Annotated in this window: 52 protein-coding genes (1 of these 52 cut by a window edge); 36 read left to right on the plus strand and 16 right to left on the minus strand. The window is 34.1% G+C overall.

Going from position 1 to position 57,671, the window contains the following annotated elements; all coding sequences use genetic code 11:
• Positions 1-201 precede the first annotated feature (201 nt).
• Complete coding sequence (locus BLP44_RS05180; protein ID WP_008462773.1) at positions 202-594, plus strand: hypothetical protein; 393 nt, start codon at positions 202-204, stop codon at positions 592-594.
• A gap of 165 nt (positions 595-759) precedes the next feature.
• Here the strand turns inward: BLP44_RS05180 and BLP44_RS05185 are convergent, their stop codons facing one another.
• The gene (locus tag BLP44_RS05185; protein WP_091130215.1) at positions 760-1,488 is read right to left on the minus strand and encodes a biotin--[acetyl-CoA-carboxylase] ligase; all 729 of its coding nucleotides are present in this window, start codon (positions 1,486-1,488) and stop codon (positions 760-762) included.
• Positions 1,489-1,580: 92 nt separating this feature from the next.
• On the opposite strand from BLP44_RS05185, the gene rsfS reads away from it, so the two are divergent.
• The 8 genes from rsfS to BLP44_RS05225 all read left to right on the plus strand — a co-directional run bounded on the left by rsfS (position 1,581) and on the right by BLP44_RS05225 (position 8,333).
• Positions 1,581-1,952, plus strand: coding sequence for a ribosome silencing factor (gene rsfS / locus BLP44_RS05190; protein ID WP_008462770.1), 372 nt, complete (start codon positions 1,581-1,583; stop codon positions 1,950-1,952).
• A gap of 15 nt (positions 1,953-1,967) precedes the next feature.
• Positions 1,968-3,893, plus strand: coding sequence for an ATP-dependent zinc metalloprotease FtsH (gene ftsH / locus BLP44_RS05195; RefSeq protein WP_008462768.1), 1,926 nt, complete (start codon positions 1,968-1,970; stop codon positions 3,891-3,893).
• 118 nt (positions 3,894-4,011) lie between these two features.
• Positions 4,012-4,617, plus strand: a complete 606-nt coding sequence (locus BLP44_RS05200; protein ID WP_066032158.1) for a lactate utilization protein B/C — start codon at positions 4,012-4,014, stop codon at positions 4,615-4,617.
• 1 nt (position 4,618) lies between these two features.
• A complete protein-coding gene (locus tag BLP44_RS05205; RefSeq protein WP_091130219.1) occupies positions 4,619-5,509 on the plus strand; it encodes a phosphatidate cytidylyltransferase in 891 nt (296 codons plus the stop codon).
• Positions 5,499-6,152 carry a phosphatidylserine decarboxylase family protein gene (locus BLP44_RS05210; protein WP_008462760.1) on the plus strand — a complete coding sequence of 218 codons (654 nt, stop codon included), beginning with the start codon at positions 5,499-5,501 and terminating at the stop codon, positions 6,150-6,152. Before BLP44_RS05205 ends, BLP44_RS05210 begins: the two co-directional genes overlap by 11 nt.
• On the plus strand, positions 6,153-6,422 hold the full coding sequence (locus BLP44_RS05215) for an acyl-CoA-binding protein (protein WP_008462758.1): 270 nt from the start codon (positions 6,153-6,155) through the stop codon (positions 6,420-6,422).
• Positions 6,423-6,429: 7 nt separating this feature from the next.
• A complete protein-coding gene (locus BLP44_RS05220) occupies positions 6,430-7,209 on the plus strand; it encodes a superoxide dismutase (protein WP_008462756.1) in 780 nt (259 codons plus the stop codon).
• Positions 7,210-7,274: 65 nt separating this feature from the next.
• On the plus strand, positions 7,275-8,333 hold the full coding sequence (locus BLP44_RS05225) for a glycoside hydrolase family 130 protein (protein WP_091130223.1): 1,059 nt from the start codon (positions 7,275-7,277) through the stop codon (positions 8,331-8,333).
• 174 nt (positions 8,334-8,507) lie between these two features.
• Here BLP44_RS05225 and BLP44_RS05230 read toward each other — a convergent pair whose 3' ends face one another.
• A complete protein-coding gene (locus tag BLP44_RS05230; protein WP_091130227.1) occupies positions 8,508-10,379 on the minus strand; it encodes an alpha-amylase family protein in 1,872 nt (623 codons plus the stop codon).
• Positions 10,380-10,659: 280 nt separating this feature from the next.
• Between BLP44_RS05230 and BLP44_RS05235 the strand changes: the two genes are divergently transcribed.
• From BLP44_RS05235 to BLP44_RS05265, 7 genes are all read left to right on the plus strand, one after another.
• Positions 10,660-12,336: an OstA-like protein gene (locus BLP44_RS05235; RefSeq protein WP_091130230.1), complete on the plus strand. Its 1,677-nt coding sequence runs from the start codon at positions 10,660-10,662 to the stop codon at positions 12,334-12,336.
• A gap of 207 nt (positions 12,337-12,543) precedes the next feature.
• Positions 12,544-13,737, plus strand: a complete 1,194-nt coding sequence (locus BLP44_RS05240; protein WP_091130234.1) for an aspartate aminotransferase family protein — start codon at positions 12,544-12,546, stop codon at positions 13,735-13,737.
• Between the two features lie 266 nt (positions 13,738-14,003).
• Positions 14,004-15,398 (plus strand): tetratricopeptide repeat protein, encoded by a 1,395-nt coding sequence (locus BLP44_RS05245; RefSeq protein ID WP_035690620.1) that lies wholly within the window; start codon positions 14,004-14,006, stop codon positions 15,396-15,398.
• Between the two features lie 2 nt (positions 15,399-15,400).
• A complete protein-coding gene (locus tag BLP44_RS05250; protein ID WP_091130237.1) occupies positions 15,401-16,153 on the plus strand; it encodes a shikimate dehydrogenase family protein in 753 nt (250 codons plus the stop codon).
• Positions 16,154-16,207: 54 nt separating this feature from the next.
• Positions 16,208-16,960: a lipid A phosphoethanolamine transferase gene (locus BLP44_RS05255; protein ID WP_091130241.1), complete on the plus strand. Its 753-nt coding sequence runs from the start codon at positions 16,208-16,210 to the stop codon at positions 16,958-16,960.
• 249 nt (positions 16,961-17,209) lie between these two features.
• On the plus strand, positions 17,210-19,189 hold the full coding sequence (locus BLP44_RS05260) for a DUF349 domain-containing protein (protein ID WP_091130244.1): 1,980 nt from the start codon (positions 17,210-17,212) through the stop codon (positions 19,187-19,189).
• A 410-nt stretch (positions 19,190-19,599) separates the two neighbouring features.
• Positions 19,600-20,019 carry an OsmC family protein gene (locus BLP44_RS05265; RefSeq protein ID WP_008462742.1) on the plus strand — a complete coding sequence of 140 codons (420 nt, stop codon included), beginning with the start codon at positions 19,600-19,602 and terminating at the stop codon, positions 20,017-20,019.
• A gap of 58 nt (positions 20,020-20,077) precedes the next feature.
• On the opposite strand, the gene BLP44_RS05270 is transcribed toward BLP44_RS05265, so the two are convergent.
• Together BLP44_RS05270 and gyrA are read right to left on the minus strand one after the other, a co-directional pair.
• Positions 20,078-21,346, minus strand: coding sequence for a tetratricopeptide repeat protein (locus tag BLP44_RS05270; RefSeq protein WP_091130248.1), 1,269 nt, complete (start codon positions 21,344-21,346; stop codon positions 20,078-20,080).
• 37 nt (positions 21,347-21,383) lie between these two features.
• Positions 21,384-24,026, minus strand: coding sequence for a DNA gyrase subunit A (gyrA, locus tag BLP44_RS05275; RefSeq protein ID WP_091130253.1), 2,643 nt, complete (start codon positions 24,024-24,026; stop codon positions 21,384-21,386).
• A 258-nt stretch (positions 24,027-24,284) separates the two neighbouring features.
• Here gyrA and BLP44_RS05280 point away from each other — a divergent pair, with 258 nt between their 5' ends.
• From BLP44_RS05280 to BLP44_RS05290, 3 genes are all read left to right on the plus strand, one after another.
• Positions 24,285-26,831: an ATP-dependent Clp protease ATP-binding subunit gene (locus tag BLP44_RS05280; RefSeq protein ID WP_066032168.1), complete on the plus strand. Its 2,547-nt coding sequence runs from the start codon at positions 24,285-24,287 to the stop codon at positions 26,829-26,831.
• Positions 26,832-27,178: 347 nt separating this feature from the next.
• Positions 27,179-28,546 carry a 30S ribosomal protein S6--L-glutamate ligase gene (rimK, locus tag BLP44_RS05285; protein ID WP_008462738.1) on the plus strand — a complete coding sequence of 456 codons (1,368 nt, stop codon included), beginning with the start codon at positions 27,179-27,181 and terminating at the stop codon, positions 28,544-28,546.
• 101 nt (positions 28,547-28,647) lie between these two features.
• Positions 28,648-29,166 carry a DUF421 domain-containing protein gene (locus BLP44_RS05290; RefSeq protein ID WP_091130257.1) on the plus strand — a complete coding sequence of 173 codons (519 nt, stop codon included), beginning with the start codon at positions 28,648-28,650 and terminating at the stop codon, positions 29,164-29,166.
• 40 nt (positions 29,167-29,206) lie between these two features.
• Here the strand turns inward: BLP44_RS05290 and BLP44_RS05295 are convergent, their stop codons facing one another.
• The 4 genes from BLP44_RS05295 to hutH all read right to left on the minus strand — a co-directional run bounded on the left by BLP44_RS05295 (position 29,207) and on the right by hutH (position 33,959).
• Positions 29,207-30,202: a WG repeat-containing protein gene (locus BLP44_RS05295; protein ID WP_091130261.1), complete on the minus strand. Its 996-nt coding sequence runs from the start codon at positions 30,200-30,202 to the stop codon at positions 29,207-29,209.
• Between the two features lie 186 nt (positions 30,203-30,388).
• Complete coding sequence (locus BLP44_RS05300) at positions 30,389-31,720, minus strand: inorganic phosphate transporter (protein WP_091130264.1); 1,332 nt, start codon at positions 31,718-31,720, stop codon at positions 30,389-30,391.
• 30 nt (positions 31,721-31,750) lie between these two features.
• Positions 31,751-32,395 carry a DUF47 domain-containing protein gene (locus tag BLP44_RS05305; protein ID WP_008462731.1) on the minus strand — a complete coding sequence of 215 codons (645 nt, stop codon included), beginning with the start codon at positions 32,393-32,395 and terminating at the stop codon, positions 31,751-31,753.
• A gap of 49 nt (positions 32,396-32,444) precedes the next feature.
• Positions 32,445-33,959, minus strand: coding sequence for a histidine ammonia-lyase (gene hutH, locus BLP44_RS05310; protein ID WP_091130267.1), 1,515 nt, complete (start codon positions 33,957-33,959; stop codon positions 32,445-32,447).
• Between the two features lie 567 nt (positions 33,960-34,526).
• Between hutH and thrA the strand changes: the two genes are divergently transcribed.
• The 7 genes from thrA to BLP44_RS05345 all read left to right on the plus strand — a co-directional run bounded on the left by thrA (position 34,527) and on the right by BLP44_RS05345 (position 43,010).
• The gene (gene thrA, locus BLP44_RS05315) at positions 34,527-36,974 is read left to right on the plus strand and encodes a bifunctional aspartate kinase/homoserine dehydrogenase I (protein ID WP_091130271.1); all 2,448 of its coding nucleotides are present in this window, start codon (positions 34,527-34,529) and stop codon (positions 36,972-36,974) included.
• 146 nt (positions 36,975-37,120) lie between these two features.
• Positions 37,121-38,041, plus strand: a complete 921-nt coding sequence (locus BLP44_RS05320; protein WP_091130275.1) for a homoserine kinase — start codon at positions 37,121-37,123, stop codon at positions 38,039-38,041.
• Positions 38,042-38,544: 503 nt separating this feature from the next.
• The gene (gene thrC, locus BLP44_RS05325; protein ID WP_091130279.1) at positions 38,545-39,834 is read left to right on the plus strand and encodes a threonine synthase; all 1,290 of its coding nucleotides are present in this window, start codon (positions 38,545-38,547) and stop codon (positions 39,832-39,834) included.
• Between the two features lie 260 nt (positions 39,835-40,094).
• Positions 40,095-41,633: a serine/threonine-protein kinase gene (locus BLP44_RS05330; protein ID WP_091130284.1), complete on the plus strand. Its 1,539-nt coding sequence runs from the start codon at positions 40,095-40,097 to the stop codon at positions 41,631-41,633.
• Between the two features lie 120 nt (positions 41,634-41,753).
• Positions 41,754-42,101 (plus strand): DUF4160 domain-containing protein, encoded by a 348-nt coding sequence (locus tag BLP44_RS05335; protein ID WP_170830214.1) that lies wholly within the window; start codon positions 41,754-41,756, stop codon positions 42,099-42,101.
• Between the two features lie 23 nt (positions 42,102-42,124).
• Positions 42,125-42,430, plus strand: a complete 306-nt coding sequence (locus tag BLP44_RS05340; RefSeq protein WP_139159177.1) for a hypothetical protein — start codon at positions 42,125-42,127, stop codon at positions 42,428-42,430.
• Positions 42,431-42,554: 124 nt separating this feature from the next.
• Positions 42,555-43,010, plus strand: a complete 456-nt coding sequence (locus BLP44_RS05345; RefSeq protein WP_091130295.1) for a hypothetical protein — start codon at positions 42,555-42,557, stop codon at positions 43,008-43,010.
• A gap of 53 nt (positions 43,011-43,063) precedes the next feature.
• Here the strand turns inward: BLP44_RS05345 and BLP44_RS05350 are convergent, their stop codons facing one another.
• Entirely contained in the window at positions 43,064-43,453 is a 390-nt protein-coding gene (locus BLP44_RS05350) for a helix-turn-helix domain-containing protein (protein ID WP_091130297.1), read from the minus strand.
• 281 nt (positions 43,454-43,734) lie between these two features.
• Positions 43,735-44,505 carry a response regulator gene (locus BLP44_RS05355; RefSeq protein ID WP_170830215.1) on the minus strand — a complete coding sequence of 257 codons (771 nt, stop codon included), beginning with the start codon at positions 44,503-44,505 and terminating at the stop codon, positions 43,735-43,737.
• 128 nt (positions 44,506-44,633) lie between these two features.
• On the opposite strand from BLP44_RS05355, the gene BLP44_RS05360 reads away from it, so the two are divergent.
• The gene (locus BLP44_RS05360; RefSeq protein ID WP_091130301.1) at positions 44,634-45,140 is read left to right on the plus strand and encodes a GNAT family N-acetyltransferase; all 507 of its coding nucleotides are present in this window, start codon (positions 44,634-44,636) and stop codon (positions 45,138-45,140) included.
• 154 nt (positions 45,141-45,294) lie between these two features.
• On the opposite strand, the gene BLP44_RS05365 is transcribed toward BLP44_RS05360, so the two are convergent.
• On the minus strand, positions 45,295-45,867 hold the full coding sequence (locus BLP44_RS05365) for a Crp/Fnr family transcriptional regulator (protein ID WP_091130305.1): 573 nt from the start codon (positions 45,865-45,867) through the stop codon (positions 45,295-45,297).
• Between the two features lie 245 nt (positions 45,868-46,112).
• On the opposite strand from BLP44_RS05365, the gene BLP44_RS05370 reads away from it, so the two are divergent.
• Positions 46,113-47,231 carry a pectate lyase family protein gene (locus BLP44_RS05370; RefSeq protein ID WP_091130307.1) on the plus strand — a complete coding sequence of 373 codons (1,119 nt, stop codon included), beginning with the start codon at positions 46,113-46,115 and terminating at the stop codon, positions 47,229-47,231.
• Positions 47,232-47,492: 261 nt separating this feature from the next.
• Here the strand turns inward: BLP44_RS05370 and BLP44_RS05375 are convergent, their stop codons facing one another.
• The 3 genes from BLP44_RS05375 to BLP44_RS05385 form a co-directional block, all read right to left on the minus strand.
• Entirely contained in the window at positions 47,493-47,876 is a 384-nt protein-coding gene (locus BLP44_RS05375) for a DUF3037 domain-containing protein (RefSeq protein WP_066032182.1), read from the minus strand.
• A complete protein-coding gene (locus BLP44_RS05380; protein WP_091130310.1) occupies positions 47,866-48,645 on the minus strand; it encodes a HipA family kinase in 780 nt (259 codons plus the stop codon). Before BLP44_RS05380 ends, BLP44_RS05375 begins: the two co-directional genes overlap by 11 nt.
• A gap of 232 nt (positions 48,646-48,877) precedes the next feature.
• Positions 48,878-49,726 (minus strand): NAD(P)H-hydrate dehydratase, encoded by an 849-nt coding sequence (locus BLP44_RS05385; protein WP_091130314.1) that lies wholly within the window; start codon positions 49,724-49,726, stop codon positions 48,878-48,880.
• Between the two features lie 256 nt (positions 49,727-49,982).
• Here BLP44_RS05385 and gcvT point away from each other — a divergent pair, with 256 nt between their 5' ends.
• The 4 genes from gcvT to BLP44_RS05405 all read left to right on the plus strand — a co-directional run bounded on the left by gcvT (position 49,983) and on the right by BLP44_RS05405 (position 54,805).
• Positions 49,983-51,065 carry a glycine cleavage system aminomethyltransferase GcvT gene (gcvT, locus tag BLP44_RS05390; protein ID WP_091130318.1) on the plus strand — a complete coding sequence of 361 codons (1,083 nt, stop codon included), beginning with the start codon at positions 49,983-49,985 and terminating at the stop codon, positions 51,063-51,065.
• 200 nt (positions 51,066-51,265) lie between these two features.
• A complete protein-coding gene (locus tag BLP44_RS05395; RefSeq protein ID WP_066035069.1) occupies positions 51,266-53,302 on the plus strand; it encodes a S41 family peptidase in 2,037 nt (678 codons plus the stop codon).
• A gap of 279 nt (positions 53,303-53,581) precedes the next feature.
• Positions 53,582-54,295, plus strand: a complete 714-nt coding sequence (locus tag BLP44_RS05400; protein ID WP_008462702.1) for a YebC/PmpR family DNA-binding transcriptional regulator — start codon at positions 53,582-53,584, stop codon at positions 54,293-54,295.
• Positions 54,296-54,388: 93 nt separating this feature from the next.
• Entirely contained in the window at positions 54,389-54,805 is a 417-nt protein-coding gene (locus BLP44_RS05405) for a hypothetical protein (protein WP_123906978.1), read from the plus strand.
• 16 nt (positions 54,806-54,821) lie between these two features.
• On the opposite strand, the gene BLP44_RS05410 is transcribed toward BLP44_RS05405, so the two are convergent.
• Entirely contained in the window at positions 54,822-55,109 is a 288-nt protein-coding gene (locus BLP44_RS05410; protein ID WP_091130321.1) for a hypothetical protein, read from the minus strand.
• Positions 55,110-55,255: 146 nt separating this feature from the next.
• Here BLP44_RS05410 and BLP44_RS05415 point away from each other — a divergent pair, with 146 nt between their 5' ends.
• The 4 genes from BLP44_RS05415 to BLP44_RS05430 all read left to right on the plus strand — a co-directional run bounded on the left by BLP44_RS05415 (position 55,256) and on the right by BLP44_RS05430 (position 57,120).
• On the plus strand, positions 55,256-55,465 hold the full coding sequence (locus tag BLP44_RS05415) for a hypothetical protein (RefSeq protein ID WP_091130325.1): 210 nt from the start codon (positions 55,256-55,258) through the stop codon (positions 55,463-55,465).
• A 247-nt stretch (positions 55,466-55,712) separates the two neighbouring features.
• Positions 55,713-55,970, plus strand: coding sequence for a hypothetical protein (locus tag BLP44_RS05420; RefSeq protein ID WP_139159178.1), 258 nt, complete (start codon positions 55,713-55,715; stop codon positions 55,968-55,970).
• A 251-nt stretch (positions 55,971-56,221) separates the two neighbouring features.
• Positions 56,222-56,395: a hypothetical protein gene (locus BLP44_RS05425; RefSeq protein ID WP_170830216.1), complete on the plus strand. Its 174-nt coding sequence runs from the start codon at positions 56,222-56,224 to the stop codon at positions 56,393-56,395.
• A gap of 14 nt (positions 56,396-56,409) precedes the next feature.
• On the plus strand, positions 56,410-57,120 hold the full coding sequence (locus tag BLP44_RS05430; protein WP_091130336.1) for a hypothetical protein: 711 nt from the start codon (positions 56,410-56,412) through the stop codon (positions 57,118-57,120).
• Between the two features lie 121 nt (positions 57,121-57,241).
• Here the strand turns inward: BLP44_RS05430 and BLP44_RS05435 are convergent, their stop codons facing one another.
• Positions 57,242-57,671: the final stretch of a LamG domain-containing protein gene (locus BLP44_RS05435; protein ID WP_244511685.1), read on the minus strand. Its footprint extends 482 nt past the window's final position; the window shows 430 of its 912 coding nt (coding positions 483-912); its start codon lies beyond the right edge, outside the window — the gene reads right to left on this strand; its stop codon occupies positions 57,242-57,244.

Genomic DNA, 57,671 nt, shown 5'->3' on the forward strand with positions numbered 1-57,671 from the left:
AGATTTTAGATTTTAGATTTTAGATTTTAGATTTTAGATTTTAAAGTCGCTTTGCTCCTTTTGGAATTTGTCCCGATAGCTATCGGGATTAAAAAATTGGAATTTTATTTAAAGTTTCAGCTTTGCGAACTTAAATAAAGTCAAGCAACATAAAAAACCTAGCGCACTTTGCGGTAAAAAACAAAACAAACAAAAAACAATATGAACTTAGAAAGTCCAAAAGTTACTGTTCAGAAATCGGCTCAGGATCTATTTGATCAACTGACTGATGTAAAGAATTTCGAAAAATTAATGCCAGACAATATCGCTAAATTTGAAGTGACTGGTGAAGACGCTTTTATTTTTGGATTGAAAGGGATGCCGGAAATCAAATTAAAAATGAAAGATAAAGTAGCTCCAAACAAAATTGTTTTGGGTGCTGCAAGCGATAAACTTCCTTTTACACTAACTTCAAACATTGACACTGTTTCTGATTCAGAAAGTGCTGTTCAATTATTTTTTGAAGGAGAATTCAATGCTATGATGGCAATGATGGTTAAAGGCCCAATCAGTAAGTTTATTGAAACTTTAGCAAACAATATGCACAAGCTTTAATAATGGTGAATTATTACTTGTGAATTATAAATGAAAGCCTGATTTAATAAAATCGGGCTTTTTTTTTGAATGCCATGAAGACGCTAAGGCACGAAGTTTTTTGTTCTAAAATAATATACTAGACGAAAACCTTTGTCACTTTGCCTCTCTGTTACTTTGCAACTCTCAATAAAGCATTTTAACCTCTTTAATCTCAAACTCCACAACAGAATCATCTTCTAGCAAAACCTGCAATTTTCCTATTGGAGAAACACCTTGAATGATTCCCATAAAGTCTTGGTTATTATTATCTCTAAATGCAGTTGGAATTCCCTTTTTAAATAAAAAATTAAAATAATCATCCCAAAAAGTCTGCGATGAGTTATTCCATAACTGGATTTTCTCTTTTAGTTTTTCGACGATTAAAACTGCCAATTCTTCTTTATCAAAAGATTTACCAGCAACAGCCGCCATAGAAGAAGCAGTTGGCAATTCAGCAAAATCAGTTTGATTGACATTGATTCCAATTCCGGCAACTGACATGATTCTGCCATCGCTTTTTAGGGTATTTTCGATTAATATGCCAACTAGTTTCTTATTGTATGACAGAATGTCGTTTGGCCATTTAATACAAATATCAGGAATATTTAATGTTTTTAAAACCTCTGCAACCGATAAAGAGACAACGAGACTTAAATTGAAAACTTCGTCGTTATTAAAGAGAAAATCTTTAATCAAAACGCTCATAGTTAAGTTTTTACCAGCTTGAGTCTTCCACACGCCACCTACTTGCCCCTTTCCTTTTGTCTGATTTTCAGCTGTTACCGTTGTAAAATTCTCTAGTTCATCTTGACTTGCCAAAGCCTTTAGAAAGTCATTTGTAGAATCTATGGCATCGAGTTTGATTAGTTTCATTAAATAATTTAAATATCTTAATTTAATATTTTGTTAAGGTTCAAAAATAATCACAAAATTTGGTAACTTTACAAATTCATATAAAATAATTCATGGCGAAAAAGACTATTAATAATGATGTTCTACTGGCGAACATAATCAAAGGGATTGAGGAAGTAAAAGGAAATGATATCGATATTCTTGACTTAAGAGAGATAGATACAGCTGTATGCGACTATTTTGTTATTTGCAACGGTAGCTCAAACACCCAAGTTAACGCCATCGTAAACTCAATTCAAAAAACAGTATCAAAAGACTTAAAAGATAAACCTTGGCACGTAGAAGGAACAGATAACGCAGAATGGGTTCTAATGGATTATGTACACATTGTAGTACACGTTTTCCAGAAACATATTCGCGAATATTATAACATCGAAAGCCTTTGGGGCGATGCCAAAATAACTTCAATCGAGAACAAATACTAAAGAAACTTTCATTAAATGGCTAAAGATAATAATCCAAATCCGAATAAATTTAAAATAAGTCCTTGGTTAATATACACCGCAATACTTTTAGTTTTTTTATTCATAAGTTTTGCCACAGGAGGATCAAGCTTAAGCGAACCTGCTCAATTAACTTCTTCTAAATTCAACACGCTTTTAGAAAAAGGCCAGATTGAAAAAGTAATTGTTTACAATAAAGCAGAAGCTGAGGTATATTTGAATGCTGCAGCTCTTAAAGACCCTGCAAACAAAAAAGTTGCTGAAGATATTTTCAAACAGCCAAACAAAGGGCCACATTACACTTTGGAAATTGGTAATGATCAAATCTTTCAGACTAAACTGGAAAAAGCAGTTAGCGAAGGAAAGCTGAAAGATTTCAACTTTCTTCAAAAAAATAACTGGAGCGATATTTTAATCAGCTTACTTCCTATCATCATCATAGTTGGTGTATGGATTTTCATTATGCGTAAAATGTCTGGCGGAGGCGCTGGAGGTGGCGGACAGATTTTCAATATCGGAAAATCTAAAGCGAAACTGTTTGATGAAAAAACAGACATTAAAACTACATTTAAAGATGTTGCTGGTTTAGAAGGCGCTAAAGAAGAAATTCAGGAAATTGTTGAATTCCTTAAAAACCCTGAAAAGTATACGAATCTTGGAGGTAAAATTCCGAAAGGAGCTTTATTAGTAGGACCTCCGGGAACTGGTAAAACTTTACTGGCAAAAGCTGTTGCTGGTGAAGCGCAAGTACCTTTTTTCTCTCTTTCAGGTTCCGATTTCGTAGAGATGTTTGTAGGAGTTGGTGCTTCACGTGTACGTGACTTATTTAAACAAGCAAAAGAAAAATCTCCTGCTATCATTTTTATCGATGAGATCGATGCTGTTGGTAGAGCAAGAGGAAAAAGCAATATGTCTGGCGGAAACGACGAAAGAGAAAACACTTTAAACCAATTATTGACAGAAATGGATGGTTTTGGAACAAACTCTAACGTAATCGTTTTGGCCGCAACCAACAGAGCTGATGTTCTTGATAAAGCTTTAATGCGTGCTGGACGTTTTGACAGACAAATTTTTGTTGATTTACCAGACATTCGCGAAAGAGCAGAAATCTTTAAAGTACACTTAGCTCCTATCAAAAAAGTTGAAGGTCTAGATTTAGATTTCTTAGCAAAACAAACTCCAGGTTTCTCTGGTGCTGATATCGCTAACGTTTGTAACGAAGCTGCATTAATTGCTGCAAGAAACAACAAAGCAGCTGTTGACAGACAAGATTTCCTTGATGCTGTTGATAGAATCATTGGTGGTCTTGAAAAGAAAAATAAAATCATTACTCCAGAAGAGAAAAGAGCAATTGCAATTCACGAAGCGGGTCATGCCACTGTAAGCTGGATGTTAGAACACGCTGCACCTCTTATTAAAGTAACCATTGTTCCTCGCGGACAAAGTTTAGGAGCTGCATGGTATCTGCCAGAAGAAAGACAAATCGTGAGAACAGATCAAATGTTAGACGAAATGTGTGCTACAATGGGTGGTAGAGCCGCTGAAAAAGTAACTTTCGACAGAATTTCGACTGGTGCATTAAGCGACTTAGAAAAAGTAACGCGTCAGGCTCGTGCAATGGTAACTATCTACGGATTGAACGATAAAATTGGAAACGTGACGTATTACGATTCAACTGGACAAAGCGAATATAATTTCTCTAAACCATATTCTGACGAAACAGCAAAAATTATTGACAAAGAAATTTCAGATTTAATCGAAGGTCAATACCAAAGAGCAATTCAGATTCTAGAGGAAAACAAAGATAAGTTAAATCAACTTGCTGATATTCTGATTGAAAAAGAGGTAATCTTTAAAGATGACTTAGAAAACATCTTCGGAAAACGTACTTTCGACAAAAATTTAGAAGAGGTAGTTTCATAACGAATTACCAAATACATAATAATATTTTTCAAAATCTTAATTCAAAAGTCCCTTTTGAATTAAGATTTTTTTATCTTTGAACGTTTTCAATTAACATGTAAAGCATTTCATATAAAAAATGAATTTTTTCAAAAAAATATTTGGCTCTAGTGAGGCCGCTTCTGATGAAGTGAACGAAAGCGAATATGCAGGAACTTCTGCGCAGAACAGTCATTTATCCTTAGATGAACAATTTATTTTCAATTTCAAAAAAAATGGAGGTAAATTCTTGTACTGCGAAAACATGGGAGAGGTTTCTGAACAATTTGAAAATATCTTAGAAGAAAATGATTGGTTTGAACAAGAAGTTTTATGTTACGAACCTGCTTTATTTGGTCTATTAGACGAAAACAAATTATTTTACATTGCCCCTGCTAAACCAAAATTCTTATTGGCAAGCTGCGAGAACCTTATTGCTGATGAAGGTTCTATTTTATTTTCATCAAAACAAATCAGACAGAACAAACCAAACGAATTACCTGCAAATATTGTTATTATAGCCACTACCAGCCAAATCCTACCAATGAAAAGCGACGGATTGAGCGCTATAAAACGCAAATACGAAAGAGACATACCTACTAATATCACTACAATAAAATATTTCGAAAAAGCGAAAGACGAAGATTTTACTCAATACGGAAGTGTTGCAAAAAACCTTTATTTACTGCTTTTAGAAGATCTTTAAGATGAACGAAACACTGAAGAGAACCATTTCTGGTGCTGTTTATATCGCTTTATTACTAACTTCGATATTGTTTTCTACAGAAAGCTTCATTACTCTTTTTGGTGTTTTCCTGATTATTACGATATACGAATTTTCTAATATCGTAAACCTGAATAAAATATTTTCTACTCTCTTCGGAATTTCAATTTATGCTGCAATTATCCTTGTAAGTCACTACAACAAACAGACTACTGTATTTATAAACGATACATTTAATTCTAATATCAGTTTAGAAACCAATATCAAACAGCTGGATTTAATTCTTCTGGCAGTTACCATTGTCGTTTCTATAAAATGCATCATATTCTTGTTTTACGATTCTGTTCAAAAAGTGAGCACTTCGTCAAAATACTTATACCTACTTGGATACATTACACTTCCATTTGTATTTATTGTCAAAATCTCTTTTGGAACAAATGATTATAATCCAAAAATTATCTTAGGATTATTTGTTTTGATTTGGACGAATGACACTTTTGCTTATTTGGTAGGAAAATCAATGGGAAAACACAAATTATTTGAACGCGTTTCTCCCAAAAAAACAATTGAAGGTTTTCTTGGCGGTGTAGTTTTTGCCGCATTTGCCGGCTTTCTAATTTCTAAACTCTACATTCAGCCAAAACCTGAATTTAGCAGCAAATCGATTTTAATCTGGACCATTATAGCGTTAATTGTGAGCCTTTTTGGAACTATTGGCGACCTGATAGAATCCAAATTTAAACGAATTGCAGGTGTAAAAGACAGCGGTTCGATAATGCCTGGTCATGGAGGTATTTTAGATCGATTAGATAGTGTTATATTTGTAGCACCAATTATATTTTTATTTTATCAAATTTTATATTATGTTTCATAAAGAAGGTGGCCCGTCTATTTTATTAGGTTCTGTTTTTACAGTAGCAGTACTTTTAATTGCTGATAAATTCATTGATATTGCTTGGCTGAGAATGCTTGTTCAATTTGCAGCACTTGTAATTCTGATTATTATTTTACAATTCTTTAGAAATCCTAAAAGAATTGCAGTTAGAAACAGCGATCACATTTTAGCTCCTGTTGATGGAAAAGTGGTGGTTATCGAGGAAGTTTATGAAGGAGAATATTTTAAAGATAAACGTTTACAGGTTTCTATTTTTATGTCGCCAATCAATGTGCACGTAACGCGTTACGCTATGGATGGCATCATTAAATTTAGCAAATACCATCCTGGAAAATTCCTTGTTGCTTGGCATCCAAAAGCAAGTGAAGAAAACGAAAGAACTACTGTAGTAATCGAAAACGAAACATTTGGCGCAATTTTATACAGACAAATTGCTGGTGCTTTGGCTCGTAGAATTGTAAACTACGCTAAAGAAGGAATGCAAGTTGTTCAGGGAACTGACGCTGGTTTCATTAAATTTGGTTCAAGAGTAGATTTATTTTTACCTTTAGGTACACCTATCAATGTTGAGTTAAATCAAAAAGCAATTGGTGGAAAAACAATTATTGCTACAAAAGCATAAATGGCTGATAAAGATTTAGATATTCGCTTTAATAAAGCTGTAGAAGTCGCCATGACAATGACTCAAGCTTCGCTGCCACAAGACGTGCAGTTAAGACTTTATGCTTTTTACAAACAGGCTACTTTTGGAACAGCAGTTTACAATCAATCTCAAAATTTTGATTTACGAGATGCTTTTAAAACTAATGCCTGGATGCAGATAAGCCATATGTCTGTAGATGAAGCTAAAGAAAATTATATCGAGATTATCAATTCATTAACATCAAAATAAAAACATTATGAAGAAAAACGTTGTTCTTTTCAGCACTTTAGCTTCATTTTTACTATTATTTTCCTGTAAAGAAGATAAGCTGGTTGAAGTTGTTGAAGTTCCTCTTCCAACAAAAGAAGAAAAAATAACTATCGGTTCGCCAAATGATGTTAAAGCCGATCCTGGTTCTTTTGAAATGACAAAATTGCCATTTAATTATGATGCATTGGCACCAGACATTAGAAGCTTAACTTTAGAAACACATTATTCTAAGCATTATTTGTCGTATACAAATAATTTCAACAAAGAAATTCTTTCGACTGAGTTTGAAAATATGCCTATTGAAGACATTTTAAAAAAAATGCCTCTTACGAATTTAAAACTTCGTCAGAATGCGGGTGGATATTATAATCATACTTTGTATTTTAATATTCTCAGCCCGAAAGAACAAACTCCAAAAGATACTCTTGCAGGTTCTATAAATAAAGAATTTGGTTCTTTCAACAATCTGACAAATCAGTTTAAAGCACAGTCAGAAAAGCAGTTTGGTTCTGGATGGGTTTGGCTGGTTGTGGATAGATATGGCAAGTTACAAATTACTACCACAGACAATCAAGATAACCCATTGATGAAGAATGCTCTGATTCCAGGAACTCCGATTATGGGAATCGATCTTTGGGAACATGCTTATTATTTAGATTACCAAAACAGAAAAGGCAGTTATATTGATGCTTTTTACAATCATATCAATTGGGAAAAAGTAAACGAATATTACGTTGAAGCACTCAAGAAGGTTAAAAAAGTATAGAAAACAAGCTGATGCAATTAAGTGTCAGCTTTTTTTTATACCTTTTAGGTACTTAAACGAAGATCATGAAAGATATTGCCAATCGTTTTGCAGAAAACCCTATATTATCTCCATCAGATATACCACCAAGCAGAGAAGGTCTTGAAATTACCTGCCTATTAAATCCTGGCGTTTTTAGGTTTCAAAATAAAATCTGGCTGGCCGTACGTGTCGCAGAAAGACCTAAACAAATAGAAAATAGTATTTCGTTTCCAATTCTGACAGAAGCAGGAACAATTCAAATTATTGAAATCTTAAAAAATCATCCCGAACTTATTGCAACAGATGCCCGTGTAATTAATTATCAAGGAATCGATTATTTAACCACTTTATCACACATTCGCTTATTGTGCAGCGAAGACGGAAAACATTTTTATGAACCCGAAGATTACCCGCATTTGGTTGGTGAAGGAATACTGGAAACTTTCGGAATTGAAGATTGCCGCGTTTCTTTAATAGAAGATAAATATTACCTGACTTTTACTTCTGTATCTCCTAGCGGCGTGGGCGTAGGCCTACGAACCACAACCGATTGGAAAAACTTTCAAAAACACGGAATGATATTTCCTCCTCACAATAAAGACTGTGCGATTTTTGAAGAAAAAATAAACGGCTTGTTTTACGCCTTACATCGTCCAAGTAGTGTAGACATTGGCGGAAATTACATTTGGATTGCCTCTTCTCCAGATGGCGTTCATTGGGGAAATCATAAATGCATTATCAAAACTAGAAAAGAAAGTTGGGACAGTAAAAGAGTCGGCGCGGGAGCTGCCCCCATAAAAACAGAATTGGGTTGGCTAGAAATTTACCACGGAGCCAACGAATTTCATCAATATTGTCTCGGTGCTTTTTTATTGGATTTGGAAGATCCTACGAAAGTAATTTCTAGAACAGAAACCCCAATTATGTTTCCGAAAACAAATTATGAATTGAGCGGTTTTTTTGGAAATGTCGTTTTTACAAACGGCCATATCCTTGATCCGGATGGAGATACACTAAAAGTATATTATGGCGCTTCAGACGAGTTTGTATGCGGGGCGACATTTTCTATAAAAGAGATTTTTTCTTTGCTTGAGAAAGTATAAAAAAAAATATTCTAACACATAGAAACATAGATTTTTGTACCGAAAAAGAATGTAAAAGAAACCAGTTTCTACACATAGCCAAACTATGCACACTTAAACTAGTGAAACGCCTTTTTTAAAGCCTAATTATCTATGTTTCTATGTGTTTAAAATCAACTCAAAAGACTAGTTAAATTATTTCAATTCTAAAATCAGAGATTCTGATGGCTCAATTGAGATTTTAGCTTCTCCTTGCCCATTTTGCACTTTCAATACAAACGTTTTATCTTTGTACAATTGATCTTTTAAATGATATTCCCCATCTTTTAAATTCCATTTTGAAATGAGTGATGAAGGCACTTTTAAATCAAATTCGCTTCCTTTTTCAGAAGAGAAATTAGCAACTACAATCAGCTTTTGACTTTCAGACCAACGTGCGTAAGAATATAGCAAAGCATCATAATTTTCATTATTTTGACGGTTTACCGTTTGAATTTCTTCAAAATTTCCCATCAAAGCACTACTGTTAATAGTAAAATTCAATAATCGTTTGTAAAAATCACGAAGCTGTTTTTCAGATTCAGAAAGCTGACCTCCATCAAATTTACCGCCATTCATCCAGCGCTGATGGTTTGGAACTCCGATATAATCAAAAATCGATGTTCGGGAGCGTTTTCCAAAACCAGCATCTTCATTTCCTGCCTCTCCTACTTCTTGTCCAAAATAAATCATTGTTGGCGAAGTGCTTATTGTTGCCGAAACCACCATTAAAGGCTTTCCTCTTTCTGGCGTTCCAGCAAATTCTGGACTTGCCAAACGCTGTTCGTCATGATTATCTAGAAAATGAAGCATATGATGCTCAATATCAGACATCCCGTTCTGGATTTTTGTCAACTCGTCTGGAGAAGATTTTCCACGAATAATATCTTTCAGTTTATCATAAGTTTCTACTTTATCGTACAGATAATCCATTTTTCCCAAACGGATATAATTGCGATATTCATTCGGATTATAAACTTCTGCCAATAAAAATGCATTTGGATTTTTTATTTTAATGGATGAATTCATATAACTCCAGAATTCATATGGAACCATTTCGGCCATATCATAACGGAATCCGTCAACGCCTTTTGCTGTCCAGTATAATGCAATATCTCTAAATTTCTTCCAAGAATCAGGAACATCTTTATCTTGCCAAAAAGCAAAATGCTCTTGATACGATTTCTGGTCAAAACCAGCAGGAAGTTCAGGAAAATCTTTGCTTCCATCTGGACGCACTCCATAATTTACTTTTACCGTTTCGTACCAATCATTTTGATCCGGCTTAATTTTACGAGAGCCATTTCCTGTCCATTTTGCTGGATTCTCATCAAATTTTCCATCAATAAGCGGATTTTTCTCTCCGTTTAAAGGAATGTCTCCATCAGGAATTTCAAAATGCTGTTGCGGAATGTAATAGAAATTATTGTCTCGTTTGTATTCAACCGTAACATCATCATCTGCACCAAAATCTTTTACTCCTGCTGGATTTGATTTCCCTTCATATTTTCTCGCAATATGATTTGGGACAATATCTATAATCACTTTCAAACCTGCATTATGAGTTCGCTTAATTAAAGCCTCAAATTCTTCTAATCGTTTTGCAGGATTTACCGCCAAATCTGGATTTACATTATAATAATCTTTTACGGCATAAGGAGAACCTGCACGACCTTTTACCACTTCTGGATCATCATTTGAAATTCCGTATGCCGTATAATCACGAACCAAAGCATGATGAGGAACTCCTGTGTACCAAATATAAGTAACACCCAAATCTTTTATTTCTTGAAGCGCTTTGTCTGTAAAATCATTAAATTTTCCCACTCCATTCTCCTCAATTGTTCCCCAAGGTTTGTTGGTTGTATTTTTATTTCCAAAAAGACGAGTAAAAACTTGATAGACTACAACTTTTTTTTCTGTTGCAGTTGGTTCGTTTGCTGTGCTCATTTTTAAATCTTTTGTTTTACAGGCTGAAAATAGAACCGTTAATGTTATTCCGGCTGCGATTATTTTTTTACTTATCATATTTTGGGCTATTCTTAACTTATCTCATTAGTTTGATTCAAAAAAAATTGAAACAATTTTCTAAAATAGGTCATTTTTTAAAACTCCGAAAACGATTTATCTAATTTACAATGTTTTCAGCTTAAAAAACAACTACTACAACGTGAGAGTTGGAGTTTTTGTTGAAAAATTAAATAGCACTTAAATCCTACTTTAGACTGTTAATGACTTATTATAAATTAATCCTAATATCAGCCACAGGTTCTAACCTTTTTTATAAATTTGACAAAAATTTAATCAGTTGAAGAAATCACTCTTTTTCATATTCTATTGTCTGTTTCTTAGCGTACAATTTATTTCTGCGCAGGCAAAAAAAACTGCACAAACCCCGAAAACAATCGTCATCGAGAATGCTGACTTTTCTGATGTGGATCAGGTTAATGTGCCAGATGCGCTTTTACTTACCGGAAATGTAAAAGTAAACCATGATGGTGTAGTATTGACTTGCAACAAAGCCTATTTTTTTCAAAAAGAGAATTATCTAAAAGCATTCGGAAATGTACAATTAGTACAGGGAGATACCTTATTTCTGAATAGTAAATATGCTGAATATAGCGGTAATGCAAAAAAAGCCTTTGCTACAGGAAATGCCGTTTTAACTTCACCAGATGCTACTTTGCAAACCGACACTATTAATTTTGATAGAAATGTTCAGGAAGCATTTTACAACACCAAAGGAACCATTGTCAATAAAGACAATACTTTGGTAAGTAAATCTGGAAAGTATTTTGTGAAAGAAAAGAAATTTCAGTTTCTGACTGAAGTTACGATTACAAATCCAAAGTATGTAATAAAATCAAATCATTTGGATTATTACAGCAATTCGGGACATACCTATCTTCTTGGCCCTTCCACTATTACGAGCAAGGCTAATTATATTTATACCGAAAAAGGTTTCTATGATACCAAGAAAAACTTAGCGCATTTTCTTCGAAAATCATACATAAAATACGATGACAGGCGTATAGAAGGCGATAGTTTGTTTTACAATCGAAATACTGAATTTGCTTCAGCAACACGAAATGTAAAAATTACCGACTCCATCAATAAAGGAATTGTAAAAGGCCATTATGCAGAGCTTTACAAACTGAAAGACTCGATGTTTGTTACCAAAAGAGCTGTTGCAATTAATCTTGTTGAAAATGACTCGGTTTACATTCACGGACAAAAATTAATGGTTACGGGAAAAGAAGGAGAAAGAATTTTGAGAGCATATAAAAATGTTCGCTTTTACAAAACAGATATGAGCGGTAAATGTGACTCTATACATTCTGATTCCAAAATAGCCTTAACAAAATTGATCGGAAATCCAATTCTTTGGAATGGAGAAAACCAAATTACAGGAGACGTAATGCACTTGATTGGCGATAATAAAACAAGAAAAATTGACTCTCTAAAAGTACTGAACAATACTTTCGTCTTGTCCAAGGATACGCTCGGAACAGGATTCAATCAGGTCAAGGGACTCAATTTGTTTGGAAAATTCAGGGATGGAAAACTTCATGATGTTGATGTCATCAAAAACACCGAAGTAATTTATTATATGCGGAATGACACCAATGAACTGATCGGAATCAATAAAAATGTCAGTAGTAAAATCAATATGATATTGGAAAACAATGCCATTGAAACGATTACGTTCTTCAACAAAGTTGACGGAGATATTTTCCCTGAAGATGAACTTCCTGAAAATGCTAGAAAACTGCGAGGAATGAAATGGCGTGGTGACGAAAGAATAAAATCGAAAGACGATATTTTTACCGCAGAAGAAAACGAAGAAAATGACAAATTGATTAAACAAGGAAAAGACGAAGAAGAAAAAGGCAAAAACATTCCGCTGAAAGTCAGAAAGGAAACTTTGAATTACGATAAGAAGAACCCTGCTGCTAAGACAGATACGAAAGCCAAAAGTAAGTAGTTTTCAGTCTCAGTGACAGTTTACAATTCTTTGCGATTGTTTAAACCACAAAGTTAACTTAAGCGTAAAGTTAAAAACCTTAGAACCTTAGAACCTCAGTAACTTTGCTACTTTGAACCAAAAAAGTTTTCAGTCACAGTCACAGTTTACAGTTAAAAACACAGAAGCTCAGAATCTTAGTATCTCAGCAAATTAGAAGCTAAAAAAATGAATCCAGATTTTATAAAATACCAAGCGCAAACCTCTCCTTACCCGCTCGGAATGGAAGTTTCGCATGCCATTGGCTCATACATTTACGATACAAACGATAAAAAATATTTAGATTTTGTTGCCGGAGTTTCAGCTTGTACTTTAGGACATCAGCATCCGAGAGTCAATCAAGCTATAAAAGACCAGTTGGACAAATATTCGCATGTGATGGTTTACGGAGAATATTCTCAAAGTCCAGCCGTCCAATATTGCAAAATGATGGCTTCTCTGCTTCCAGAATCTTTAAATAAAACTTATTTGGTTAATTCAGGTACTGAAGCGATCGAAGGCTCTTTAAAATTAGCCAAACGCGTTACAGGACGCAGCCAGCTTATTTCTTGCCACAACGCTTATCACGGAAACACAATGGGTTCTATGAGCGTTATGGGATTTGAAGAGCGAAAACAGGCTTTTAGACCTTTATTGCCAGACGTTGATTTTATTACTTTCAACAACGAAGAAGATTTACAAAAGATAACTACTCGAACAGCCGCGATTCTTTTAGAAACTATTCAAGGAGGTGCAGGTTTTATTCAGCCAGAAAATAACTTTTTGCAGAAAGTCCGCAAACGCTGCGATGAGGTTGGAGCATTAATGATTGTTGATGAAATCCAACCAGGTTTTGGAAGAACGGGAAAACTTTTTGGTTTTCAAAATTATGATGTTGTTCCAGACATTGTGGTTATGGGTAAAGGAATGGGCGGCGGGATGCCGGTTGGCGCTTTTACCGCTTCTGCCGAAAAAATGGATCTTTTAACCGAAAACCCAAAATTAGGACATATAACCACTTTTGGAGGCCATCCTGTCATTGCGTCAGCTTGTCTCGCTACTTTGCAAGAATTAACTGAAACAAATTTAATGGCAGAAACACTAGAGAAGGAAAAACTCTTCAGATCGCTTTTGGTACATCCTTTGATTACAGAAGTTAGAGGAAAAGGATTAATGCTTGCCGCCATGACAGAATCGGCAGACATTACAAACGAAGTCATTTTAACCTGTCAAGACAGAGGACTTATTTTATTCTGGCTTTTATTTGAAGGATGCGCCATAAGAATTACACCTCCTTTGACCATTTCTGAGGACGAAATTAGAGAAGGATGCGCGATTATTTTAGAAGTGATGGATGAAATAATGAAGAAGAACAACAACTAAATATAAAAAATTATTTTGAGCGCTGTTTTTAATAAAATAGACAGGAATTAAAGCTCAATTTCTATTTCTAAAAAGTCTTCCAATAGAAATAAAAAAATGACAAAACTAAAGCTAATCCCTTAAGAATAAAAGAGATTTCTTCCCAAAATAGAATAAAAAACGCCATATATTGTTAATTAAATTGTTCAAAACAATTAATTTCTTATCCTTACAGCGATTATATGGTTGCCTAAATTTATAACAGGCTAATTTCAAATATACGAAGTATGCAATTAAGCAACGAAGAAGAAGATTATAACCTATCCCTATCCAAATTTGAGTCGATGTTAAAAACCAACAAAGTACTCTTTTTTGATTCTGAAGAATTCGAAGAAATAATTCTTCATTATTTAGACATAGGTAAGGCTAATTTAGCAAAAAAGGCCTTGAAACTTGCATTAGACCAGCATCCAAAATCTACAGGCTTAAAATTAGTACAAGTAGAAATGCTAGTTTATGATGACAAACTCGACATTGCTGAAAAGCTTTTGAATGAGTTATACGCAATTGAACCTAACAACGAGGAAATCTATATCCAAAAAGCCAATATCTGTTCCAAAAGAGATCAGCACGAAAAAGCAGTTGAACTGTTAAAAATTGCGCTTCAATATACTGATGATTATGCTGATGTGTATAATTTGATTGGAATGGAATATCTTTTTATGGATAATCTCGAGCTTGCAAAGGACAGTTTTATCAAATGTCTTGAAGAAGACTTAGAAGATCAATCTGCTCTCTATAACGTAGTGTATTGTTTTGAGTTTTTAGATCAGAACCAAGAAGCTATTGTATATCTTAACGAATACATCAACAGAAATCCGTACAGCGAAATTGCTTGGCATCAGCTAGGGCGTCTTCATTATGGCGTAAAAGAATACGAAAATGCCATTCGCGCATTTGATTATGCAACGCTGATTGATGATGAATTTTTAGGGGCTTTTATGGAAAAAGCGAAAGCTTATGAACGCCTTAAAAAATACAATGAAGCAATTGAAAGTTATAACAGAACCATCGAACTGGACGATGCCACTTCGTATGCTCTGTTGCGAATTGGAAAATGTTACGAAAAACTTGGAAATTTAGCGAAAGCGATCCAATATTATAATCAAACTGTACATGAAGATCCGCTTTTAGACAAAGGTTGGATTGCCATAACAGATTTTCATCTTCGCCAGAAAAACTATCAAAAAGCACTATTTTTTGTGAATAAAGCTTTGGCAATCGACAATCAGAATCGTTTGTATTGGAAAAGATATGCTACGATAAACAAACAGATGAATTTCTTTGAAGAAGCCGAATTTGGTTTCAGAAAAGCAGTTGAATTTGGAGATTATGCATTAGACACTTGGTTATACTGGGTTGATATTCTTCAATTTTTAGGAGAATTTGAAACGGCTATTCAGACTTTATTGCAGGCGACAGAATATTTCCCTGAAGAGAACGAAATCGAATACCGTTTGGCTGGATTATATTTTATGATTCAAGACAACACAAAAGCCAAATTTCATTTAAGCAATGGTTTACGTCTAAACTTTGACAATTATATCTTAATAGAAGATTTGTTTCCAGTAGTTTGGACAAAAAAAACAGTAAAAAATTATATAGAAAAACATCGTAAATAAGAATGGTTGATATTTTATTAAGAAGACGTTTTGGATTATTAGGACGCAACATAAGCTACTCTTTTTCAAAAGGTTATTTTACAGAGAAATTTAATAATGAAGTTTTTGCTGGCAACAGCTATGAGAATTTTGACATTTCTGAGATTAATTACTTCGCAGAATTAATTAAAAACAATCCTGATTTAAAGGGATTAAATGTAACTATTCCTTACAAAGAACAAGTTATTCCTTTCTTAGATAAACTATCAAAAAAAGCTGCTCTAATTGGCGCCGTGAATACTATTAAATTTACCAAAAGCGGTAAACTAAAAGGCTACAACACCGATTATTACGGATTCAAAAAGTCTTTAAAACCATTATTAGAGCCTCACCATAAAAAAGCTCTTATTCTAGGAACAGGTGGCGCTTCTAAAGGTGTTGCTTTTGCTTTGGACGAATTGGACATTCCGTACACTTTTGTTTCTAGAGAAGCAAAAGAAAACATTATTGATTATGATTTGATCAACGCTACTACTTTTGATAATTTTCAAATTATAATTAATTGTACCCCAGTTGGAACAAGTCCGAATGTTGAAGCTTGTCCGAATTTGCCATATGAGTTTTTTACAGAAAAACATATTGCTTACGATTTAATCTATAATCCTGCAGAAACCACTTTTCTGCGAAAAGCAAAAGAAAAAGGTGCTTTAATTAAAAATGGACACGATATGCTTATTTTTCAGGCTGAAAAAGCTTGGAAAATCTGGAACAAATAAAGGTAAAATGTTAAAGTAATTTTCGTAAATTAGTCTACTCATTTGCAGACAGTTATGAAGAAACAATTACTTTATTTTAGCATTTTTTTTCTTATTACAGTTCTTGCATCAGCCCAAGACGAAGATATAGACAGAAGCAATAGTCCGTTTGCTGAGCCTAGATATCATTACTTTTTGCAGACCATTCTATTATACAATGAATATTTAGACACTAAAAATGGTTCGTATAACACTACCAATCTACGTGTGTTACAGCCAATTGGCAACAAAGCGTGGAATCTGAGGTTTGATTTGCCTTTAATATCGACTAACTCTAACTCTATCAATCAAACTGGACTTGGCGACGTAAGCGCTGGGATTAGTTTTATCCCTTATTTTAAAAAGACCAGCGGAATTGGTCTTAGGACTCGTGTAATCTCAAATTCTGCTGCAGACCCAAGTTTTGGCACAGGAAAATGGGTAGTAATTCCAGCCGGTATTTTTGCAAAATACTTCAATCAAAAGAAATTCTTATGGCTTGCGACTGTTGAACATTCCCAAAGTTTCGCGGGATCAAGCAATCGAAGTGATGTAAGCGTAACACTATTCGAAAACAACCTATTATGGTTTTTTGGCAAAAATTGGATTGCTACAGATGTAGCTTTTAGATACAATTACGTTCTAGACGGCTTTCAAAATAATGCCTTTATGGAATTTGGCCGAAAAATCACCCCAACAAATTTAGTTTATGTGCATCCTAGCGTAGCATTTGGAGGTGAAAAGTCATATAATTTTGGTATGGAAGTGGGGCTGTTGGTTTTGTTTTAATGTAAAACAAACTATCGATTCAGATTCGCTTTTTACGATTAATCTATTTTTTAATTAAAAAAATCGCAAAAATATTATTTCTAACTTATCAATTAAAACAGTAAAAATTAATATATCATACTGCTAAATTGAATTAAATAATAAGAATTTCATCGCAAATTAGCGTATAAACAAAGGATTTATTTTGTATTTAGAAACACCTTTACTATCTTTCGCACTGTTTAAAATAAAAACCTTATACATTTTAAGATGTTAGAAGAAAAGAATGATAACCTGCATGAAGCAGACGGAAAAACTGGAATCGAAATAAATGATTCTGTAGCAAATGATGCAATTGAAATCTCAGATTCTGAAAGTCTGACCGAAGATTTGGTCACAGAAACTGAAAATGAATTAGCTAATCAAGGAGATGGTCATCAAGAAGCATTAGATGTCATTACCAATTCAAATGCTGCTGAAAGCGAAGACGAAACTTTGAAGGAACGTCATGACATTCCTATGCAAGATTATAACACGTTTTCGATGGATGCGCTCGTTGATGAACTTAAAAAACTGGTGAATATAGACAAAGTAATGTCTGTAAAAGATCATATAGAAGAAATCAAAAAGGCTTTCCTGTTACAATATCACCATCTTATAGAAGAGAAAAAAGAAGAATTTTTAGCTTCTAATCCAGATCCTAACGAAGAATTTGAATATCATCTTCCTTTAAAATCAAAATTTGACGAATATTATAATGTTTTTAGAGAGAAAAGAAATGCTCATTTTAAACATTTACAGACCAATTTAAAAACCAATTTAGATAATCGTCTGGCTATTGTTGAAGAATTAAAGGAATTAATTAATCCGCAGGAAAATATCAAAGACACTCTTAAACATTTTAATGAATTAAGAGAAAGATGGAAAAATGCAGGTCCTATTCCGAAAGACAAATACAACCACGTTTGGAACAATTACCATTTTCACGTTGAGAACTTCTACGATTATCTTCATTTAGACCGCGAGGCTAGAGATTTAGATTTTAAACACAACTTAGAATTAAAACAAAAAATTATAGCTCGCGTTGAAGAATTGGTAAACGATGCTGACGTTAATAAATCATTCCGCGAATTACAGGATTTACACCGAATCTGGAAAGAAGAAATCGGACCAGTTTCTAAAGAACACCGTGATGCGATTTGGAATCAGTTTAGCGAGCTGACCAAAAAAATACACGACAAGAGAGAGCTTTTATTTGAAAGCCAAAGAGCAAATGAGCAAAAAAACCTTGAAGCTAAAAAAGAAATCATTGCTAAAATTGAAGCGCTCGGAAATGAAAAAGTAAATTCTCATTCGCAATGGCTTGTTCAAATTCAAAAAGTAGAAGATCTGAGAAATGAGTTTTTTGCAGCTGGAAAAGTGCCTTCTGAAGTAAATGAAGAAACTTGGGCCGCTTTTAAAACTGCTGTTAGAAATTTCAACGCTTTCAAGAATTCGTTCTACAAGGACATTAAAAAAGACCAAAACGATAACTTAAATAAAAAACTGGCTCTAGTTGCAAAAGCAAAAGAATTACAGGAAAGCACCGATTTTCAAGCTACTACTCCTGTAATGAAACAAATCCAGGAAGAATGGAAACAAATTGGCCATGTCCCTAAAAAATATTCAGATAAAATTTGGAAAGAATTCAAGGACGCCTGCAACCATTATTTCGACAAGTTAAAAGAACACAAATCTGAGGAAAATAGTGAAGAAGTTGCAGCCTTTGACAATAAAAAAGCCTATTTGGATGTATTGAGAGCTTTCCAATTGACTGGAGAACACAAAACAGACTTAGATGCTATAAAAGCGCACATCGAAACTTGGAAGGGATTCGGAAAAGTTCCTTTTTCTAGAAGACACATCGAAGGAAAATTCAATAAAATCTTGGATGCTCTTTTTGAAAAACTGAGCTTAAGCAAAAAAGAATCTGAAATGATGCGTTTTGCAAACCGTCTTGATTCTCTGACTGACAGCAATGATACGCGCAAATTAGACAATGAAAAAATCTTTATCATGCGCAAAATTGAAGAAGTGCAAAATGAAATTTTTCAATTGGAAAATAACATTCAGTTCTTTACCAATACAAAAAATGCTAAAAAAGAGAATTCAATAGTTACAGAAGTACGTAAAAATATCGCTATTCACAAAGAAAGCCTTGAAGTTTGGAAGGATAAATTGAAACAATTAAGAAACTTGGGGCAAGAATAAACACTTGAAGTTCCAACTTTTATAAATTCTAAATTCCAATTAACAACGCTTAATTGGAATTTGGAATTTTATTTTTTTTATAATTTAAAAAGATGCAATAACAATCATTGTGTCTTTTTTTTTTTTACCCACAAAGTTCACATAGCGTTGTCTTACTATGATGATGCAAACTTTGACAAAGATTACAAATCCTAAGACAAACTTAAAAACTTTGCATTCTTTTCGTATCCCGATAGTTATCGGGATTGCGCACTTTGAGGTTAAAACTCACTCCAGCCTAAAAGCCAAAACTTAACAATCTCATTAAATTTCACAAAACTATTCTGCAAAATATTGATTATATTTGAGTTACCACTATTCATTAACATCAAACGAATAACATTTAATACTAATTTTTAAATAATAAGAATATGAAATTTACAAGAAAAGCACACGCCAACTGGAAAGGAACTGGTATGGAAGGAAAAGGAACAATTAGTACGCAAAGTACAACTTTAGATAACGCACAACTGTCTTTTAAAACAAGATTTGCAGATGGTGTTGGAACAAATCCAGAAGAATTAGTAGCTGCAGCTCATTCTGGCTGTTTTACGATGCAATTAAGCTTTTTACTTAACGAAGCTGGCTTTACAGCTGACGATTTAACTACAGAAGCTACAGTAACTTTTGAAGACGGAACAATCACTTTAATTCATTTGGATTTAAAAGGCAAAGTTCCTTCCATTTCTGCTGAGCAGTTTGCTTCAACAGCAGCTAAAGCAAAAGAAATTTGTCCGATTTCAAAATTGCTAAATACAACTATCACTTTATCTGCTGAATTAATCAGCTAAAGGCATAAAAAAACATCCGCCTCGGCGGATGTTTTTTTTTATTTTCAAAAGCTAATAATTACATTTTTGCTTTTAAAGCTTTAGCTTCTGCAGTCATTTCAAGAGCGTTGTAAACTCCTAATAATGTTTTAGAAACATCTTCGTTTTTAGGATCTAATTCGTTCGCTTTTTTAAGGTATGGAATAACTCCTTTGAAAACAGCTTCTCTTTGCGCTTTTAACACATCGTAACGTTTCATGTCTTTAGCAGAAGTTCCCAATTTGTTCATCTCGTCAATGATTGGTTTTTCAGCTTCTAATTTTAAAGCAGCAAGATTTAAATAAGCATTTGTGTAATCAGGATTGATTTCAATTGCTTTTAAATAATATTTCTCAGCATCAGCATTGTTCTTAGCTCCAGCACTGATTACTCCTAAATTGAACACCAAATCAGCATTGTTAGGATCTTTTTGCAAAGCTTCACCAACTAATTTTTTGTACATATCGAAGTCCTTAGTCTCTAAGTATAAATTAGCTTCAGTTAAAATTAAAGAAGAATCCTCTGGGTTTGCTTTTCTAGCGTCAGCGATTGCTTTTTTAGCATCTTCTGTACGTCCTTTTTGAACTAAAATTAACGCCAAATTTTTGTAGATTTCACCTCTTTTAGAAGGAATAGCCTCAGTTTTAGGTTTTTCGTGAGTTCCTAATTTAATAGCTAAATCTCTATCTTTAGCGTTAGCAAAGTTATCTTCATTACCGTTAGCTTTGTTTACAGCCAAGTATAAAGTTCCTTTTCCAGAAAAGTTTAATTTTTTCAACTCTTCATACATTGGCAAAGCAAGATCAAAATCTTGTGAGTTTACAGCCGTTGAAGCGGCATAATACAAGTTAATCGTATCTTTTTTGTCTAATTCATATGCCTGGTACAATTTCTTTGCACCGTCAACATGTTTGTTTGCTTGTGTATCAGCAATTGCAGAATTAATCAACAATCCTTTAATATTAGTGATTGATGCTGCTGCTTGAGTAGAATATTTCTGTTTTCCAGAAGCTTTTTCAACATCAATTAATTTTTTGTAGCTGTCTGCTGCTGCTAATAAGTTTTTACCTTCTTCAACTTTTTTGTTTGCAAGGTCAAGAAAAGCATTTCCTTGTACGAAATAATATTGTGCTTGTTCTGTATCTTTAGCGTTTGCAATTAAGCTTTCAGCATCTTTCAATTGTGCAAGAGCACCTTGTGCATCTCCGCCTTTTAAAGCTTTTTCAGCATTCTTAATTTGATCTTTTTGAGCAAACGTAGCTACAGAGATCAGTAATGCTGATGCAAGTATTACATATTTACTTTTCATAATGATATTTGTTTGTATTTAATTTTTTGTTTTTTACTTATTCTTCAGACTCTTCGTCTTCTGCTTCTGAATCGTCTTCATCTTCCACCTCTTCATCATCAGAGTCATCATCATCTTCTGCAGTTCCGTCATCTTCAAGAACTTCCATATCTGGCTTCACTCTTTCGATTGCAGTGATTACATTTCCGTCTTCATCTACTTCAACTTCTTCAGCATCGTCTTTCATCACAGTTGTAACGGCAGCAATAGAGTCTTTACCTTTAAGGTTAATTAATCTAACACCTTGAGTAGCACGTCCCATAACACGTAAATCCTCGATTGCCATTCTGATCGTTAACCCAGACTTATTGATAATCATTAAATCGTCTGCGTCTGTAACCGCGTTGATAGAAATTAGTTTACCCGTTTTTTCCGTGATATTAAGCGTTTTAACCCCTTTACCTCCACGGTTGGTAATTCTGTACACATCTTCTCCATCGTCGTCAACCAATTTAGTACGTTTTCCGTATCCATTTTCAGTTACGACTAAGATTTGAGATGTCGAAATATCATTTTTATCAACCGTAACCATTCCGATTACTTCATCAGTTTCGTCTTTTAAAGTAATTCCACGAACTCCAGAAGCTGTTCTTCCCATTGGACGTGTTTTAGTTTCCTCAAAACGAACCAATTTACCAGATTTAACTGCTAAGATAATTTGGCTTTCACCGTTTGTCAACTGAGCTCCAATTAACTCATCTCCTTCTTTAATTGTAATTGCAGCAACTCCATTCGCTCTTGGTTTAGAATATTTCTCTAGAGAAGTTTTCTTCACCTGTCCTTGTTTTGTTACCATTACAAGATTATGCGTATTAATATAATCTTTATCTTTTAAGTCTTGCGTACAAATGAAAGCTTTTACTTTATCATCACTTTCAATATTTACCAGGTTCTGAATTGCTCTACCTTTTGCTGTTTTGCTTCCTTCTGGAATTTCATAAACACGCATCCAGAAACATTTTCCTTTTTGCGTAAAGAACATCATATACTGATGGTTTGTCGCCACAAACATGTGCTCTAAGAAATCTTGATCTCTTGTTCCAGCGCTCTTCTGTCCAACTCCACCTCTATTTTGTGTTTTGTACTCAGATAAGTTGGTACGCTTGATGTAACCTGCATGCGAAATAGTAATCACTACATTTTCGTCAGCAATTAAATCTTCAATACTTACATCACCTCCAGAATACTCGATTTGAGAACGACGATCATCACCGTATTTATCGCGAATTTCTGTAAGTTCTTCTTTAATCAAGTCAATTCTTAAATTAACATCTGCTAATAAAGCTTTTAAATGCTCGATTAACTTCATTAATTCGTCAAACTCAGCTCTTAACTTATCTTGTTCCAGACCTGTTAACTGACGCAAACGCATCTCAACAATTGCACGAGCCTGAATATCTGACAATTTAAATCTTTCGATTAATTTTTCTCTTGCTTCGTCTGTGTTTTTAGAACCTCTAATTAACGCAATTACTTCGTCGATATTGTCAGAAGCAATGATTAATCCTTCTAAAATATGCGCTCTTTCTTCTGCTTTGCGCAATTCGAACTGTGTTCTTCTCACCACTACATCATGACGGTGCTCAATAAAGTAGTGAATCATATCTTTCAGATTCAGCAATTGAGGGCGTCCTTTTACTAATGCAATATTATTTACACTAAAAGAAGACTGTAACTGAGTGTATTTGTATAAAGTATTTAAAACTACGTTTGGCGTAGCATCACGTTTTAAGATATATACGATACGCATACCACTTCTATCCGACTCGTCACGGATATTGGCAATACCTTCGATTTTTTTCTCGTTAACTAAATCAGCCGTACGTTTGATCATTTCGGCTTTATTAACTTGGTATGGAATTTCAGTTACAATGATGCATTCTCTTCCATCAACCTCTTCAAAACCAACTTTAGCACGCATTACAATACGTCCTCTACCCGTTTTAAAAGCTTCGCGAACACCTTCGTATCCGTAAATTATACCTCCAGTTGGGAAATCTGGAGCTTTAATATGAGTCATTAACTCATCAACTTCAATATCATTATTATCAAGATACGCCAAAGTACCATTGATAACTTCAGTTAAATTGTGTGGCGGCATATTAGTCGCCATACCAACTGCAATACCTGTTGCTCCGTTTACTAATAAAGTAGGAACTCTGGTTGGCATTACTTTTGGCTCATATATTGTATCGTCAAAGTTCAATTGAAAATCAACTGTTTCTTTTTCGATATCGGCCATAATCTCTTCAGAAATTTTACGCATTCTGGCCTCAGTATAACGCATTGCTGCAGGACTGTCTCCATCGACAGAACCAAAGTTACCCTGTCCGTCAACTAATAAATAACGCATACTCCATTCCTGCGCCATACGCACCATTGCATCGTAAACAGAGGTATCACCGTGTGGGTGATACTTACCCAGAACCTCCCCTACAATTCTCGCAGACTTTTTGTGGGCAGATCTTGATGTTACACCTAAATCATACATTCCGTAAAGAACTCTTCGATGCACTGGTTTCAAGCCATCTCTAACATCAGGAAGTGCTCTCGATACAATTACTGACATCGAATAATCAATGTAAGCTGACTTCATTTCATCCTCTATGTTAATAGGAATTAACTTTTCTCCTTCAGACATAAGTTGTTATATTAAATAATTATATTAGTTTTCAAAGCGTGCCAAGATACGTTTTTTTGAAATTTTTTCAGCTATTTCCTTACACTTATTTCAATGATTTATTAACAACTTTATTTTGCCTTTTAGTTAATAAATTAAACGTTTTTTAACGCTTTTATTGCCTTTTTTTTCGTCTATTAGCTGACAGGAGATGTCGATGGGTACGGTTTTTGTTTTTAAAACTGTAATTCACTAAATTTACAATACCAATTATATATTATGGATGATAATTTTTCACCAAGAGTAAAAGATGTAATTACGTACAGTAAAGAAGAGGCTCTACGTCTAGGGCACGACTTTATTGGTACAGAACATCTTATGCTAGGTATTTTGAGAGATGGTAACGGAAAAGCTATTCATATACTTAATAACCTAGCTGTCGATTTAGATCATTTACGCAGAAAAGTAGAAATACTAAGCCCTGCCAACCTGAGCGTTGAAGTAAATGCAGAAAAGAAAAACCTTCATCTTACCCGACAGGCCGAAAGAGCCCTGAAGACCACTTTTCTAGAAGCAAAAGTATTTCAAAGTTCATCAATTAGCACGGCACATTTGCTGTTATGTATCTTGAGAAACGAAAACGATCCAACAACCAAGCTGCTTAATAAACTAAAAATAGATTATGATGTGGCTAAAGAACAGTACTTAAATATGACTCCAAACGAAGAAGAATTCTTAGAAAACTTGCCAAGAAACGAATCGTACAATGACGATTCAGGACAAGATGACAGTCTAAAAGAAAGCAGCTTTAACAATCCCGCCAATAAGTCAAACAAAAAATCTAAAACTCCAGTTTTAGATAATTTTGGGAGAGATTTAACAGAAATGGCAGAAGAGGGAAAATTAGACCCTGTTGTAGGACGAGAAAAAGAAATTGAGCGTGTATCACAAATTTTAAGCCGTAGAAAAAAGAACAATCCGCTTCTTATTGGAGAGCCGGGAGTTGGTAAATCTGCTATTGCAGAAGGACTTGCTTTGCGTATCATCCAAAAGAAAGTATCGCGTATTCTTTTCCATAAACGTGTTGTTACTTTAGATCTTGCAAGTTTAGTTGCCGGAACAAAATACAGAGGACAATTTGAAGAAAGAATGAAAGCCGTAATGAACGAGCTTGAGAAAAACGATGATATTATTCTTTTTATAGACGAGATCCATACTATTGTAGGGGCTGGTGGAGCAACAGGTTCGCTTGACGCTTCAAACATGTTCAAACCTGCATTAGCTAGAGGTGAAATCCAATGTATTGGTGCTACCACTCTTGACGAGTACAGACAATACATTGAGAAAGATGGCGCTTTAGAAAGACGTTTCCAAAAAGTAATCGTTGAACCAACTTCTGTTGAAGAAACAATCGCTATTTTGAATAACGTAAAAGATAAATACGAAGATCACCACAATGTGACTTATACTCCAGAAGCTATTGAGGCTTGCGTTAAGTTAACAAACAGATATATGTCTGAGCGTTTCTTACCAGACAAAGCCATCGATGCCATGGACGAAGCTGGTTCACGCGTGCATATTACCAACATTGATGTTCCGAAACAAATTTTGGATCTAGAACGTCAATTGGAAGAAGTTCGCGAAATGAAAAATATGGTTGTTAAAAAACAAAAATATGAAGAAGCAGCCAAACTTCGTGATGATGAAAAACGTATCGAAAAAGATCTTGCGTTAGCACAAGAACAATGGGAAGAAGATTCTAAAAACAACAGAATCGAAGTTACAGAAGACAATGTAGCTGATGTTGTTTCTATGATGACTGGAATTCCTGTAAACAGAATTGCGCAAACAGAAAGCAACAAATTGGCTCAATTGCCAGAATTGATTCAGAATAAAGTAATTGGTCAAAACGAAGCCGTTCTTAAAATCGCTCGTTCTATCCAACGTAACAGAGCCGGACTTAAAGATCCTAATAAACCAATTGGTTCATTCATTTTCTTAGGTCAGACTGGTGTTGGTAAAACGCAATTGGCCAAAGTATTAGCTAAAGAATTATTCGATTCAGAAGATGCTTTAGTTCGTATCGATATGAGTGAATACATGGAGAAATTTGCGATTTCTCGTTTAGTTGGAGCGCCTCCAGGATACGTCGGGTACGAAGAAGGCGGTCAATTGACTGAGAAAGTTCGTAGAAAACCATACTGTGTCGTTCTTTTAGACGAGATCGAAAAAGCGCACCCAGATGTATTCAACATGATGCTTCAAGTTTTAGATGACGGATATTTGACAGATAGTTTAGGTCGTAAAATTGACTTCAAAAATACTATCATTATCATGACCTCTAACGTTGGTGCACGCCAATTGAAAGATTTCGGACAAGGTGTTGGATTCGGAACTGCTGCAAGAACAGCTCAGGCTGATGAAAACTCAAAAAGCATTATCGAAAATGCATTGAAAAAAACTTTTGCTCCTGAGTTCTTAAACAGAATTGATGACGTAATTGTATTCAACGCACTAGAAAAAGCTGATATCGATTTGATTATCGAAATCGAATTGAAAAAACTATATTCTCGTATTGCAGAGTTAGGCTACAAATTAAGCTTAACAGACAAAGCAAAAGCGTTTATTGCCGAAAAAGGTTTTGACAAACAGTTTGGAGCTAGACCGCTGAAAAGAGCAATTCAGAAATATGTTGAAGATTTGTTAGCAGAAGAAATCATCACTTCAAAAATACATTCTGGTGATGAAATCTGGATGGATCTAAAAGATGATTCACAAGAATTATCAGTTGAAATCCATAAAGCTGAAGAGCCGACGAATCAATAAATTAGTCAAAATTTATAACAGAAATAACTTACCCGTTACGTTTTCATAACATAACGGGTATTTTTTTTATTAAAAATCACTATCTTTAGTAAAAGCAAATAGCTATTTTTGAATTTAAATTCTATAACAAAACCTGTTTGGGAGTCAAATCAAAAAAACATTTAAACACATAGAAACATAGATTTTTATTTTACTAAAGAAAGGAAAATCAAAAGAAACTAGTTTCTAACACATAGCAAACTATGTTAATTTATGCAAGTGAAACGCCTTTTATGCAGTTTCAAATACTATGTTTCTATGTGTTTGAAATAATTACAACCAACAGATCATAAAACTAAATAAAACTTATGCTTCAAAACAAAGTCATTTTAGGCAGCGAAGAATGGTGCTCATTTCCAGAACTTGGAATCCCGACAATTAAGGCTCGTGTAGATTCTGGTGCCAAAACTTCGGCAATGCACGCTTTAAACATAGCGCCTTTTATAAAAAATGATGCCAATTGGGTTAAATTCGACATTAATCCGATTCAGAATAATATCAAAACCATTATTCATTGTGAAGCACCTTTGGTCGACAAGCGAATTGTAAAAAGCTCGAGCGGTTTTAGAGAACATCGTTATGTGATCCAAACCAGCTTGAAAATTGGCGATGCCAAATGGCCAATCGAAATGACTTTGACTAATCGCGATTCTATGGGTTTTAGAATGCTTTTAGGACGCGAGGCTATGAGCGGAAGGGTTTTAGTAGATCCTGAACAAAAATACCTTTTAGGACAGCCTACAGCAGAATCTTTAAAAGAATTATATCAAAACTCAGAAAAAGCAAAAACCGGTTTGCGAATTGGTCTTTTGGCCAGCAATCCAGAATTGTATAGCAATAAAAGAATTATGGAAGCCGGCGAAATGCGCGGGCATGAAATGCATTTCTTAAACATTAAGGAATGCTATATGAAATTGGATGCCAAAAAACCTGAGATTCATTACAGAGGCGGAAAAATCCTTAACGAATTTGATGCTATTATTCCAAGAATTCGTCCGAGCATTACTTTTTACGGTTGTGCTTTAACACGCCAGTTTGAAGCTTTGAAGGTTTTTGTTTTAAATTCAGCAACAGCTATAACTCAATCTCGAGACAAACTATATTCTTTACAATTATTACTGAATAGCGGAATCGATATTCCAACTACAGGATTTGCCAATTCTCCGCTTGATACAGACAATTTAATTAAAATGGTTGGCGGTTCACCTTTAATTGTAAAATTATTGGAAGGAACGCAGGGAAAAGGTGTCGTTTTGGCCGAAACCAAAAAAGCAGCAGAAAGTGTTATCAATGCTTTCAAAAGTTTAAATGCCAACATTTTAGTTCAAGAGTTTATTAAAGAAGCAAACGGAAAAGACATTCGCTGTTTTGTGATTGACGGAAAAGTGGTTGCTGCGATCCAGCGTGAAGCAATGCCTGGCGAATTTAGAGCAAACATTCACCTTGGCGGAACGGCATCTGTTATTAAAATTACTCCTGAAGAGAAAAAGATTGCCATTAAAGCGGCAAAAGCAATGGATCTAAAAGTTGCGGGTGTTGATATTATTCGCTCTTCTAAAGGTCCGTTATTGCTTGAAGTAAACTCTTCCCCAGGTCTTGAAGGTATAGAAGGCGCAACAAATAAAGATGTAGCTGGAGAAATGATTAGAGCTATTGAAAAGAATTTTAAACTATAATTAAGTTCATTTAAACTTAGTATCGCATAAATAATTTAGCAGCTTTGTCAAAGTTTAGAACTTTGACAAAGCTTTTTTATTTAACTTTAAAAATAAAAAACATGACTTTTCCTTATTTAGATATAATCATTCGAAGTGTTGCCGTTTATTTTTTCATGACAATTGCTTTACGAATATTTGGCAAAAAAGAACTTTCTCAATTAAACACAGCCGATGTAATTCTTATTTTATTAATCAGTAATTCTGTTCAGAACGCAATGGTTGGTCCTGATACAAGTTTAACGGGAGGATTAATTGCTGCTTTGGTGTTGTTTGTAATAAATTTTGCCATTAAAAAACTGACTCGTAAGTACAAAACTCTTAGCAATATACTATTGGATAAACCCGAAGTATTAATTCACGACGGAAAATTAGACTTTAAAGCTTTAAGCAGATTAGATATTTCTGACGAAGAGCTTAAAGAAGCCATGAGAGAACACGGAATTGAATTTTTTAAAAATGTAAAACTGGCCATGTTAGAAATTGACGGAACGATCAGTATTATTTCTGAAGATCAAAACCAATTAAAACAGACGCATTACAAACGCAGACATAACCGTAAAAACCTTCAAAAGTTTTAATTTTTAACGAATCAAAATCAACTACTCGTTACGGATTCGTTTATTTCCCAACTTGAATTCTAACCGCTCCTAAACCATCTTTAAAATCATCTGCTTTTTCGTATTTCGGAGTAACGATTTCTTTTCCTTCTTTGTCAATAAAACCATATTGGCTGTTCAACTTTATTACAGCTAATCCATCTTTAAAAGATTCAATTAAATCATATTTTACAGATGTGATTTCTTTTCCAGCCTTATCAATCAATCCATATTTATCTCCTAATTTCACTTGAATCAAATCCTCATTCAAAACCATGAAATCGTATTGTATTGGCACAATTTCTTTTCCTTCATTATCTAAGATGCCATATTTATTTTCCTGTTTTACAATTGATACATTGTCTTTAAAATAAAAATTCATATCGTACTTCACAGGAATTACAATTTTTCCGTCTTCACTAATTATTCCATATTTAGAATTAGATTCTACTATTGCAACACCATCTTTAAAATTCTGTACGCGATCATAAGTTGGCGGAACAACCTCTTTCCCAATCTGATCTACAATACCAAATTTGCCATTTAATTTCACAACTGCAAACCGATCTGTAAAATCAATTATTTCGTCATATTTTGGACTTATTTCTTCTCCAACCACATCGATAAAACCCCATTTATTATTCAGTTTGACAGCTGTTATTTCAGATGATAAGGCTTTTACATCATCGTATTTTTTAGTTACCAAAACATCAGAAGATTTAACTAAATATTGAGCTTTAGCATTTTTATTGCTCACTATTATCCAATTCGGTTTGTTAATTATTTCATCATAAATACAGCGAATAACTTCTTTTCCGGTTTTATCTACCACACCGCTTTTTCCTTTTAATTGTACAACGGCAAAACCATTTTCAAATGCGCTGATACCATCATACTTGCAAGGAACGATTTCTTTTCCTGTCTGATCGACAAAACCATATTTAAAAGTTTTTTCCTTTAATTGAGCAAAACTAGTTTTTACAATCAGCAATAAAACCAATACAATTATTCTTTTCATTATTTTAAATATTAAACTATTTTCAAAAGTCTATAAAATTAGCTATTCATATAGTCTCTAAAAGTTTTTATGCTTTTACTTTAAAACAAATTAAAACAAAAAAAACCGATTTCAGATTTGAAATCGGTTTTCTATATTAATAAAATGTGATTTAGTTTCACATTTTACAAAATTTATTTTATTAGATTAAATGAAGACACTTAGAATGAAGTAAACCAAACCTGCTAGAATAGCTGAAATTGGAATAGTCAAGATCCAAGCCCAGATTAAACTTACTGTAACTCCCCATCTAACGGCAGATACACGTTTTGTTAATCCAACCCCGATAATAGAACCTGTAATAGTGTGCGTCGTACTTACTGGAATTTTTAAGTGTTCTGTAAAGTAAAGCGTCAAAGCACCTGCAGTTTCAGCAGCAACACCTTCAAACGAACTTACTTTAGTGATTTTAGAACCCATTGTTTTCACAATTTTCCATCCACCGCTTAGAGTTCCCGCAGCAATGGCAGAATAACATGCTAACGGAATCCAGCTCGGCATTACGCCTTTAATACCTGCATCATCGTTTGGAAGCACAACATCTAACCAAGCATCCATATGAACTCCTGGGTTTGTATTGATATAAACTGCTACAGCCGCAGCAATAATACCCATTACTTTTTGAGAATCGTTTCCTCCGTGACCTAAACTAAATGCCGCAGAAGACAATAATTGCATTTTCTTTAAAGCAGCATCTGCTTGATGAAGATTTAAACTGCTAAATATTAAACAGAATGTGCTTACTGTTAAGATAATAAAGGCTACTAAAAACCATTTAATATTATGAGCTTCAAAAGCAACACTCCAGAAATGTGAATCAAATCTTGGTTCTTCAATTTTTTCGTAAGGCACCATTTGGTAGTATACAAAAACAATAGTAGCAATCATTAAAGCTGCAGTAAAGATTTTAGGACCGATAGTTTTACGAGAAGCATTTAAAAGCCAGATTGAAATTAAATAAGAAGCTAATGCTCCTAATAAGGGCGCTAAGACGATAAATGCAATGATAATAAGAACTCCCGAGGGCATCGCACCATCTTTTCCGGCTTTATACCAGCTTACGATTTCATACCAGTAATGTGTAGCTCCATCTTCTCCAACATAACCAGAGAAACCGTGTACAGCGATAGCATGTGCCACAGCCGCTCCCGCAAAACCTCCAATAAGTGTATGTGAAGAACTTGAAGGAATACCTAACCACCAAGTCAATAAATTCCAACAGATTGCTGCAATTACTCCGGCTAGGATAACCACAAGGTTAATTTCCATGGTGTGCGCTGTTTTGGCAACAGTATCTGCAACACCAAATCCAAAAACCCAATACGCCAGAAAGTTAAAAAATGCTGCCCAGACAACCGCCTGAAAAGGTGTCAAAACCTTTGTTGCAACAACAGTCGCTATAGCATTTGCCGCATCATGAAAACCATTGATGTAATCAAAAATTAAGGCAAGTACTATAATTAATATAAGTATAGTCATAAGATTATAACTTCAGATTGAAAAATTGAATTAAGAATGTTTTACAGAAATAGATTCTAGTATGTTCGCAACACTCTTACATTTATCTGTTGCTGATTCTAAAACAGATAACACTTCTTTATATTTAATAATATTTTTAGCATCTGTTTCGTTTTCAAAAATTTCAAAAACTGCTTTGTTATAAACGTTATCAGATTTGTTTTCTAGTTTGTTGATTCTAGCACAAGCATCTTTAATAACTTTAAAGTTTTGTAGATTTCTCAACTCTTTTACTGCACTGTCAATGTTTTGACAAGCTTCAAGGTTGATTTCTGTCATCTTTCTGATAGATTTTGTAATCTTATCAACTTGATACAATCTCATACGGCTAGATGCACCGTGAAGGTAATCTGCAACGTTATCAATTGAAGTAATTAACGTATGAATATCTTCTCTGTCAAACGGAGTAATAAAGTTTCTGCTTAACTCTAAGTTAGTCTGACGAGTAATGTCTTCTCCTTTTTGTTCTAATTCGTCAATTTTTTGAAAAAGGATCTCTCTTTCTTTTAATGGTAAATTTACAGCTTCGTGTAAGTTAGAAGCTAATTCAATTAAATTGCTTGAAGCCTCTTCAAAAAGTGGAAAGAATTTTTTGTCTTTCGGCACTAAAAATTGGAAAATACTGTTTATTGACATTGTTTTATTTTTGATAGTGCAAAATTACCTTCAATAACACGTTCCAGTGTTAAGCCATTGTTAACAAATCGTTTTCAATTTGAAAACTCGAAAGGAATAAAACAGTGTTTTCTATGTCATTATGTAAGATTCTGTCTTCTTTTACCAAAGGCACTACTTCTCTATAGCTATTTAAGAACATTTCGATAAAATCGCTTGATTTTAGAGGCTCTCTGTAAGCAATAGCTTGTGAAGCATTTAATAATTCGATTGCCAAAATACGCTCTAAATTATCTAAAATTCGTAAGGCTTTTGTCGCTCCGTTTGCTCCCATGCTCACGTGATCTTCTTGTCCGTTGCTCGAAACAATGCTATCAATACTCGCCGGAGTTGCCAATTGTTTGTTCTGACTTGCAATACTTGCTGCTGTATATTGCGGAATCATAAAACCTGAATTTAATCCAGGATTATCTACTAAAAATGCAGGAAGATTACGCAATCCAGAAATTAACTGATACGTTCTTCTTTCAGAAATGCTTCCTAATTCGGCCAAAGCAATTGCCAAAAAGTCTAAAGCTAATGCCAATGGCTGTCCGTGGAAATTTCCACCAGAAATAATCTGATCGGCTTCTATAAAAATATTTGGATTATCCGTTACCGAATTGATTTCTGTTTTGAATACTTTTCTAACATAATCAATTGCATCTTTTGAAGCTCCGTGAACCTGCGGCATGCAACGGAAAGAATACGGATCCTGAACATGTTTCTTTTCTTGAGCAATGATTTCACTTCCGCCCAAGAATTCAGTAATTCGCTGTGCAGTTACAATTTGTCCTTTATGCGGACGTATATAATGTATCAATTCATTAAATGGCTCAATTCTTCCATCAAAACCTTCCAGAGAAATAGTTCCGATTAAATCTGCCAAGTATGAATATTTATAGGCTTTAATTAAAATATGTGCTCCATAAGCACTCATAAACTGCGTTCCGTTCAATAAAGCCAAACCTTCTTTTGATTGTAAAACGATTGGTTCCCAGTTAAAATGTTTTAAAACTTCAGCAGAAGCAACCTTTTTTCCTTCAAATAATACAATTCCCTCTCCTATTAAAGGTAAAGATAAATGCGCCAAAGGAGCTAAATCCCCAGAAGCTCCAAGCGAACCTTGAGTATATATTATTGGAAGAATATCATTATTATAGAAGTCAACCAAACGCTGCAATGTGATTAACTGAATTCCAGAATGTCCGTAACTTAAAGATTGGATTTTCAAAAGAAGCATCATCTTCACAATCTCAGCAGGAACTTCCTCTCCTGTTCCGCAAGCGTGCGATTTTACTAAGTTTTCCTGAAGTTTAGATAAGTTTTCATTAGAGATTTTCACACTATATAAAGATCCGAAACCGGTATTGATTCCGTAAATCGGAGCCGTATGCGATGCCATTTTTTTATCTAAATAATCACGGCATTTCTGAACATTTACTTTAGCTTCTTCAGACAATTCAAGTATCTTATTCTGACTTAGAACTTCTTGTAATGTTTCTAAAGTGATCGTTTCCGAACTTATATAATGGATCTCTCTCATGATGATTGTAAATTTTAAACGCCAAAATTCAACAAATCAATATTAAAAAGCAACATTTTATCACAATAATTAAAATTTCGATAAAAACTCTTAATATACATTCAATGTCTTTTTTAAGCAAAATATATCGTTTTGGTCCATTATTAATGTCTTTTTGGGCTTAACATCAATCTATTGCATGGGCTCAATCTTCAAAAAACGCTGTCCAAAATATAGCAAAACATCAATTTAACATATCCAATTTTAACAAATACTCAATATTGATTTATAGAGATTTGAATTATTAAAATATTCGTAAAAAAGCTTTTTGAGTTTTTAACTCTTATAAAAAGCTGTACTTTTGAAAAATCAAAAATGAAAAGTAACAGCATAAAATATCATTCTACAATTATTACAACTCAAACAGGAGTTGCAATTGCTGCTACCATTATTTCTACTACAACAACTACTACCCCTTAGGGGTATACATTTTTACATATAATCCAGTTCGTATATACTTTTTTTCTAAAAAGAAGAAAGGTAATGAATACATAAAAAATAGTTGCAAAAGAAAAAATATCACACAAAATGAAAGTATTAAAATTTGGCGGAACTTCGGTAGCCAATGCTCAAAATATAAAACTCGTTCTCGACATTGTTAACCAAAAAGCAAAGCAAGATCAATTAGTTGTAGTAGTTTCTGCTTTAAGTAAAGTAACTGATTTACTGCAATTGGCAGCGGCAAAAGCGGCAGCAAACGACGAAAGCTTTAGAGAAGTTGTTGCTGAAATCGAGAAAAAACACCTTGACACTCTTAAAGAACTGATTCCTGTAAGCGAACAAAGCAGTTTGTTAAGCCACGTAAAACGCATCATAAATCACTTAGAAACTTTATTAGACGGATGTTTCTTGCTTGGCGAATTGTCTCCAAGAACTGCCGATACTATTTTAAGTTTTGGTGAATTGCTTTCGTCTTTCATCATCGCTCAAGCTTATCAGCAAATCAACAAAGATGCGGTTTACAAAGACAGCCGAGAATTAATTAAAACAGATAACAACTTCGGAAAAGCAGCTGTTAACTTCGAAGTTTCTAATAAATTAATTCAGGAATATTTTGCTGAAAACAAATCTAGAATCAATATCCTGCCAGGATTTATTGCTCAGACTTTAGACGGAATCACTTCTACTTTAGGGCGCGGCGGATCTGATTATACTGCTGCCATTATCGCTGGAGCAATCGATGCGGAACAATTGGAAATCTGGACAGACGTAAACGGAATGTTTACTGCAAACCCTAAAATTGTAAAACAAGCGCAGCCAATTGCTACTATCTCTTATCAAGAAGCAATGGAATTGTCGCATTTTGGTGCAAAAGTGTTGTATCCGCCAACAATTCAGCCTGTTTTAAGAAAAAACATTCCGATTTTAATCAAAAATACTTTTGAGCCAGAAGCTGAGGGAACTTTAATTTCGAATCAGGTTTCATCAAAGGATACAGTTGTAAAAGGAATTAGCCATATTGATCATATTTCACTTTTAACTCTTGAAGGTCCAGGAATGATTGGAGTTGCGGGTTCTTCCAGACGTTTGTTTGAAGTATTGTCTCAAGAAAAAATCAACGTAATTTTTATTACTCAGGCTTCTTCTGAGCACTCTATTTGTATCGGAATCCTAAATTCTGATGCTGATAACGCTGAAGCGGCAATTAACAGAGCTTTTGAAATCGAAATTTCTCAGAACAAAATCGATCCTTGTTATGTAGAAAAAGACCTTTGCATCATTGCTCTAGTTGGTGAAAACATGAAAAATCACCAGGGTCTGAGCGGAAGAATGTTCAGTACTTTAGGAAAAAACAACGTAAACATTCGTGCCATTGCGCAAGGTGCTTCTGAAAGGAATATTTCGACTGTAATTAACGAAAGAGACGTTAAAAAAGCGTTGAATACTTTACACGAGAATTTCTTCGAAGAAAACACAAAACAGCTGAACCTATTTGTAATGGGAGTTGGAAATGTTGGTGAGAAATTCATCGAACAGATTCACAATCAAAGAAAGTTTTTAAAAGACAATTTAAAAATCAACGTTCGTGTAATTGCTTTGTCTAACTCAAGAAAAATGATTTTTGACGAAGACGGAATTTCTTTAAAAAATTGGGATGCCGCTTTAAGCGAAGGCGAACCAGCAAGCATTGAAGAATTTATCAAAAAAGCAAAAGAACTGAATTTACGTAACAGTATTTTTGTGGATATTACTGCAAACGCAACAGTTTCTGAAACATACGAGAAATTCTTAAAAGAAAGTATTGCCGTTGTAACTTGTAATAAAATTGCTTGTTCTTCTGCTTACGACAACTATAAAAAATTAAAAAGCTTATCTCGCCAATACAACGCTCCTTTCTTGTTTGAAACGAATGTTGGTGCGGGATTGCCAATTATTGATACTGTAAAAAATCTGATCGCTTCTGGAGATAAAGTGCATAAAATTCAAGCGGTTTTATCTGGAAGTTTGAACTTTATTTTCAACAATTTTGACGAAAACAATTCTTTCCACGATGTGGTAAAAGAAGCTGGAGTTCAAGGTTTCACAGAACCAGATCCAAAAATTGACTTAAGCGGAATCGACGTAGCTCGTAAAATCCTAATTCTTATTCGCGAAAGCGGTTACGAAATGGACATCGACGCCATTGCAAACGAATCGTTCCTGCCAGCAGAATGTTTAGCAACAACAAACAACGATGATTTCTTTGCTTCGTTAGTTAAACATGCTTCTCATTTTGAGAACATTTACAAAGAAGCTTTAGCCAAAGATTCAAGATTGAAATACGTTGCGCAATTCGAAAACGGAAAAGCAAGTGTAGGTCTGCAATTCATTCCAAAAGATCATCCTTTCTATAATTTAGAAGGAAAAGACAATATCGTGCTTTTCTACACAGATCGTTACGTAGATCAGCCTTTATTGATCAAAGGAGCCGGAGCTGGAGCAGCGGTAACTGCCTCAGGAATTTTTGCGGATGTAATTAGAATTGGAAACGTTTAGTGAGTGACAAAGCAACAAAGAAACAAAGGTTCAAAGTTTTTTCCTTTCTTTCTTTGTCACTTAGCTCCTGTGAAACCTAAATAAAATAACTAACGTAGTAAAGCCTTTGTCACTTTGTCACTTTGTTACTTTGAATCTTAAAAAAAATGGAAATTAAACTTTTTTGCCCAGCAACTATCGCCAACCTCTCCTGCGGATTTGACGTATTGGGACTTTGCTTAGACAATGCGGGCGATGAAATGATTGTTCGAAAAGTCGATCAAAAAGGAGTTCGAATCACTAAAATTGTCGGTGCCGATTTGCCTTTGGAAACCGAGAAAAATGTTTCTGGAGTTGCAGCTTTAGCAATGCTTGAAACTTTAGATGAATTAGACTTCGGATTCGAAATCGAAATTTATAAAAACATAAAAGCGGGAAGCGGAATCGGAAGCAGTGCCGCAAGTTCTGCCGGAGCGGTTTTCGGAATTAATGAATTATTAGGAAAACCTTATTCTCGTAAAGATTTAGTTCAGTTTGCGATGCAGGGCGAGAAATTAGCCAGCGGAAACGCGCATGCTGACAACGTTGCTCCTGCCCTTTTAGGCGCTTTTACTTTGGTAAGAAGTTATTCGCCTTTGGACATCATCAGAATTGACAGTCCAGAAGAATTATACGCAACAGTGGTTCATCCTCAAATTGAGTTAAAAACTTCTGACGCGCGTTCGGTTTTAAAACAAAACGTTTCTCTAAAAAGCGCTATCACGCAATGGGGTAACGTAGGCGGATTGGTTGCAGGTCTTTACACCAAAGATTACGATTTGATCGGAAGATCTCTTCACGACGAAATCGTTGAGCCAGTTCGTAGCGTTTTAATTCCAGGTTTCGACCAAATCAAACAAACGGCTTACGAAAATGGCGCTTTAGGTTCTGGAATTTCAGGTTCTGGTCCGTCGATTTTCGCTTTAAGCCGAGGAAAAGAAACTGCTGAAAAAATCGCAAAAGCCATGAGTGACGTTTACGAAAAAATGAAATTGCCATATGAAATTCACGTTTCGAAAATTAATCCTGATGGAGTTAGGATTCTTTGATTCAATTAAAAATTAAAAATTTAGAATTAAAAATTATGCGAGGCGTTTGTCAGGCTGAGCCCTTCGTTCCTCAGGATAAACTCCGTCGAAGCCAACGCAAAGTATAAACGCACAGTTTGTCATCCTGAGGAACGAAGGATCACACGAGAAGCTCGACAAAGAGTAGACACAAAGCATAACCGTGCAGTTTGTCATTTCGAGGAACGAGACTCGAGCGACAGCGAACAGGCGAAGCAAATCTCCACGAGAAGCTCGACAAAGATTGGCTCAACGTTGCGGAGTTACTTGCGAAGATTTCTCGTTCCTCGAAATGACAAAAAATACGCTTAAAAAAATTGAAATAAAAAACATCACCACAAAGCTTTGCGAACATTGCGTTTTCAAAAGAAACCAATTCCTTGCGCTCTTTGCGGTTAAATAAACATAACTATTAGAATTTAGAATTTTAGTACTGGAGCTAGCTTTCCAAAAAATCTAAAATCTAAAATCAAAAATTTAAAATAATGAAATACTACAGTTTAAACCATAATGCCCCAAAAGTTTCTTTTCAGGAAGCTGTTATACAAGGATTAGCAACTGACAAAGGATTATATTTCCCAGAAAGCATCACGCCGCTTGATCCTTCATTTTTTGATAAAATTGAAAGTTTAAGCCACGAAGAAATTGCTTTTGAAGCGATTAAACAATTTGTTGGCGACGAAATCCCAGCAGAAAAACTAAAAGAAATAATTGCTGAAACTTTAGTTTTTGATTTTCCGGTTGTGAAGGTCGAAAACGGAATCTATTCGTTAGAATTATTTCACGGGCCAACAATGGCGTTTAAAGACGTTGGAGCGCGTTTTATGTCGCGTTGCTTGGGATATTTCAATAAAGACAAAAAAGATTCTAAAAACACGGTTTTAGTAGCCACTTCTGGAGATACAGGAGGAGCTGTTGCAAGCGGATTTCTTGGCGTTGACGGCGTTGATGTTGTCATTTTATATCCGTCAGGAAAAGTGAGCGATATTCAGGAAAAGCAATTGACTACTTTAGGGCAAAACATTAAAGCGCTTGAAGTGGACGGCGTTTTTGACGATTGTCAGGATATGGTGAAAAAAGCGTTTTTAGATGAAACTTTAGCGCATAAAAACCTGACTTCTGCCAACTCGATTAATATTGCACGCTGGTTACCGCAAATGTTTTATTTCTTCTTTGCTTACAAAGCGTTGAAAAGCCAAAACAAACCTTTAGTTTTCTCTTGCCCAAGCGGAAACTTCGGAAATATCTGCGCCGGAATTATGGCAAAGAAATTAGGTTTGCCAATTGAACATTTTGTAGCGTCTACAAACGTAAACGACACCGTGCCAAGATTCTTAGAAAACGGAAAATACGACCCGAAGCCTTCTAAGGCGACAATTTCTAACGCCATGGACGTTGGAAACCCAAGCAACTTTATTAGAATTCAGGAATTGTACAATAATGACTTAAAAGCTTTCGAAAAAGACTTTTCTTCTTATAGTTATACTGACGAAGAAACGCTTGAAGCGCTGAAGAAAATCTACAATACAGACGGTTATATCGCAGAACCGCACGGCGCTGTTGGGTATTTAGGTTTGAAAAAAGAATTACAAAAACACCCTAACGCAATTGGAATTTTCTTAGAAACAGCACATCCTATTAAGTTCTTAGATGTTGTGGAACCTGCTTTGGGAATTACGCTTCCTATTCCTGCTCAAATTGAAAATGTTATTAATGAGGAGAAAGTTAGTGTGAAGATTGGGACTTATGAGGAGTTAAAGGGGTTTTTGGGATAGAAAAACATATAATAAATTATTAAAGCGAGTAAAAAATTTTTACTCGCTTTTTTATTGCGTTAATCTAAGATTATTTTGAATTAATATACAAAAATATCAAGTACGGAAATCCGTAAAAATTGGCAAGAAAAAATACATATATTTGAAAAGCAAGAAAACGAAATAATGTTTCGCTTATCTACCATATTTGAGGTGTATATGCGAAAGTTTGTTTCGCATATAAATGAGTTAGGCGATATTTTGAAAAATCACGTAAACCAATGAATATACAATCATTAAAAGGACCAAAAGAAGATAATCAATACATAGAAATTGACTTTTTTCGAAAAGGAGGTATGGGAGAAATATATACCGCAAACGATGCAAACAATAATTCGAAAAAAGCAATTAAAATTGTACCCATAGAAAATGATGAAGAATATAAACTATTACTTTCTGAGTTTGAAGTAGCTACTTCTTTGAGCCATAAAAACATTATCCAAACAGAATATTTCAACGAATTTAAAAGTAAAAATGTCACGTACATTTACTGTGTTATGCCATTTAATTCAAATGGTAGCTTAAGAGATTTCTTAAAATCAAAAAGTGATATAATAGATTTAAAAGTTTCGCTCAATTTAATGATTGACCTTGCAAATGGATTGGAAAGTGCTCATAAAAAGGTTATTCACAGAGATTTAAAACCTGAAAATATACTATTAGACCAAAATGGAAATTTACAAATTTGTGACTTTGGTCTAGCAAAACTTATTGACTCAAAGACCAGATCTAAAAGTTTCAAAGGTTTTGGTACTTTACCATATATGGCACCTGAATGCTGGATGTTTGATTCAAACACAAAGGCGATGGACATATATTCTCTTGGAATTATTTTCTATGAAATCCTAACATTAAAACAGCCGTATATAGGAAAAACAGAACAAGAATTTAGAGATAAGCACCTATATGAACCTTTGCCTAATATTTCAAATATTAGAGTTGATTTACCCGTAAGATTAATCGAAATGATTTCTAAAATGACAAATAAAAGACCTAGCGACAGATATTCGTCGATGTCAGATATTATAAATATTTTGGAGAAATTAACTGAAAAATTAGAAGAAAAAAGTGAAAGTAAAATAGATTTTTTATTACAAAAGGCAAATCACAAAATTTCCGCAACTCAAAAGAAAGAATTAGAGATACAAAAAGAAAAGGAAAAAATTGATTCTGAATTTAAATTTTTAGAATATTCAACTAATTCATTACTTGATAAATTCAGCAAGAGAGTTAATGAACTCAATGAAAATCTAGAAAGAGCTAAAATTCAAGTGAGTAGAAATTCAACTCAAATGACTATTAGTTTTATGGGTAAAAGTTTTACTATTTCCTTTTATCCGAGTTCAGATATTCAACAAACTTTAAAAAATAAAAAGGAAGCATCTTTAAAATACCAAAAAAATCAATTTGGATTTATAAGACAAGCACCTCAAGCTACTTACATTGAAATAGATAATATTGTTCTGATAGGCCAAATGGTACTTACTCAAAATCCTTCACATATGAAAAATATGGGTTACAATTTACTTTTAAGAAAAGCGAATCAAGAAGATTTATATGGAGAATGGTGGGTTGTCTGGTTTGAAGATTCTGCATTATCTCGAACTCGACCATTAAATTTACATTATGCTATTGGTATTCCTGAATTTTATGAGGAATATGAATATGGTCGGATGAGAGCAACACATATAAGAAATATGAAAATGAATACTTTAGAATCCGAAGGAATTGACCAAATGCTTGAAAAAATATTAGAATAAAAACATCCCAGCTAGCGCGAGCGTACCACCCCTGAACTCAAAGAAATTCAAAAGCCAATTGGAATGGGCACGAGCGAGACGCTCGCGCTAGCAAGGTACAAAAACGTTAAAAATCAAAATATGTCAGATGAAATTATACTTAGCGCAATAACACATACACTTCGTACCTATTTAAGCTATGATGACTCTTTCATTGAATTTCTTTTAGAAAATCCGAATATTGTAGATAAACAGCGAATAGAAACGATTGAACATCTCGAAGTTATTATATATCCTAACGACCATAATCCGCCTCATTTTCATGTAAAATCAAAGGATTTAAAAATTGATGCTAAATTCCTAATAGAAACAGGCGAATTTTATAAAGGTACAATTGGTTCAAAAGAAATCAAAAAAATTAAAGCATTCCACCAAAGTCCAAAAGGAAAAATTTTAATGGAAATTATTTGGAAGAAATATCAAAATTAAACAGAATTAAATCAAACAACAATATGAAAGACGAAGATAACAAAGAATTATTCAAATCTTTGAAAGATGCAAAAGACAACAAATTTAAATCTGCTTTAGATGATAATGCAGAGCTAAAAAGAGAATTATCTATTGGTCAATTGCGTAATTTAAAATTTGGATATCTTGGTAAAATTAAACGAAAAGGAATTCAAGATGAAGAACTTGATGCAGAATTAGATAAATACAATGAGCGAAGAAAAAAATTAATAGAAGATATTAAAAAAGAAGGATTTGAATATATCGAAGATGAAGAAAATGATGATAGATATAAGAAATACGAAATGTAGTTAGTCCCAGCTAGCGCGAGCGTCTCGCTCGTTAACACAATGAAACTCAAAACCAATTGGGAATAAATTTTACATTATTAAAAAAGCGCAAGACTTTATTGTTAAATTTGTCAAAACCAATCTAATGAGCAACATAGAACTTTTCAAATGGCTTGCTGTACTTTCTCCAATTTTTAGTGGAATAATAGTTGGTTTTGTAACTCATAAGCTTTCAAATCGATCAAAGCGAATAGAAATTCTATATCAAAATAAAACTCGAGCGTTCAATGAACTAAACAAGATACTTATTGATTATAGATTTGAATTAGAACAAAAAATTTACAATAATCCATTTCTTGAAAGAAGTTCAGACGCAAAAGGAACAGTTGAAACTCTTACTTTATTAAATAACGCTCTTGTACGCAACACTGTATATCTAAATAAAGGAAGCGTTAAAGCTGTTATGGATTTAGTTACTAAGATTAATTTCTATTGCAATTTTCAAGAGGAGGAATTTAAAAATATAAACCCTTATTTGGAAATGGCTGTTGAAATTAAAAAAGTAACTGATATTTTGTATAAAGACCTGAATCTTAAATAAAAAAAGAGACCTTATCAAAGGTCTCTTCTCTATTTAATATATCTTCAAAACAATTATTTCCCATTCAATAATTTCTCCAAATACTCCACTTTATCTTTTTCAGCTTGCACCAAACGTTCGTAAAGTTCAACCACTTTATCTAAAGGATTAAAAGTGCAACCGTAATTACCTGTAGTAATCGCACCATGATCTTGAAAACTATTTCCAATAATATTAAAAACCGCTTCTTCCGAAAAGTTTTTAATTGCTTCAACAGAAACATCAAGAGCTTTTGCAACCTCAATTAATCTTTGCTCGTCAACCGTTTCGCTGTTTTCAATATTCGAAACCATCTGCTGGCTTATGCCTAAAGCCAATGCCAGTGCATCCTGCTTCATATCTTTAAGCTCTCTGATACGGCTTATATTTCTGCCGATATGTTTTGGTTTAGTTGCTGTACTCATAATTCAAAGATATTTAAAATTCTTAAACGAAACTCAATTTTCAGTAAAAAACAAAATTGTTTTTGTAAGATACGCTTTTCATATTTCACATAAATTATTGTTTATCAAGTTTACAAATAGACAAATCAATATTTATTTACAATATTAAAAATGAGTTGCCTCCAACTTTAGTTGGAGGTTTTATATTTTCATGCCAAACTCGGCTTTAGCCATTAACGAAATGTTAGGCTAAAGCCATTTTATTATTTAATTTTGTTCCTCCAGATAAAGTTGGAGTCAATTCATTTTTTAGTTCCCAACAAATACAAAATCTTCGCAGGTCCAGATTTCACTTTTCCAACCTCCCAATTAAAATTATCTTTATTATTCAATTTAGAAATCAATTCGTTCATTTCTTCTACAGAATACGTTCTTAAAGACGAAACTACGCCATCCCACAAAACCAAAATCGGTACAATTGGAATGAGATACGTAAAAATGATTCTGCCCATTTTAAACGGGCGAATAAAAGGCGTTGTCAGTAAAACGGAAATCGGCGAAAGTAGCATCGCTATAATACTCGGAACACTTCTCTCCTGCCCTTCAAAAATAGCAATCGAACTATCGGTATCAATCGCATTTTGCAGAATTTGTTGCGCATCTTTCGGTTTAAAATGATGAAAGGATAAAAATTGCGTTCGAAGTCCTTTTAAGTTTTCGGGAACGTTTCTGGCATCGACGGAAGTTTTTACAAAATCGAAATTATCGGCTTGTTTTTGAGTATGTTCGAATGCAGGAATGTTAGGAAAATAATCCGTAAGCAGAATTTTTAAATCGGGATTGTTTTTTCGTAATTCGGCGTTGAGCCAAATCAGTCCGCCTCCTCCACCTGAAGCGAGATCTATAATTTGGTTGGTTTGGGTTTCTTTTAAAGCTTTTTCAATTACAGGAACAATTCCTCTATACATCGCAGTTCTATTAGAAAGAAACTGCAGAAAATCGGTCATGTAATTTCTAATAAACCCTGGAAGCCATTGTTGATCTTCAAATTCAAACAAGTGTATTCTGCTCATACTTTATTGATTTTGTGTTCCATACAAATTTCTAGAATTTTATTTAAATATTTACTTACATAAATTTAAAATCTTGTTTTTCATTACGCCCCAAATTGTAATTTTACATTTCACATTTTACAAAATATATGATTACAAAAGCAACAATCGAAGATATTCCAACATTAACCATCTTAATCAACTCAGCATACAGAGGCGAAACTTCTAAAAAAGGCTGGACAACCGAAGCGCATTTACTAGAAGGAAAAAGAACCGACGAACCCGAAATGGCGGAAATTTTTCTTGATCCAAAAAATACGATTCTGAAATTTACAGAGAATGACAAAATCATTGGTTCGGTTTTATTGGTAGAAAAAGAACATCAATTGTACTTAGGAATGCTAACGGTTTCGCCAGAACTTCAAAACAGCGGAATCGGGAAAAAACTTTTAGCCGAGGCCGAAAATCATGCAAAATCTCTTGGGTTGTCAAGTATTATTATGACGGTTATTTCGGTTCGCGAGGAACTTGTGGCTTGGTACAAACGTCATGGTTATGTAGATACTGGTAAACGTGAGGCTTTCCCTGAGAGTGAAATTCATACTACAGTTTCTGCTGAGCCTTTGGAGTTTATTTATTTGGAGAAAAGTATTTAAGTTTTTTTTGCCACGAAGGCTCGAAGGCGCGAAGTTTTTTTTAATCTCGCAATCCCGGGATTGCGAGATTTTTTACGCAACGTTAGACGCACTGCAGTGCGTCTCTACAGAAGACCTTTGTCACTTTGTTACTCTGTACCTTTGATCCTTCAAATCAAGATACCGTTCTCTTAATCTTCGATAGAAACTCGTGCGAAACACCTAAATACGAAGACAAATTCTTATTATTTATCGAACGTATCTTTTGCGGGTAACGCTCCTTAAAATCGAGATAACGCTGTTTTGAGGTTTTATGCAAAACATCCAAAAGCCGTTGCTGAATGGCAACATTTGCCCGTTCGATCATTAAAACATGAAACTTAATGAGTTTTGGAATTACGGCAAACAAATACGCTTTTTGCATTTTACTGATAACTACGATTTCGCTGTCTTCTATGGCTTTGATGTTGTATGTGGTTGGCTTTTGATGATAAAAACTTTCCAGATCGCACATCCATTCGTTTTCAAATGAGAAGAAAATGACGGTTTCTGTTCCGTTTTCGTTTAAAATGTAGGTTTTGAATGAACCTTTCAAAATAAATCCTTCGTAACTGCTATTCGAATTCTGAACTTGTAGGAATTGATTCTTTTTCAATTTAATGAGTTCTGCTTTTGAGACAATAATATCCCATTCTTCATCTGTGAGCGGAATCTTTCGCTCAATGTTTGCTCGTAGTAGGTTGTACATCTTGTGGTTTCTGTGGTTTTTTGTGAGGTTTAAATTTGTTTTTTCAACTCATTATTAATTAGGGGCTTAAATAAATGTAATCGATTACGTAAAAATAGACATAAAATACATTTTTGTAAATTTAGAAGTGTTAAAAAAACATATTTCATAGATTTTTTTACCAAAGTTTGAACTTGTTCAACTTTTTTCCTACAAATAATATTGAGTTTTGCGTTGTTAAACTTTTTAAATAACCAAACTTAATTATGAACTTAAAATCAACACTTTCAATGTTCGCTACAGCATTGATTTTCGGATTTACGGCATGTAACTCCGAAGAAATCGCTTCAAACACAGAAGCAAGTATTCAACCAACAAATGAAACAGAGATTGACGCTTCTGCAACCAATCCGACAGCTAAAATCGGAAATTGCGCTGAGGTTCCTGGATGGGCTTCGCTAAACGGTGGTACGACTGGCGGAGGTTCTTCTGCCGAAACCACAGTTACGACTTATGCTCAGTTGAAATCGGCTATTGAAAACACTGCTGTAAAAGTGATTAAAGTTTCTGGAACGATTACGATTACAACAAGATTGTCATTTCAGGATCAGACCGGAAAAACAATTTACGGTGCCAACGGTGCAAAACTGGTTTCGACAAACCAGACCAAAGATGCTTCTGGAATTATCAACATCAAAAGATGTAAAAACATTATCATCAGAAACTTGATTTTTGAAGGCCCTGGCGCTTATGACACTGATGGTTGGGATAATGCCATTTTGGATGAATGTACTAATGTTTGGGTAGATCACTGCGAATTCAGAGATGGCGTTGACGGAAACTTCGACATCAAAAATAAATCAGATTATATTTCAGTTACGTATTCTAAATTCCATTATCTAAAACCACCAAAAGCAGGAGGTTCTGGAGGATCTGATGACCACAGATATTCAAATTTAATTGGTTCTAGCGACGGTGCAACTGGTGACCGCGGAAAATTAAGAATCACATTTGCAAGATGCTGGTGGGCTCCAGGATGTAAAGAAAGAATGCCAAGAGTTCGTTTTGGACAAGTGCATATTGTAAACAGTTTCTTTAACAGCACCGTAAGCAATAAGTGTATTGCTGCAGGATTTGAAGCAAATATTCGCGTAGAAAGCAATGTTTTTGAAGGTGTGAAAAATCCAATCGATTTAATGACAGGTTATACTGCGGTTACGGCTACAGACAATGTGTTTACAAGTGTAACAGGAACTCAAGCTGGAAGCGGTACGGCTTTTACTCCGCCATATTCTATCGTGAAATTGGCTAAAACGGCTGTAAAAGCTGATATTTCTGCAAATGCGGGACCTACTTTGGGCGGTAATGTTTGTGGTTCTTTTTAAAAGAAATCACATTTAAAAATAAGTTATTTTTTAGTTTTTAAACCACGGATTGCATTTCGATGTAGGCCGTGGTTTTTTCTTTAACCGCAAAGAACACAAAGAATTACGCAAAGAACACAAAGAATTACGCAAAGTTCGCAAAGCATTTACATAAAGCTTTGCGAACTTTGCGATTTTATAAAATCTTCAATAAATAAATCTTTGCGCCCTTTGCGGTTAAAAAACCTTTGTCGCTTTGTTCCTCTGTCGCTTTGTCCCTTTTTAAAGAACCAACTCCTCGAACAAACGCTGAACGGTTTTCTCCAAATCCTGAGTTAATCCCGGATGAGGTCTTGAGGTTTGAATTGCAGAACTTCTAATGGCCGTTAACCAACGAAAACGCTCTGGAATCTCAAATTCAGCAATTGGACCGCCATCTTTGGCTCCGTTGGCGATTTTTACTAACGAAGTCAGATTGCATTCTAATTGTTCGATGTCGAAATCATTAGAAAGGGCTTGAATTTTTTCTTTATTTAAATGAAAAAGAACCTTTATAAATTTGGCTTTTTTGCAAAACAAAATGATTCCGATATTCAGGAATTCTTCGCGCTCTACCCTTGGCACAACACGAATCACAGCATATTCGTATAAATGATTATCTTGCATTTTGTGCCTGATTTACAAATATTTCTGAATTCTCTAATCTTGTCTTTAAAAACTGCAAATAAACGTTTCGCAATCCTTCAGGAGTTTCGTCTGCATCTTCCCACTGCAACCAGTCTAGTGGAATCGTATTTACAATTTCTTCCAAAATTTCAGGTGTTAGGATCGCTTTAAATTCAGCATCGACTTCTTTTAACATTGAAGCTTGAGGCAACAAAACGTGATCTTTTATCAACGCAAACGGACTTTTAGCGTGCTGTTCCCAGTTATTCCAAGAATGGTGGAAATACAAACATGCTCCATGATCAATCAGCCATAATTCTTTATGCCAAATCAGCATATTGGTATTTTTGAAAGTTCTATCTACGTTTGTGATATATGCGTCTAACCAAACAATTTGCGAAGCCAATTTAGCATCGACAGTGGTAACAGCAGGATCAAAAGTAATGGCTCCTGATAGAAAATGAAGTGCCAAATTTAAGCCTTGACTTCCTTGCAGCAAATCTTGAATTTCTTCATCCGCTTCGGTTCTTCCGAAAGCTTCGTCTAGGTTTGCGAAAACTAATTCTGGCAATTGCAGTTTTAAAGCTTTGGCTATTTGTCCGCCGACTAATTCGGCTATTAGTGCTTTTACGCCGTGTCCGGCGCCTCTGAATTTTAATACGTATTTAAAGTCGTCATCGGCTTCTGCTAAAGCGGGTAAAGAACCGCCTTCGCGCAGCGGCGTTATATAACGCATGACATTTACTGTTCTTAAGTCGAAATTTTTCATATTACAAACTTAAGGTTTTTGCCACGAAGACACAAAGACACGAAGTTTTTTTAATCTCGCAGATTTTACAGATTAAGCAGATTTATGTTCGCTTTTTTGTCATCCTGAGGAACGAAGGATCGCACTAGGAGCTCGACAAGATTGGAGAATACTTTATGGTTACTGTGCGGAGTTTCTTGTGTGATCCTTCGTTCCTCAGGATGACAAAACGTACAGCTAATTATCAAATTGACTAATTCTCTAATTCTAAAAAAGCTTTTCCTAAATACTTAATAATTGTAGAAGCCGTAAAAGATTCATAACCCGTTTTGGGTAAAGCTAAATCGGCTGTTAATCCGTGGAGGTAGACGCCCATTTTGGAAGCGTATTTGGGTTCGTATCCTTGCGCTAGAAGACTTGTCAGAATTCCAGTTAAAACGTCACCGCTTCCTGCTGTGGCAAGGGCGGCGTTTCCGCTTGTGTTTTCGTAGACAGAAGTTCTATTGATAATGTAGGTTGGTGCCCCTTTCATGACCACAATCACTTTATATTTTTCAGAAAAAGCAATCGTTTTTTGGAATTTCTCGGCTTCTGAATTCCACCTTCCTATCAAGCGTTCTAATTCTTTTGGATGCGGTGTTAGAATCGTGTCTTCAGGAACCAATTCTAACCATGATAAATTTTCAGAAATGATGTTTAACGCATCGGCATCTATGACTAAAGGCGCTTTGTTAACTCTTAAAAATTCAAATAACGCTTTTTGTGTTCCGAGCTCCTTTCCTATTCCTGGACCTATTCCAACGGCTTGTGGAATTAGCGGCAAATGAATATTGGTAATGAAATTGGTGTTTTCATCGGTTACGGTCATTACTTCGGGAATAGAAATTTGAAGTATTTGATAACCGCATTTGGGTATAAAAGTTGTTACGAGTCCGCAACCTGTTTTGAGGCAGGATTTTGAAGCCAAAACCGCCGCTCCTATTTTTCCGTAGCTTCCAGCAATGATCACCGCATGACCTTGTGTTCCTTTATGAGTTTGAGGATTTATAGGTTTATATAATTTCTGAAATTCTTCTTTATTAATCAAATACGGTGATTTCATCTAGACTATTTTATACAATAAAATTACATAAAAAATTGAAATCATGATTCTTCTAATGAAACTGTTACCCCTAGCCCTGATAGTAGCGGCATCTCCCGATTTAGAAAAACAAGGCTTTTTAGCCGTAGTTTTTGTTGATCGGGAATATAGCGGATAGCAGGAAATAGCTCCAAATTATTGCGAAATTTATAATTTAATGTCTTTTAATTTGATATTTTTTGAATAGATTTGCAAAACAATTTTATAAAACAACACAATGAAAAATACTGCGCTTACGCACATACATGAAGGTTTAGGAGCGAAAATGCTTCCTTTTGCTGGTTATAATATGCCTATTACTTATGAAGGGGTTAATGCTGAACACGAAACGGTTCGTAATGGTGTCGGAGTTTTTGACGTTTCGCACATGGGTGAATTTTTGTTAACGGGTCCAAATGCATTGGCTTTGATTCAGAAAGTGACTTCAAACGATGCATCAACTTTAACAATTGGAAGAGCACAATATTCTTGCCTTCCAAATAATGAAGGCGGAATCGTTGACGATTTGATTATTTATAAAATGAAAGAAGAGGAGTATTTGCTGGTTGTAAATGCTTCTAATATTGAAAAAGACTGGAACTGGATTACTTCTCATAATGATTTGGGAGTTGAAATGAAGAATCTTTCTGACGAATATTCTTTATTGGCAATTCAAGGTCCAAAAGCGGTTGAAGCTATGCAGTCTTTGACTTCTGTGGATTTGTCTGCGATTACATATTACCATTTTGAAGTAGGTGATTTTGCAGGTTTTAGCGATGTTATTATTTCTGCTACTGGTTATACTGGTTCTGGCGGATTTGAGATCTACTGCAAAAATGCAGATGCTGAGGCTATCTGGAATAAAGTTTTTGAAGCTGGAGCTCCTTTTGGCATTAAACCGATTGGTCTTGCTGCTCGTGATACTTTACGTTTGGAAATGGGATTCTGCCTATACGGAAATGATATTAACGATACTACTTCTCCGCTTGAAGCTGGTTTAGGATGGATTACAAAATTCACTAAAGATTTTACTAATTCTGAGGCGCTTAAAAAGCAGAAAGAAGCAGGTGTTACAAGAAAATTAATTGCTTTTGAAATGCAAGAGCGCGCTGTGCCAAGACACGATTACGAAATTGTTGATGGTTCTGGAGCGGTAATCGGAATTGTAACTTCTGGAACTATGTCTCCTTCTATGAACAAAGGAATTGGTTTAGGATATGTTACAACTGCTAACAGTGCAGTTGACAGCGATATTTTTATTAGAATCAGAAAAAATGATGTTCCTGCTAAAGTGGTGAAATTACCGTTCTACAAGAAATAATTTTTTGCTTTATACTACTAAAGGATGCGTTACGGTTGTAACGCATTTTTTTTGCTATAAAATAAGCAGATTCAGGTTAATTTATTTGATGCGTATTCGTTTAACAGTTAAATGCTTTTCGTTGTCGATATTTTGCTAAAAATACTACAATTTGTAAAAAAATTAGTGTAACTTTAATCATGAACCTTGAATTTCCATTTATGAAAAAGATTTCACTACTCCTTTTTTTGCTGACATCAACTATATCCTTTGGTCAAAACAGCGCAGAAACTTGTGAAATATTAAACAAAATAAATGCGCTCATTCAAGCTGAACATTTGAGACCCAAACCAGTTGATGACAGCTTATCTGTGTTCGTTTTTGACAATCTCATTAACGAACTTGACCCTTCTCGCAATATCTTTTTTAAGAGCGAATATGACGAATTGGCTCAGAAATACCGCTACAACTTAGACGATTTGATTCTAAAGAACGATTGCAGTTTTCTTACTGATATAAAAGCAAAATACGTAAATGGCCTCATACGCACTAAAAAGGTTTTAGAAAAAATTCAGACCATACCGATAGACTATGTTAAAAAAGATACGATTCGATTTTATAAAAAATCTTTTGCCTTTTATTTAAAAAAAGAAGACTTGGAAAAAGTTTGGATGAAAAAACTGCGTTATCAAATCTTAGATGATATTGCTGAAATGAGCGAAAATCTAGACTCTGTAAAAACAAATTTCAAATCGATTGAACAAACAGCTAAAAATCAAATCGTTTCGAATGAAATATGCCGTTTTAATTCATTAATTGAAACTAATACAAAACAGGAAGAAAAACTATATAATTTCTTTTGCACGTATTTTGATCCACATACGGCATACTTTAGTGATGATTCTAAATCTAGTTTTGTTGCTTCTCTATCAAAAGAGCATTTGTCGCTAGGAATGACGGTAAACCTCAACGAGAAAAACGAAATTATTATTGATGAAATAGATCCAAATGGTCCAGCATATCAAACAGGCCAGATAAAAAAAGGTGATCAGATTATTTCTATTTCCAATCAGAAAGAAACGCTTCAGGTTTCGTGTGCTTCTCTAGAATCTATATCGTCTATGATTTTGTCTGAAAATAACAAGCATATCACGCTTACCTTAAAACGCAATTCAGGTAAAAGTTTTGATGTTTATATTGAGAAACAGATGATGAAGGATGAAGAAAATTCGGTTTTCAGTTTTATCATTGGCAAAGACAGCAAAATTGGCTACGTAAAAATTCCGAGTTTTTATGCTGATCTTGACGGCAATAGCAGAAAAGGTTGTGCCGATGATGTGGCACGCGAAGTGATAAAACTACAAAGAGACAGCATAAAAGGCCTTGTAATTGATCTTATTGACAATGGCGGCGGTTCTATGGAAGAAGCCATAAAATTGGCAGGAATGTTTGTAGATTATGGTCCGCTTTCGATTGTAATTGACAGCAAAAAAGAGAAATCTGTAATTAATGATCCTTTTAAGGGCGTTATTTACAGAGGTCCGATTGTGGTTTTGGTAAATAGCAATACGGCTTCGGCAAGTGAATTTTTCTCTTCTATCATGCAAGACTACAATCGCGCGCTTTTGTTAGGAAGCACGACGCTTGGAAAAGCTACCATGCAGACTATTCTTCCACTTGATGAAGAAAAAAATACCGATTTCTTAAAGATTACAATCAATAAATTCTACAGGATTACAGGGAAAAGCCATCAATATATTGGAGTAAAACCAGATGTTGTACTTCCCGAATTTTATGAAGATGTTTACCAAAAAGAAAGCGATTTCCCGACGGCTATAAAAAATGACAGTATCGAACCTTTTTTGAAATACAAAACGTATGTCAAGAGAAATTTAATCGATAAAATTGCCAAAAACAGTTCGGAAAGATTGTCAGACAATTATTTTTTCAACAACATTAAAAAGATCAATCTCAAGATAGATCAGCTTGTAAATACTCCAAAAGCAGAGATTCCGCTAACATTAGATGCAGTTTTCAATCAGAAAAAAACATTAAATGCGCTTTGGACAGAAATCAATACTTTTAATGATGAAAATAATCCGCTTGATGTTTACAATTCGAGTGTCAATCAGTTTCTTCTAGGAGCCTATCCTAATGATAAAACGATTAACCAATACCAAATGGATAATCTTAAAACTAACCCTTACCTGAATGAGGCTGTAAATATTATTAATGAATTTAATGGTAATAGTAAGTAATGTTTTTTGTTTCTGGTTTCAGGTTTAACCGCAAAATTCGCAAGGGGTTACGCAAAGTTCGCAAAGTTTTTTACACAAAGCTTTGCGAACTTTGAATTTTGTAAACTCATTTATAAAATATCTTTGCGCGCTTTGCGGTTAAATTGTACATCAGCCATTCAACTTGAAACCTGAAACCTGAAACAAAAAAACTAAAAACCACCCTACAAAAAAGAATTATTTTGTTTTTGTAAAAATTAGGAAAACCTTATTTTTGCATCACAAAACTAAAAATTAGAAATGGGAAGAGCGTTCGAATTTAGAAAAGGAAGAAAAATGAAACGTTGGTCAGCAATGGCCAAAACATTTACCAGAATTGGTAAAGATATCGTAATGGCTGTTAAAGAAGGCGGACCAAACCCCGACTCTAATTCTAGATTAAGAGCTGTTATTCAAAATGCAAAAGCCGCAAACATGCCTAAGGACAATGTGGAGCGCGCGATTAAAAATGCAAGTAATAAAGATACTGCCAACTATAAAGAAATTTTGTTTGAAGGATACGCTCCTCACGGAATTGCAATCTTAATTGAAACTGCTTCTGATAACAATAACAGAACGGTAGCAAACATCCGCAGTTATTTCAACAAATGCAACGGAACAATGGGAACTCAAGGTTCTGTTGAATTTATGTTTGACCATACTTGCAACTTTAGAATTGCAAAAGATGGTATCGATGCTGAGGAATTAGAATTAGAATTAATTGATTTTGGTGCTGAGGAAGTTTTTGAAGACGAAGACGGAATCTTAATCTATGCTCCTTTTGGAAGTTTTGGTGCTTTACAAAAAGAATTAGAAAACAGAGGTCTTGAAATCCTATCTTCTGGTTTTGAGCGTATTCCGCAAATCACTAAAGAATTAACAGAAGCTCAAATCGCTGACGTTGAGAAACTAATCGAAAAAATCGAGGAAGATGATGACGTGATGAACGTGTATCATACCATGAAAGAAGATTAATCTTTCTATAAAATATATTTTAAAAAAAGCTCTGGATTTTCTGGGGCTTTTTGTTTTTCGGAATTTTCCCTTAATTCAAATAAAAAATTATATTTGTTTGTATTGCAAACAGGAAGAACATTGAGCATGTCCAAAATTTCAATTATAAAAAAAATACAATTAGGCGATGAAAGATCGTTTCCTACTGAGACACCTGATTTTGAATTCCCTTTTAGTTTTTATTGTGGAAATGGAGGAATAAAACATGAAGCAGTAATTTCATTTAAAAACTCTAATTTTTTAAATTCATTAATCCAAGCGGAACAAATAACAAATAAGGATTTGGCTCAATTTCATATTACTAAACTAGAAAATTTAGAAGATCCAAATAGAACATTTTTGTACCGATATCAAATTTGCAATTTTAAAGATTGCCAGAACACTTATCTTTTAATTTTTGATATTGATGAATATAGAGGTTATTATGGTTGCTTTATATATGGAGTTTTAGAGATAGAAAATATCACTTAATATTAAAGATTTTTATTTATAGGATTGGAAAAATCATTATTGGCGTAATAATAGTTTTAAAAAACAAAAGTAGGTCATCTGCATCAATTGAAGATTTATTTTTGTTTAATGTAGTACTGATAATGTCGTTATCCTCTATCTTTTCGATTTCCCAAATATCATTTTCATTAACCAGCAACAGAAAAATCCATTCGTTAAGATATTTTGAACAGAAAGTTATTCTCTGCTTTCCGTCTCTTTTTTTCTTATCTAAGTGGACAAAACCTGTAAATCCAATCATTAGAAATTTTTCTTTTATCGTCATGCTTGTTTTAAAATATTAAAGATTTTAAAGCTAAAATAAAAAATACTCAGATAATTATTTGAATTCATTTTAAACTAAGATTAAATACTTCTAAAGATAACATTTAGATTATATTTGCAACACCTCAAATATAATTTAAACTAAAAATGCAAACATCAAAAATCACCCGAATTGCTGTAGTAGCACTAGTTCTTTTGTTCTTAGTACTAAGTGTAATTAGCTGCAGTACGCATGTACACACTCACGGCCATCATCACCATGCCCCAGGTAAAAAAATTCCACCAGGACAAGCTAAAAAAATGAATGGAGATCAAAGCGCCAAAGCATATGCTCCAGGTCAACAGAAAAAGAGATAATAAAAAATGCCTTCTGAATTTCAGAAGGTTTTTTATTTCATTTTTATTTTTAATGAAAAACAAATTCGAAAAATATAATTACTTTGATAAAAGAGATAATCTAAATAGATCAACATCAATAATACTAATTTAAAATAAAGAACAATATCTAGGGGTTTCTCTCCAGAAATTAAAAATTTCTACAATATCTTAATACAAATAGAATTTACTAAAAATGGAAATAAAAACTCTTCAAAAATATTTAGGGATGGCTGTTCATTTTATTTATTATCATCATCATAGATTGAATAATGAAAAAGTATTTGACGATGATTATTGGGAGCATTTATTAAAAACAGGAACATTGGAATATTGGGAAACGTTATACAAATGTCTTGACTTTGCTTTAACTCAAGATGATTACTGTTTATCAGTAGTTGATTCACCATTTAATGAGCGTTATTCTCAGGCTGATCTTAAATTGTTTTTCGAGAAATTTCACATTTATTTGAGAGCACGCTTATAGGCTAAATCTTATAGCCTTAATCGATAATAGTAAGCCAAGTGATTCAGGTTGGCCAGAAATTGAGAAAGCTAATATGCAAATAGTAAATGCAATTAGATTAAAAATCGACAAATCTTAATATAACAGTATTAATTTAAAGTCGAAAATATTTGAGATCGCTTTTTTTAAGAATTAAAAGAGAGTGTACAAAGCCAGAGTCATTTGTGCAGCGTTAGTAAGGGAGATTGATGAAGCTAAAAGATTGGTACAAAATGGAAACAGCTGTATCTGATTTTAAACGAGCGAATCCAAATAGCAAACTAAAAGTAGAAATGGAATTTTATTTCAAAGGAGATTCCAAAAGACCATATGCAGTTGATGTTAACGTATATGTTGATGGAAAATACAATAATACACTAAGTAAAGAAAGTATAACTAATCTATAATTAAAAATTAAAAAATGGAAATAAATTATTTAGTTTCAGAAATAATAAAAAATTACACAGAATTTAATTATGATAAATTAGTTGTCGAGTATATTTTCACTTTACAAGGTAGTTACAATTTTATCGTAACATATAAAAATGGAACTAATTATACAGAGTCCGAAATTTCTAATAAACCAATTAGAGAAACTGTTCGCCAAATGGCTGAAACATACCATGAATTAAAAGATTCTACAAAAAAATTTAATTATGTAAAAATAGAGATTAATAAAGACGGTAATTACACTGAATTATACAAGTGGGATAATCAGATAGAAAAACAAGATTTACTAGATTATGCAGAAGTTTTTTATCAGTGGGTAAACGAACGTATGATGTCTATGATATTTGAATACGAAAAAGATAATGATCTTGTACCAACTGAATATGACTCAGATGGTGATTTGGAATATTTAAGTTCGTGGGACAGTGGTGTATTTACTTTCCATATCGATAAAAATAATAATTTAGAATACAAGGTAGTTCTTACAAAAGATGGTAAAGAAAGGACACTTGATCTTCCTTTGAGAGATTATTTTGTAGAAGGAATATTAGATCACTATCTAGTAACTAATAATGAACTTTCTAATGAATGGAAACCTTGGAATACTATGATATTAAAATCTCTCCATTATGATATTCCATATGATAAAAGAGAAGAATTTGTAAATTATATTTTAGAATAATTTTTTTTAACTCAAAAAATATAGATAACTGATAAAAGCATATCAAGCTCAAGCTATCCCCAAAAAAAGCCTTCTGAAAAATTCCAGAAGGCTTTTTTTATATTAAAATGATATAACAACTTTACTTCTTCCCATTCGTATTAATAACCTTAATCAAATAAGTACCTTCTGGCAAGTCTGTAATATTAGAAGCATTGGCACTCATTATTTGTCTTCCTTGAGAGAAAACCTCAATAATTTTACCGCTTTTATTTGTTTCAACAGAAGTTGTGGGTGCCTGTAAGGATTCTTTTGAAGGTGTCGTAACAGTCTTTTTAGATGCACTTGATGTTGCAAGACTTGAAACAGGCGCGCCTTCGGTTACTGGCGCAACACTTGGCTTAGAACTATTATATGCTTCCTTAACTTGTTCATCTGTCATGGCGACACTATACAATCTTAAATCGTCAATATCTGCGTTGATACTCGTTGAGGTATTTAATTTCCCTAGATTTAAAATATACCCTTTTGCCGAACGCTGAATTCCTTCTGCAGACTTTAACAATTCGCCG

The organism is Flavobacterium anhuiense, from assembly GCF_900101855.1.
GTDB classification, from domain to species: Bacteria; Bacteroidota; Bacteroidia; order Flavobacteriales; family Flavobacteriaceae; genus Flavobacterium; species Flavobacterium anhuiense.

Coding starts and splice junctions, on each gene's coding strand:
- BLP44_RS05180 (WP_008462773.1), top strand. CDS start 202: ATGAACTTAGAAAGTCCAAAAGTTACTGTTCAGAAATCGGCTCAGGAT.
- BLP44_RS05185 (WP_091130215.1), bottom strand. CDS start 1,488: ATGAAACTAATCAAACTCGATGCCATAGATTCTACAAATGACTTTCTA.
- rsfS (WP_008462770.1), top strand. CDS start 1,581: ATGGCGAAAAAGACTATTAATAATGATGTTCTACTGGCGAACATAATC.
- ftsH (WP_008462768.1), top strand. CDS start 1,968: ATGGCTAAAGATAATAATCCAAATCCGAATAAATTTAAAATAAGTCCT.
- BLP44_RS05200 (WP_066032158.1), top strand. CDS start 4,012: ATGAATTTTTTCAAAAAAATATTTGGCTCTAGTGAGGCCGCTTCTGAT.
- BLP44_RS05205 (WP_091130219.1), top strand. CDS start 4,619: ATGAACGAAACACTGAAGAGAACCATTTCTGGTGCTGTTTATATCGCT.
- BLP44_RS05210 (WP_008462760.1), top strand. CDS start 5,499: ATGTTTCATAAAGAAGGTGGCCCGTCTATTTTATTAGGTTCTGTTTTT.
- BLP44_RS05215 (WP_008462758.1), top strand. CDS start 6,153: ATGGCTGATAAAGATTTAGATATTCGCTTTAATAAAGCTGTAGAAGTC.
- BLP44_RS05220 (WP_008462756.1), top strand. CDS start 6,430: ATGAAGAAAAACGTTGTTCTTTTCAGCACTTTAGCTTCATTTTTACTA.
- BLP44_RS05225 (WP_091130223.1), top strand. CDS start 7,275: ATGAAAGATATTGCCAATCGTTTTGCAGAAAACCCTATATTATCTCCA.
- BLP44_RS05230 (WP_091130227.1), bottom strand. CDS start 10,379: ATGATAAGTAAAAAAATAATCGCAGCCGGAATAACATTAACGGTTCTA.
- BLP44_RS05240 (WP_091130234.1), top strand. CDS start 12,544: ATGAATCCAGATTTTATAAAATACCAAGCGCAAACCTCTCCTTACCCG.
- BLP44_RS05245 (WP_035690620.1), top strand. CDS start 14,004: ATGCAATTAAGCAACGAAGAAGAAGATTATAACCTATCCCTATCCAAA.
- BLP44_RS05250 (WP_091130237.1), top strand. CDS start 15,401: ATGGTTGATATTTTATTAAGAAGACGTTTTGGATTATTAGGACGCAAC.
- BLP44_RS05255 (WP_091130241.1), top strand. CDS start 16,208: ATGAAGAAACAATTACTTTATTTTAGCATTTTTTTTCTTATTACAGTT.
- BLP44_RS05260 (WP_091130244.1), top strand. CDS start 17,210: ATGTTAGAAGAAAAGAATGATAACCTGCATGAAGCAGACGGAAAAACT.
- BLP44_RS05265 (WP_008462742.1), top strand. CDS start 19,600: ATGAAATTTACAAGAAAAGCACACGCCAACTGGAAAGGAACTGGTATG.
- BLP44_RS05270 (WP_091130248.1), bottom strand. CDS start 21,346: ATGAAAAGTAAATATGTAATACTTGCATCAGCATTACTGATCTCTGTA.
- gyrA (WP_091130253.1), bottom strand. CDS start 24,026: ATGTCTGAAGGAGAAAAGTTAATTCCTATTAACATAGAGGATGAAATG.
- BLP44_RS05280 (WP_066032168.1), top strand. CDS start 24,285: ATGGATGATAATTTTTCACCAAGAGTAAAAGATGTAATTACGTACAGT.
- rimK (WP_008462738.1), top strand. CDS start 27,179: ATGCTTCAAAACAAAGTCATTTTAGGCAGCGAAGAATGGTGCTCATTT.
- BLP44_RS05290 (WP_091130257.1), top strand. CDS start 28,648: ATGACTTTTCCTTATTTAGATATAATCATTCGAAGTGTTGCCGTTTAT.
- BLP44_RS05295 (WP_091130261.1), bottom strand. CDS start 30,202: ATGAAAAGAATAATTGTATTGGTTTTATTGCTGATTGTAAAAACTAGT.
- BLP44_RS05300 (WP_091130264.1), bottom strand. CDS start 31,720: ATGACTATACTTATATTAATTATAGTACTTGCCTTAATTTTTGATTAC.
- BLP44_RS05305 (WP_008462731.1), bottom strand. CDS start 32,395: ATGTCAATAAACAGTATTTTCCAATTTTTAGTGCCGAAAGACAAAAAA.
- hutH (WP_091130267.1), bottom strand. CDS start 33,959: ATGAGAGAGATCCATTATATAAGTTCGGAAACGATCACTTTAGAAACA.
- thrA (WP_091130271.1), top strand. CDS start 34,527: ATGAAAGTATTAAAATTTGGCGGAACTTCGGTAGCCAATGCTCAAAAT.
- BLP44_RS05320 (WP_091130275.1), top strand. CDS start 37,121: ATGGAAATTAAACTTTTTTGCCCAGCAACTATCGCCAACCTCTCCTGC.
- thrC (WP_091130279.1), top strand. CDS start 38,545: ATGAAATACTACAGTTTAAACCATAATGCCCCAAAAGTTTCTTTTCAG.
- BLP44_RS05330 (WP_091130284.1), top strand. CDS start 40,095: ATGAATATACAATCATTAAAAGGACCAAAAGAAGATAATCAATACATA.
- BLP44_RS05335 (WP_170830214.1), top strand. CDS start 41,754: ATGTCAGATGAAATTATACTTAGCGCAATAACACATACACTTCGTACC.
- BLP44_RS05340 (WP_139159177.1), top strand. CDS start 42,125: ATGAAAGACGAAGATAACAAAGAATTATTCAAATCTTTGAAAGATGCA.
- BLP44_RS05345 (WP_091130295.1), top strand. CDS start 42,555: ATGAGCAACATAGAACTTTTCAAATGGCTTGCTGTACTTTCTCCAATT.
- BLP44_RS05350 (WP_091130297.1), bottom strand. CDS start 43,453: ATGAGTACAGCAACTAAACCAAAACATATCGGCAGAAATATAAGCCGT.
- BLP44_RS05355 (WP_170830215.1), bottom strand. CDS start 44,505: ATGAGCAGAATACACTTGTTTGAATTTGAAGATCAACAATGGCTTCCA.
- BLP44_RS05360 (WP_091130301.1), top strand. CDS start 44,634: ATGATTACAAAAGCAACAATCGAAGATATTCCAACATTAACCATCTTA.
- BLP44_RS05365 (WP_091130305.1), bottom strand. CDS start 45,867: ATGTACAACCTACTACGAGCAAACATTGAGCGAAAGATTCCGCTCACA.
- BLP44_RS05370 (WP_091130307.1), top strand. CDS start 46,113: ATGAACTTAAAATCAACACTTTCAATGTTCGCTACAGCATTGATTTTC.
- BLP44_RS05375 (WP_066032182.1), bottom strand. CDS start 47,876: ATGCAAGATAATCATTTATACGAATATGCTGTGATTCGTGTTGTGCCA.
- BLP44_RS05380 (WP_091130310.1), bottom strand. CDS start 48,645: ATGAAAAATTTCGACTTAAGAACAGTAAATGTCATGCGTTATATAACG.
- BLP44_RS05385 (WP_091130314.1), bottom strand. CDS start 49,726: ATGAAATCACCGTATTTGATTAATAAAGAAGAATTTCAGAAATTATAT.
- gcvT (WP_091130318.1), top strand. CDS start 49,983: ATGAAAAATACTGCGCTTACGCACATACATGAAGGTTTAGGAGCGAAA.
- BLP44_RS05395 (WP_066035069.1), top strand. CDS start 51,266: ATGAAAAAGATTTCACTACTCCTTTTTTTGCTGACATCAACTATATCC.
- BLP44_RS05400 (WP_008462702.1), top strand. CDS start 53,582: ATGGGAAGAGCGTTCGAATTTAGAAAAGGAAGAAAAATGAAACGTTGG.
- BLP44_RS05410 (WP_091130321.1), bottom strand. CDS start 55,109: ATGACGATAAAAGAAAAATTTCTAATGATTGGATTTACAGGTTTTGTC.
- BLP44_RS05415 (WP_091130325.1), top strand. CDS start 55,256: ATGCAAACATCAAAAATCACCCGAATTGCTGTAGTAGCACTAGTTCTT.
- BLP44_RS05420 (WP_139159178.1), top strand. CDS start 55,713: ATGGCTGTTCATTTTATTTATTATCATCATCATAGATTGAATAATGAA.
- BLP44_RS05425 (WP_170830216.1), top strand. CDS start 56,222: ATGGAAACAGCTGTATCTGATTTTAAACGAGCGAATCCAAATAGCAAA.
- BLP44_RS05430 (WP_091130336.1), top strand. CDS start 56,410: ATGGAAATAAATTATTTAGTTTCAGAAATAATAAAAAATTACACAGAA.